Consider the following 57671-nt stretch of genomic DNA (forward strand, 5'->3'; position numbering starts at 1 on the left):
CGACTTGGACAGCCCCGCGCTACGTCGGATCGCAGGCGTCACCGGCCCATCGGGGGTCAGAAGAACGATACGAGCGCGCCCGACGTGCTTCTGCGACGTGTTACGATCCGCCACGAGTGATTCGAGCCGAAGGCGATCCGAGGTGGAGAGCGAGAAAGCTATGCCCCTGCGCATACGGCCAGACTCGCAGGATGGGCCTGCAACAGATACCCCACACGGACTCAACCGTCAGAGCTCAACCACTAGCTGACAGGCCGCACGAAAACGCAACGTCTGCGCAGCCACCCTGGTCGACGCGCCGCGCGACCTGTGTTTGCTGACACCATCGGCCGTCCAGACGAGCCAAGCAGGGGGGAAGAGCATGCAGACCCGTCGGCTATTGGCCTGCGCGCTCGGGTGCGCGCTCGGCGTCACACCGGCCCATGCCCGCATCACCAGCATCGAGATCAACACCGTCGAACCGTTCGCCGAAGGCGCGGAATTTGGATCTGCTGGCGCTTACGAGCGGGTCATCGGAGCCGCCCACGGCGAGCTCGATCCGGCGGACCCAGCCAACGCCGGCATCGTCGACATCGCGCTCGCGCCGCGCAATGCGCGCGGCATGGTCGAGTACAAAACCGATTTGTTTATCTTGCGCCCGAAAGATCCTGCGCGCGGCAGCGGCACGCTGCTGTTCGAGGTTCTGAATCGCGGACGCAAGTTCCTTTTTAACTGGGTGCTGGATGCGCCAGCCCAAGCGGCCCAGGCCGTCAACGATCCACGCAGCGCCGTGGATGCCGGCACCGGACTAGTCCTGCGTCGCGGGGACACCCTCGTTTGGTCGGGTTGGGAGGCGGACGCGCTGCGTCAGCAGGGCGGCATGGCGATTGACGTGCCGGTGGCCTCCCGCAACGGCAAGCCGATCGTGGAGACCGTGCGCGACGAACTCGTCAGCGCGACGCGCGGGCCGCCAGAGGCGCCCTTCTATCTCACCTTCAAGGCGGCCACCGGGGAGAAGGCCGGAACGCAGCTGACCGTACGCCGCCGGGAGGCAGACCCGCCCCGGCCCGTTCCGGCGGAGGCGTGGCACTACGCGACGTCGCGGCAACTCGAACTCCTGCCCAAGGGCACCACACCGCTGCCGGGCTCGATCTATGAATTCACCTACCAGGCGACTGAACCGAAGGTGCTCGGCGTCGGCTTTGCCGCAACGCGCGACGTCGTCGCCTACCTGCGCGGCGATGCCGCCGGCGGTGACAATCCGGCTCGCGGGATGATCCGGCACGCGGTCGCGCTCGGCATCTCACAAAGCGGGCGCTACCTGCGTGACTTCATCAGTCAGGGCTACAATCGCGACGAGGCAGGGCACCGGGTCTTCGATGGCGTGCTGTCCCACATCGCTGGGATCGGCGGGATCTTCCTCAACGTGCGCTTCGGCCAACCGTCCCGAACGAACACGCAGCACGAGGATCATCTCTACCCGGAGAATGCGTTCCCGTTCTCCACGACGCCCCAACATGACCCGGTGACGGGACGGACCGGCACGCTTCTGCGCAACGACGGTTTCGACCCGTTGCTGATCGAAGTGAACACGGGCACCGAGTACTGGCAGAAGGGGGCCTCGCTGCTGACGACGGATCCGCTCGGCCGCACCGACATCGTCCTGCCCGAGACGACGCGTGCTTACCTGGTTTCAAGCGCCTTCCACTATGGGCGTGCTGGATTAACCTCGAATAAGGGCCCCTGCGCGAACGCGCGTAGCACCCTCAATCCAGCACCGGCGCTCCGAGCCCTGCTCGTCGCGCTTGAGGCGTGGGTGACGGACGGCACGGTACCGCCTGACAGCCGCATTCCGCGGCTGTCGGATGGCACGTTGGTTGAGGCGGCCGAGATTGGCTTCCCCTTCATCGTCGGTGTGCCGGTCCCGACCGCGCCGAACACGATCGCCCGCTTCAGCACCTACGTCGATCCCAAGCCGGAGAGCGGGCTACAATACCGGCCCCTCGTGCCGCGCGTCGATGCAGACGGCAACGACGTGGCAGGCATACGTCTGCCGGCCGTTGCTGCACCACGCGCGACCTTCACGGGTTGGAACCTCTACGCTGATCCCTTTCCCGCTGGCGCCCTGTGCGACCGGGAGGGTAGCCAGCTTCCGTTTGCCCGAACACGGGCCGAGCGAGAGGCCAGCGGGGATCCGCGGTCCTCGCTGGAGGAACGCTACCGGGACCAAGATACCTACCTTGCTGCAGTGGCCAGATCTGTGGACTCGCTCGTCAAGGATCGCCTGCTCCTACGCGAGGATGGCGATCGCATGATCGAGGTGGCACGGCAGGAGGCTGCACGGTAGATCGAGTGAGGGTACTTCCGCCCGGCTCCGCGGGACCATCGATGCCGCGCGATGACGGGAGTTGTGCCCGCTCAAGCGTCCTGCGAGGCCGAGGATCGGGTAGGCAGCTTCCAGCCGGGCCTGAGGAAGTGGCAGGTATACCCGTCGGGCCGGCGCTGCAGGTAATCCTGGTGCTCTGGCTCTGCCTCCCAGAAGGGGCCCGCCGGCGCCACCTCGGTCACGACCTTACCGGGCCACAGGCCCGACGCCTCGACGTCGGCGATCGTCTCCTCGGCCACGCGGCGCTGCGCATCATCCGTGTAGTAGATGGCGGAGCGGTAGCTCAGGCCGCGGTCGTTGCCCTGGCGGTTCGGAGTCGTCGGGTCGTGAATCTGGAAAAAGAACTCCAGTACGCGCCGGAAGCTCGTCTGAGCCGGGTCGAACGTGATCTCGATCGCTTCGGCATGGGTGCCGTGGTTGCGGTAAGTCGCGTTCGGTATGTCACCGCCGGTATAGCCGACCCGCGTCGAAACCACGCCGCTCTCGCGTCGGATCAGCTCCTGCATCCCCCAGAAGCACCCGCCCGCCAGGATCGCTCTCTCATTGCCAACCATCGCCGCCCCGCAGATCAAAAATGCACATGGTCCACCTCATATGGAGCTTTGATGCGCGCGTTGCCTGCGGCGTGATGGCGGCTTCGCGGAGCCGTGCTCACCCTGAGGCCTCTTCCGGCGTACCGTGCTTCGCCGCCATCGGGTCGGAAGTTGCGACCAAGGCGTTTCGATTCGGAACAGCATTCGTCAATGATTGCAGGAGAAAGACAGCCGTTGCCGAAAATCATCAATCTTTCTCGTTTCGAAGTCAGTCTATCATCCATTCGGTGGAGGACACACGCAGCCTAAGCCGCAACGATGCCTCACCGTAACGGCAGCGCTTCCGCGTTCTCGGATTGCGCGGGCGCACAACACCTCTGATCGGCGGAAAGCCGCACGGGGGCGGAGGAGGGCACGTGGAGCCAGAGCGGCGCTATTTTCTCGGTGGCCTTGCCTTCGGTATCGGTGCGGTCGCGTCCGGCCGGGCACGCGGGGCCGATGGCGATGGTCGGGCGGCCGGCAAGGAGGCCTCGTCCTCCGCGAGCTTTGTCCGGACGATCCCGCGCAAGACCGGTGCAGCCCAGGCTTTCACCGGGCATCTCGATGGCGGGACGATCAAGGCAACGTCGGGCGGTTGGGCCCGCGACCTCACCGCCCGCCAGCTGCCTATCGCGACCGGCCTCGCGGGCGCACACCTGTTCCTCAACCCGGGCGGTGTGCGCGAGATGCACTGGCACTCCTCAGCGGAGTGGGCCTACGTCGTCGCCGGCCAGTGCCAAGTGACGATCGTCGATCCCGACGGCGACCTTGAGGTCGTGAACTTTGGTCCCGGTGACACGTGGTCGTTTCCGGCGGGTCATGCCCATGCGATCCAGACGTTGGGCGGGGCGCCCTGCCACGCGATCCTCGCCTTCGATGACGGCCTCTACGGGGATCACGGCACCTTCGGCCTGAGCGACTGGCTTAGCCGCCTCGACCCCGGAACCCTGCAGGCCGCGTTCAACCTCTCGAATGCGGTCAGCCGCAACCTGCCGGAGGGCGAGGTCTACATCGCGCAAGGTCCGGTCATCCCGTTGGACGGCGCCGTCGCGCGCGACGAGCGCCGATTGAACGCCGCGGCCTCCCATCGGTTCGCCCTCGCCCAGGCCCAGCCCGTCATCGCGTGTGCGGCCGGGACGCTGCGCGTTGCGCCCGCCCAAACGTTCCCGATGTCGACCACCATGACGGGCTTCAGCGAGACGCTGCTTCCGGGCGCCCTCCACGCGCCGCACTGGCACCCCGGGGCGAACGAGTGGCATTTCCTGCTCGAAGGCCGCACGCGTGTAACGGTGTTCGAGCCTGAGAAGCGGCTCGCCACGGCGGAGTTGATGCCGGGCGATTGTGCCTACTTCCCGAAGGCCGCTGCGCACATGATCGAGAATATCGGGACCGAACCCTGCACCTTCGTGGGCGTGCACGACAGTCCTGCGCACCAGGAGTGTTCGCTCTCGCAGTGGCTGGCGCTGGCCCCTCGGCAGGTCATCGCCGCGAACCTTGGCTTGCGCGAGGATGAGCTGGTGGGTCTGCCGAAGGAGCCGATCGCCTTCGCGCGCTCCGCCTGACCATGATGGTATCGTACCGCGCGGTCTTGGTCGGGGCCCTGATCCTGTGCGCAACGGTGATCCGGTCCATCGCCGGGATCGGAACCGATCAGCCGCTGTCTGCACGAAACCTGCAATCGGCCGATGCTTTGCTGGTTGTGCACCCTGTCGACCTCGCTCTGGCCGACGATTGGGGGATGGTCGGCATCGATCCGGACTTGGTGATCTCAGTGGATCCTGTTGAGAGCGGTGCGATTGAGATGTGCCGCGTTGTGTGGCGCGACGGACAAGCCCTCGTCTTGGGAAGCGTCAATCAGACACGGACTCGGCTCGGCTTGGAGCCAACGCGCTGAACGGGGCGCAGGCGGCCGTCGAACGTGTCAGTCGACTCGCGCCCGCTTCGCGGTCCAGAACCCCCAGAAGCGGACAGGCGGCTTTCGGGTCGTTCCGGCTCGCGTCGGTGACCGACGTCCGTGTGAGTCGGATGCGAAACGCTCTGTCTACCTTTGTGAAGTCCTGCCACCGATTATGGCCGGTGACGACAATGTCTGGATCGCAGCCTGTGCTGTGCGGCGGCTTAGAAGTGACTCGGCGGTTGGCCAGCCGCGCCGATTGCCCCGCTCCGGCTCGGGTTGCCCAAACCGCCCGCCGGGCTACCGTCCAGACCGCGAGCCAGCAGGCTTAACGCCATGAGGGCGAGGAGGAGGCCGGCGGCCTTGTTCATCTGGTTCAGAACCTGACTGGTGACACAGCGCCGGAACAGGGACACGGCGGTGTTAAGCACGACCCACCAGCCGAACGAGCCGAGGAATACACCGGCCGCCAGCACCGGGAGTGGCGTGGTCCCCCGCGCGAGGAGTGCCGGCGTAGCGACGAGGAACAGCACGGGGGTGATCGGATTCGCCACGGCCAGCGCAACCGCACTGCCGTAGCTCGCCGCCAGGGTGTCGAGGCGCTCGCTGCTCACCTGCAACACCGAGACGCTGCGAAGTACCCGGACCGCCAGGGCAAGTAGCACTGCACCCGAGACCAGGGAGAGCAGGGCCCCGTTCGACCACGCCGGAGCGAGGTCCGCGCCCCAGCACATGATCACGGTCCCGTACGTCAGATGCACGGTCGCGACGCCGAGCCCGGTAGCAAGGCCGGTGGGTAGGCCCGCCGACAGCGTTCGCTGAATGCATAGCAAGCTCGCCGGCCCGATCGGCGCCGCGATAGACATGCCAAGACTCGCGCTGGCGAGCAGAGCTGTGACGAAGACGCCCATGATGCCGGGAATGCGCCTAGTCGTCTTCCACGCGGTCGAGGGGCGAAACGGCCGCGCGAGGCAGCGCTGCAGCGCTGTTGGCGTCCGGGCACCCGATTTGATCACGCTCCAGGGCCGAGGAAGCTTGGGCGCAGGCCACGTCCGGCAGATCGTTCAACTCGTCGGCCCAGGCCCCGGTGCAGGACCAGACGACGAGGAAAGTGGCGACAATTGTTTTCATGGCTGATCCTTCCGTGCGCGGACAATCTAGGGATGGCTGAAGTCTGAGCATCCTCCGTCTGGCGGATGGCGCCGTCTGCGCTGTTCCAGGCGCGCGGCCGACGTCACAGCCGAGCGAGGAAGCATCGTATCTTCAGGCGCTTGCAGGGCCGCCCCTGGTTTCCGGAGGCTCTGTCGCCGCCGCGTCCGGTGCCGCGAACGGAGAGCGGACTGACCGGAAAGGTGCTCGGCGCGCCGTCCCTAGCCAGGGCCATCATCCGTTTGTAGGATGCCAATGCCGCTTTTGGACTGATATTGGTCTTACCAAGACCAGCAAGATCATCGTGGTGCATGTCGATGCAGGAAGCGCTTATCGACCGGATCTACGAGGCTGCGGGCACGCCGGAGCTCTGGCCGGAAGTCCTCCAATCGCTTGGCGATATGGCGAACTCGGATGGCGCCGTGCTCATGGTGCTGCCCCCCGTCGGAATGCCCCGCTGGATTGCCTCTCCGGCTTTGAAGCCGCGCGTAAGTCACCTGACGGCTGCGAACTCCTGGCGCAGCAGCGGGCGTACGGCGCAATGGCGCGCCGAAGCTCATGCGGGCTTCATGCGCGACGTCGACCTCGCACCGGGCTCCTGTGCGGGCTGGCCCTGTGATGTCGAGAAGCCGTTCTGGCAGGTGGGAACAACGTTTCCCCTGCCGACAGGCGACGTGGCAATCATTACCGCCGAACGTCGGGCCCAAACGGGCGCCCATGAAGCCTCCATCCTGCCCAGACTCGATGCGTTGCGACCGCATCTCGTGCGCGCCTGCCAGCTCAGCGCCCGGTTCAATTGTGAGCGCTCCCGTCTCACCGGCATGACGCTCGACCAGATCGGACTCCCCGCCGCTGTCCTGTCGGCTTCGGGGCGGGTGCTCACCATGAATGCTCATCTGCAGCAGCGGGAGGAAGTTCTACCCCCGGGCCAGCACGGCAGCCTGCTCTTCAAGAGTTTGATCAACAGCAAGCTGCTGCAGGACGCGATCGGCAACGTCGTTGGCGGCCGGCACGCAGTGCAAACCATGCCGGTGCGCAGCTATTCCGACCACCGTCCTCAGATCGCTCACATCATGCGCCTGGAGCCGCATCCCGGCGACGCCTTCGGTACCTCAGCGGTGCTGCTCATCCTCGTGCACGTCGGCGCGCGGGCCGTTCCGGCCGACGGCCTCCTGAACATGCTGTTCGACCTCACCCCGGCGGAGGCCCGGCTGCTCCAGGCGCTGGCCGGGGGCTTGCGCCTGCAGAGCTACGCCGAGAGCGTCGGCGTCCAAGCAAGCACGGTCCGCACCCAACTCAACTCGATCTTCAACAAGACTGGGACCAAGCGGCAAGCGGAGTTGCTGAGCATCGTCGCCTCGCTCGCGCTGTTCAGTGGACAGACGACGAAGTGCTTAGGCGCGGCATAGATCAAACCGCGGCGCCGTCCAAGAAGGTGGCCAACGCCTGCGCGGTCGGAAAGGCCTCGAAGGCCCCGAACCGGCAAGTGGTGAGCGCGCCGCAGGCTGCAGCCCTTCGCAGGGTCGCGTCGAGGGGCTCGTCCGAGAGCAGGCCCGCCATCAGTCCGGCCGTGAAGGCGTCCCCGGCGCCGACCGTATCGACTGCCGCCACCGCGAAGGCCGGCTGGTGTAGAGGCGGCAATCCAGGGCGGAACGCCATCGCGCCGCGCTCCCCGAGGGTCACCACGAGCAGTTCGAGCCCGCCGTCGAGCAGCGCGGCAATGGCCGGCGTCGCGGCTTGGGCGGCGGCGATGGCGTCAGACGCTCCCAGGCCGAGGTCGGCGGCCTCAACCGCATTGACGACGAGGATCGCGGTATCGGCAAGGATCGCCGGGTCGATGGGGCGCACGGGAGACGGGTTCAGCAGGGTGAGATGGCCCAGCGTCCGAGCCAAGGCAAAGGCCTCGCGGATGGGGGCGTCCGGCGATTCGAAGGTCGCCGCCACGAGGGCCGCCTGCCCGACACGGGCGGCGACGGCTCGGACGTCCTCAGCATCAAGGGCCAGGTTGGCGCCGAGACAGACCGCCAAGCAGTTCTCGCCGGATGCATCGACGAAGGCGACGCCGGCGCCCGTCGAGCCAGCATGCGGTACCAGCATAGTCTCGGAGAATCCGACTTGCGCGAAGGTCGAGCGGACCATCGGGGACAACACGTCCGTGCCGACGGCAAAGAGTCCGTCCACCGTGATGCCGAGCTGATGCGTGGCAAGCGCGAGGTTGAAGCCCTTGCCGCCCGGTTCGGCGAGGAAAGCCAAGCCAGTGAGGGACTCGCCCGCCTGCGGCAGCCGCGTGACCTTGACCGAGCAGGCCATCACGAAGCTACCAATGACGAAGACACGCATGGAGCGCCCCGAGCCTGTCCGATATAAGCATCTGTACCGGAGGTCGATCGGACGTGCGCCCCAAAAATCGGACCCTAAACGGTGATGATGAGCCGAACTTCGCGGGAGACGAGCGTCCCTCGGTGCTCTCTCTCCTGCGCCTGCGTGGCGACACGGCGATGCCGCTGTACCGGCAGATCGAAGGCCAGCTCCGTGAACTCATCCTGTCGGGTTCGCTGCCGCCAGGCGTCATCCTGCCGGCAGAGCGACAACTCGCCGAGAGCCTCGGGGTCAGCCGCGTCACGGTTCAGCGCGCCTATGCCGAACTCAGCGACAACGAATTTCTTGTGCCACGCGGACGCTCCGGCTTCCTCGTGCGCGGTCCGCCTGAGCCCGTGCGCCCGGGCATGGACCGGCTCAAGGGCTTCACGGAGGAGATGCGGGAGTTGGGCAAGATCCCGTCATCCCGCATTCTCGATCGGGCAGTCACCGAGGACCGCTCGATCGCGTCGATCTTCGGCCTGCCCTCGACGGCCCCGTTCCTGCGCCTGACGCGCGTTCGCTCCGGCGACGGCGTGCCGATGTCGCGCGAGGTCGCCTGGTACAATATCCGCGCAGTGCCCGCGCTCGAGACCGGCGATCTCTCGGGCTCCGTCTACGCCTTCCTCAGCAGTCACCCGAGCGGCCGCCTCGTGCGGTGCGAGCAGACGGTGGAAGCGACGATGCCGACGGCGGACGAGTGCAAGATCTTCGCCTTCGACCGGCCGCTCCCGTGCCTGCTGATCAAGCGCCACAGCTACAATCAGGACTCCGTTATGATCGAGTACGTTGAGGGCCTGTTCCGCGGAGACGCCTATCGCTATCGGCTTAATTTGAGCGCGTAGCGAATGTAACTCATGTCTATTGCAAACCTGCCAATATTGTTTAAAATACAATACGCCATCCGATCGAACTTGATGGATAACGTATTCGATCTTTGAGAACTTGCTAGCAAGTTTATTCGTAGTAGAAAGCGTGCATCGTCAGGACGAGATACCCTGTGGATTGAGTCTAAGCAAGGCGCCAAGCAACGTAGGATCTTCGCGGTAGCCAGCCTCCGAAGTCGATGGCATCGTATGGTCTCGGAAGGTTGAGCCGAGACCGGATAAATCTGTTTCGCGCCGAACCGTCTCCGAAGCGGCCTTGCCGCTCACTGCCAGATTACGCCATGCCGGATCGGCAAAGAGCGCAAAACCGGACGTTCCGTTTGGCGCCCGTTCCAGCCATCGGCACCTCATCGGTCAGGCCCAGACGCGGACATGGCTGCGGACGACAAGCAGAACCGCGTGCACGCGCTCGGCATGATCGAGACCCACTCGGCCGAAAAGGCCGCGCGCCGACGGCGCCGGGGCCGCCGCCCGCCATCAGGGTGCTGGAGGTCTCCATGGCAGCCGCCACTTTGCGGCGCCACCCTCCGTCGGCCCGCCCGCAAATTCCCGCAATCGCGACATAGGCGGTGGCCATGAACCCGCGGGCAGGCGATGCCTGGGTTCCTCGCTTCCGGCCAAGGTCGCAGGGCTTGCGTCCGAAGGGCGGGCGCGAGCGGCCGGCGCAGTCACGGACACCATGACCCAATATCTCGTCAGGCGCGCCAACCTCCTCGTGCTCGGCGTCCTCATGGCCATCGTTGCCCTTGTCGGCGCGGCGACGTGGGAGCGCCTCAACGCCTCGCGCGCGGCCCGGGAGTGGTCGCAGCACAGCTACCGCGTTCTGAGCACCACCAAGGACCTCGCCATCGCCCTGCGCGACGCGGAACGCGGTCAGCGCGGCTACGTCCTCACCGGCCGGGACGAGTACCTAGCGCCCTACGACGCGGCCCGCGACCGGCTCGGCCTGCTCCAGGGCGAATTGCAGAAGCTCACCGCCGACAACCCCGCGCAGCAGGAGCGCATCCGCGCCATGGCGCCGGCCATCCAGCAGAAGCTTGAGGAGCTCGCCCAGACCTTGCAAGCACGCCGCGACGGCGGGCTTGAGAACGCCTTGCGCATCATCAACGGCGATGCCGGCCGCAAGCACATGCGGGACGCCGAGGCGGTGCTCGATAGCATGCTTGGCGACGAGCAGCGGCTGCTCGACGAACGCCTCGCCCAGAACGACGTCCGGGCGGCCTGGGTGCGTTGGATGGTTATCGGCGGGTCGGCGCTGGCCGTCCTCACCATGCTCTGGGCGGCTCGCCTCCTGAACCAAGCGTGGTCGCGCTCCAACACGACCGGGGCCGAGCAACGGGCGCTGGCGCTTCGCCTACGCACCACCATCGACAGCCTCAGCCAGGGCGTTGCGGTGTTCGGGCCTGACCGCAGGCTCGCGAACTGGAACGCGTGCTTCGAGGTGCTCCTGGACCTGCCGAAGGCCATGCTCCGGCTGGGGACCGCCTACGGCACCTTCGCCGATCACACCGGCGGGCCCGGCCGCCTCACCCTTGAGACCGAGGATCAGGTCCGCCACGGCAGCTGGAATCCGCGCGAGGCGGTGACCTACGAGCGCGAGCGCGCCGACGGCCATCACCTGGAGATCCGCCGGACGCCGATGCCGGACGGCGGCTTCGTCCTGACGATTTCCGACATGACCAAGCGCGCCCAGGCCGAAGCCGTGCTGCGCGAAGCCCAGAAGATGCAAGCGGTCGGGCAACTGACCGGGGGCATCGCACACGATTTCAACAACCTGCTGCAGGTTATCCTCGGGAACCTGGAGTTCGTCCGGGCGAAGCTCGACGGCGACGCGAGGCTGCAGCAGCGGATCGAGCGCGCGGCCTGGGCGGCCGAGCGCGGCGCGACGCTGACGGGCCAACTCCTCGCCTTCGCGCGCAAGCAGCCGCTCGCGCCTGCACCCGTCGACCTCGCCGCGACGATGCCGGACCTGATTCCGCTCCTGCGACGCACCCTTGGCGAGCACATCGAGGTCCGCTACGTCGAGACCGCCGGGCTATGGCCGGCGATGGCCGACCCGGCCCAGTTGGAGAGCGCGGTCCTCAACCTCGCACTGAACGCCCGGGACGCGATGCCGGGCGGCGGCAGGCTCACCATCGAGCTCGGCAACAAGGTCCTCGACGAGGCCTATGCCCGGGACAACGCCGAGGTCGCACCCGGCGATTACGCCATGGTGGCGGTCTCCGACACCGGCCACGGCATGACGCCGGAGGTGGTGGCGCGCGTGTTCGAGCCGTTCTTCACGACCAAGCCCGACGGCAAGGGCACCGGGCTCGGCCTCGCCATGGTGTTCGGCTTCGTCAAGCAGTCGGGCGGACACGTGAAGATCTATTCCGAGCCCGGCCAGGGTACGAGCGTGAAGATCTACCTGCCCCGGGCAGTCGGGAGGATGACCGTTGCCGGGCAGCGGCCCGCAGCTCCGGTGGAACTGCCGCGTGGCTCGGCGACAGTGCTGGTCGTCGAGGACGAGGCGGGGGTGCGTGAGATCGCGTGCGCCATCCTTTCCGATCTCGGCTACCGGGTGCTGGAGGCGGCAGACGGCGAAGAGGGGCTGCGGATGTTCGGCGCGAACGCGGCGGCCGTCGACCTTCTGCTGACCGACGTGGTCCTGCCCGGCAAGGTCCGGGGTCGCGAGCTCGCCGAGCGGGTTCAAGCCATACGGCCGGAAGTGCGGGTGGTGTTCATGTCCGGCTACACGGAGAACTCCATCGTGCATCACGGCCGGCTCGACGACGGGGTGCATCTCGTCGGAAAACCGTTCAAGCGGGAACAACTCGCTCGCAAGGTCGCCGAGGTTCTCGGTACTGCCGCGACGGGGGCGGCGCAGGCCGAGAACGTGGTGGTCCTGCGCCCTGCCCGGGATTCCGGGCCGTAAGGCCGGAGGGCCGCGCTTAACGGTGGTTGATCGGTCCGGCGGCAGGGGCGCGGGGGGCTCGCGCGGCGGGGCGCCGGCCGGCCTGCGCGAGGGGGCGATGCGCAGGCCGGTCGTCCATCGTGCAGTCGGAGAAGATCGAACGGCACGATCCGGTTGGGCCGTGGGGTCAGTGGGCCTCGATCGGGCGGGACGTCCGCTGCGGCTTCTTCAGGATGGCGACGACGCCGAGGCTCAACACGAGGCTGACGCCGACGAGCCAGAACCCATCCGCGTAGGCCATGACGTAGGCCTCGCGGCGGACCTGGGCGGCCAGCATGCCGATGGCGGCGCCCTTGGCCGCCGCTTGGTCGGCGATGTGCCCGTGCAGGCCGGCGGCGAGCGCGGCGAGGCGCTCCTGGGTGCGCGTCGCATTGACCGTGATGGCCTCGGCCAGCACCGAGAAGTGCATGTGCTCGCGCCGGTCGATCATCGTGGACAGCATCGCGATGCCGATAGATCCGCCGAGGTTGCGCATCATGTTCGACAGTGCCGAGGCGTCCGCCGTGTCGCGCGGGGCGAGGCCCGCCGTCGAGAGTTGCGAGAGCGGGATCGTGAACAGCGGCTGGCCGATGGCGCGCAGGAGTTGCGGCAGGATCAGCTGGTCGGCGCCGACGTCGTGGGTCAGGCCGACATTGATCCAGCAACTCGCGATGAAGAACAGCGTGCCGGTCACCACCAGGATACGGGCGTCGAAGGCCCGCATGATCAGCGGCATCATCGGGAAGAGCAGCAGTTGCGGCAGCCCGGACCACATCACCACGTAGCCGATCTGCTGGGCGTTGTAGCCCTGGATCTGCGCGCAGTAGACCGGAATGATGTAGATCGAGCCGAACGAGACGGCGCCGAGCACCGTCATCAGCACGCACGATCCCCCGACCGAGCGGTTGGCGAGCACCCGCAGGTTGATGAAGGGGCGCTCGGTCATCAGTTCGCGGATGATGAAGCCGGCGATGCCGACCACCGCCAGGAGGCTGACCTGGACGATGATGGGGGAGCCGAACCAGTCCTTCCGCTGGCCCTCCTCCAGGACGTAGGTCAGGGCCGGCAGGCCGATGGCCATCAGGCCGATGCCGATCCAGTCGCCCTTCAGGAGCTCGGCCCAGCGCGCCGGGACGCTGTCGAAGGCGCCGAGCTGGATCGCGGCGGCGAGCGGACCGAAGATCAGGTTCAGGTAGAAGATGTAGTGCCAGGACAGGTTGTCGGTGAGCCAGCCGCCCACCGTCGGGCCGATGGCCGGCGCGAAGGTGGCGGTCAGCCCGAACATCGCGATGCCGATCGGCTGCTGGCTCTTCGACAGGCGGGTGCGCACGATGACGATGGCGGTCGGGATGAGCACGCCGCCGGTGAAGCCCTGGCCGGCTCGGAACAGGATCATCTGCGACAGCGAGGTCGAGAGCGCGCAGGCGAGCGAGAAGCCGGTGAACAGCATCGTGTTCACCGACAGGTACCGGCGCAGGCCGATCACCGAGGACAGCCAGCCGGTGAGCGGGATCACGATGATCTCGGCCATCAGGTAGGCCGTCGAGATCCAGCTCCCTTCCTCTGTGGAGGCGCCCAGCGCGCCCTGGATATCGGAGAGCGAGGCGTTGGTGATCTGGATGTCGAGGATGGCGGTGAACGCGCCGAGGATCGCGCCGAACACCGCAAGCCAGTCGCGCGCGCTTGCCTTGACCTCGTGCGCGGCGACGGCCGGCACTGCGCTCATCGGGGAAGCGCCTCGCTGACCAGGGCATGTCCGAGTTGGCCGTTGCGTGGCTTCACCGGCTCGACCGCGTCATGGATATGGACGGTCGCCTCGACCGACAGGCCGGGCCTCAGGCGTCCGAGCATCGGATCGGAATCGTCGAGGGCGATCCGCACCGGCACGCGCTGGACGACCTTGGTGAAGTTGCCGGTGGCGTTCTCCGGGGGCAGCAGGGCGAACTGCGCGCCGGTACCGGGTGAGAAGCTCTCGACCCGCCCCTCGAACTCGTGGTCGCCCAGGGCATCGACCGTGAAAGTCACGTGCTGGCCCACGACCATCTGCCCGGTCTGGGTCTCCTTGAAGTTCGCCACGAGGTAGATGTCGCGACCCATCGGGACGACGGTGAGCAGTCCGGTGCCGGCCGAGACGAACTGTCCGACGCGGAGCGAGCGGTCGCCGACCATGCCGTCCGTGGGCGCCGTGATGGTCGTGTAGCTGAGGTTGAGCTGTGCCTGCTCGACCTTGGCCTGCGCAGCCTCCAGGCTCGCCCGGGCGCTGCCCTCCAGCGCTCTCAGGCTGTCGACCTGCTTCCTGGCCGCTTCCAGGGAGGCGACGGACTTGTCGTGGGCGGCCCGTTTCTGGCGCAGGTCGGAATCCGCCTGTTGCTGCCGCTGCGCTGTACCGGAGCCGGTCTGCAACAGGTTCTGGTAGCGGGTGTATTCCTTGCCGGCGAAGTCGAGGGCCGCATCGGTGTTCTCGACCTCGGCCTTGGCCGAGGCGACTTGCGCCTGCTGCTGCAGGATTGCGGCCGCGGTGCCGAGCAACTGGGCCCGGCTCTTCCCGACCTCGGCCTCGGCCTGCTTGAGCATGACCCGGTACTCGCGGTCGTCGAGGCGCGCGACCACGTCACCAGTCTTCACCGGCTCGTTGTCGCCGACGAGGACTTCGGCGACGTGGCCGGCGATGCGCGGGGCGACCGTGACCTTGTCGGCTTGCAGGTAGGCGTCCTCCGTCGTCTCCAGGAACCGCCCAATGGTCCACCAGTGCCAGCCGTAGCTGCCAGCGCCGCCGAGAGCCGCGAGGAGAAGGACCGAGAGGATCAGGCGTGACTTGCGGCGCCTGGGCGCAGGCGAACGAGCGGCAAGGCCTGCAGAGGCCGGTGCGTGACCGACAGCCCCGACCGCGGTAGCGGTTCGTGCCGCGGCCTGGGGAAGATCGCTGGGTCGAGCGTCCATGTTGGTGGCCAACATCAATACGATACGGTAAAGTATCGATATATGACGGAGTGGATCATGACAAGGAGCACGACGATGGCAGCGGCCATGCCCGCCGAGCCCGAGGTGATATCGAAGCGTGGTTCCGGCGGGCGGCCGACGCGCGAGGAGGCCGCGCGGCGTGAGGCACGCATCGTCGAGGTCGCCACCCGGCTGTTCATCGAGCGCGGCTTCGACGGCACATCCATCGATGCGGTGGCGGAAGCCGCAGGCGTCAGCAAGCCGACGCTGTATGCCCGGTATCAGGACAAGCGCGAGCTGTTCGAGGCGGTCCTGCAGGACCGCATCCGGGAATGGCTCGCGCCTCTCTCGGCGGCGACCGAGGCGCAGGCGTTGCGGGCGACCCCGATGGATGCCGCGACGGTGCTGGATGAGCTGAGCCGCAACCTCCTCGACCGCGCCCAGGCGCCGGGAGCCGCTGCCCTGACCCGCTGCATCGCCGCCCAGGCGATGCAGTTCCCCAATCTCGCCAAGCTTGCCTACGAGGAGGGCTGGCTTCGCGGCGTCAGGGCGGTCGGGGGTCTTCTCGGCGTCATGGCCGAGCAGGGGCAGATCGCGGTGGACGACCCCGAGATCGCCGCCGACCTCTTCCTCAACCTCATCATGGGGCGTAGCTCGAAGCAGGCGCTCTATGGCATGAAGGTGGATCCGGAAGCGCAGGAAAAGCGGCGCCGCGCCGCCGTAGCCCTCTTCCTCGCCGGTGTTCGTCCGGATCGCCCCTGAAGGCATCCGCTTCGGCGCCTCGGCCAGACCACGTCACGTCGGATCGCCATCGCGCGCAGAACCGGACGTTCGGCTTTGCGCCCATGACCGCCGTTCCCCCCGCGACCGACAAGGACCCAAATCGCAGACGACCCGGCGGCGCCTGTCGGTAATCCTGTCCGACGGGCTACTTCTCGCGCCACGCCTTGGCGATCTGGTCGGACATCGGCTTGACGAGGTAGCTCAGCACCGTCCGCTCCCCGATCTGTAGAAACGCCTCCACCGGCATGCCCGGAACCAGCCGGACCCCGCCCAGACGCGCCCGCTGGGCGTCCGCCACCGCGATCCGGGCCGTGTAGAAGCTCATCCCGGACTTCGGATCGTTCGTCACATCCGCCGACACCCGGCTCACGGCGCCGTCGATCTCCGGCGTCGTGCGGGTGTTGAACGCCGAGAACCGCAGCACCGCCCGCTGGCCGACCCGGACGTTGTCGATGTCCTGCGGATGGATGCGCACCTCCACCGCCAACCGGTCGGCGTCCGGAACGACCAGCATCACCGGCTCGGACGGCGTCACCAGACCACCCACCGTGTGCACACTCATCTGATGCACCACCCCGTCCTGCGGCGCCCGGAGATCCACCCGCTTCAGCTGGTCTTCTGCCGCCACCCGCTTCTCCGACAGCTCCGACCCTTTCGCCCGGATCTCGGCCAAGTCCTTGCCCACCTCCGCGCGCATCTCCGCGTCCACCTGCAGGATCTGCAGCCGCGTTTCCGCGATCTTGCCCTTCGCCGAGGCGACCGATGCGGTGAGCTGTCCGCGCTCGCCCTCCAGGCGCGCGCCATCGCGCTCCAGTGCCGTCACCCGCGAGAGCGCGACGAGCTTCTTGGCGTAGAGGTCGTGCACGCCGTTGAGTTCGGTGCCGATCAGACCGATCTCCCGCGACTTGGCCTCCACCTGCTCACTCAGCCCCGCGATCTCGTCCTGCAGCTGCGAGGCGCGTTCCGACAACTGCGCCCGTTGCCCATCCCGGCTCGCCTGCCGCGCGGAGAACAGCCGGCTCTCCCCCTCGACCAGCGCGGCGATCTCCGGATCGGCAACGCGGCGCAGCAGGAGTTCCATCGGGAACGCGACCCCGGGCAGGCCGTCGCGCTCGGCCTCGGCACGCGCGCGGCGCGCGGCCAGCTCGTCCAAGGCCTTGCGCGTCATGTCGAGGTTGGCCCGCGTCAGGGTCTCATCCAGATGCACCAGCACGTCGCCGGCCCGGACGCGGTCGCCCTCCCTGACGCGGAGTTCGCCCACTACGCCGCCGGTGGGGTGCTGGACTTTCTTCACCTCCGACTCGACCACGAGCTGGCCCGGCGCGATCACCGCCCCGGAAAACGTCGTCAGCGCCGCCCAGCCGCCGATGCCCGGCACCAGCACCACCGCGATCAGGCCGGCCGCCACCAGCTGACGCCGGATCGAGGCGCGCAGGTCGTAAGCGTCCGCCCCCGGCGCGAGGTTGGTCGGCGCGAATCGTGCGGCGACGCGGCGTCGGACGTCGATCGCGACGCGGCTTAACTTTGCGTCCGCGCGCGCGATCAGTGCCGCCGCCCGCGGCGGGGCACGTCGGGGCGCTGCCGCGGTCATGTGGGGAGGATCGTCGTTCAAGTCTTGAGACCCGCTCGCCATCATGCGCTCTCCCGGAGGACCGGCGCGGGAGCCGGGCGCAGCACGCGCTTGAGCACCTCGTCCTTGGTCCCGAAGGCCTGCACCCGGCCCTCGTGCATCATCAGCACGTGATCGACCGCCGCGAGCGCGCTCGGGCGGTGCGCGACCACCACGCAGATTCCTCCGCGTCCCCGCACCCGCAGGATCGCCTGCGTCAGGGCGTTCTCACCCTCCGCGTCGAGGTTGGCGTTGGGCTCGTCCAGCACCACCAGGAACGGATCGCCGTAGAGCGCCCGGGCCAGGCCGATGCGCTGGCGCTGGCCCGCCGACAGGCCCGCGCCGCTCTCGCCCAACATCGTGTCGTAGCCCTGCGGCAGGTTCAGGATCAGGTCGTGCGCACCCGCCGCCTGTGCGGCCTCCACAATCGCCTCGGCGGGGGCGCCCGGCAGGAACCGGCTGATGTTCTCCGCGATCGTGCCGGCGAACAGCTCCGTCTCCTGCGGCAGGTAGCCGATCTGCGCCCCGAGATGCTCGGGCGCCCATTGTCCCAGATCAGCCCCGTCGAGTCGCACCCGGCCGTGGAGCGGCGTCCAGATCCGCACCAGCGCCCGCACGAGGCTCGACTTGCCCGCGGCCGAGGGACCGATCACCCCCATCCCCTGGCCCGCCCGCAGCTGGAAGCTCACATCGTGCACCGTCGCCCGGCTCGCGCCCGGCGGCACCACGTGAACGCCCTCCACGCTCAAGCTGAGCTTCGCCTCCGGCAGGGCGAGCGGGACGCGGGCCGGCGGGTGGCGCTCCAGCGCTTCGGCCAGACGCCGCCAGCTCTGACGCGCGGCTACGAAGACGCGCCAGTTCGCGATCGCCAATTCGGCCGGCGCAAGCGCGCGCGCCACCAGGATCGAGGCAGCGATGATGATGCCGCCGCTGGCTTGGTTGTTGATCACCAGATACGCGCCCAGCGCCAGCACACCCGATTGCAGCGCCATGCGGCAGGCCTTCGAGACCGCCCCCAGTCCCCCGGCGATATCAGAGGCGCGCTGCTGCGCGTGGGCGTGATCGCGGTTGACCGCCGCCCAGCGCCGGGACAGCCGGCTCTCCAGGCCGAGGGCCGCCACGGTCTCGGCGTTGCGCCGGGTGGCCTCCGACAAGGCCAGCCGACGTCCCGCATGGGCGGTCGCGCTGCGCGCGGGCGACCGCGTGGCCAGCTCGGCGGCGAGCGTCAGGCTCGTCAGCAGCATCGCGCCGCCGATCGCGGCCACTCCGATCAGCGGATGGAACAGGAAGCATACCACGACGTAGACGGGCAGCCACGGCAGGTCGAACAGGGCTGCGGGCCCAGATCCGGCCAGGAAGGCGCGCACTTGCTCGAGATCGCGCAGGGGCTGACCGGCCTGATCCGGCTTCGCGCCGCGGAGGGGCGCCTGGACGCTGAGGCTGAAGACCCGCGGGCCGATCTCGGCGTCCAGCACCGCACCGATACGGGCGAGGGTGCGGGCACGCAACGCCTCCAGCGTGCTCTGGGCGGCGTACAGGACCAGGGCGAGCACGCACAGGCCGATCAGGGTCGGGATCGACCGGCTCGGAATGACCCGGTCATAGACCTCCAGCATGAAGAACGAGCCGGTCAGCGTGAGGAGGTTCGCGAGCGCGCTGATGCCGGCCACGCCGATGAAGGCACCGGCGCTCTGCCGAAGCACGGTCGACAGCTCACCCGATTGTCCGACCTGGCGCATGCGTTCGCCCCCTCGACATAAGCCGGCCCCGGCGAGAGGGACTTGGCACGGTCCGTGCTGATGTCACCCAAGGCTCCACCGAGCCAATGCGGCGATCAGATCCAATTGCAACGCTGAGAGGTCGATGTCAATTGAGCAGGTAATAATTCTATTTATTGACGCCAAGCCACAACATTATAGACGCAGCCTAACGACCAAAAGCTTGTAGATAACGCCAAAATACAATGCGGCGCAGGACGGCACCGCTCAATGTGTCGACTGCGAGGATGATCGCTGATCCGGATCTTGTTCAGGGCTGCCGATTGACCACCGCGGCGGAGCGCGCCGAGTTCGCCCTGTGCCGCCCCTCACGCCATGTGGAACCCGTTGCTGCCATGATGCGTCTCAAGGGAAAAGACCAGGCTGGCCTCGGCTGATGTGAGACCGGCCGCATTGGTCTCGTAGACCGTGACTGTATGCTGGCCGTCGGCGCTGCCGTCGGTGGCCAGGACTGGGGCCGTCGTGGCGAATGCGCCGGTGTCGAGCTTGTAGTGCAGCGTATCGCCGCTCACAGATGGCGCATAGGTGATCAGGCCGTCGCTGGAGACATGTGTTCCGCCTGTTCCGGTGTCGTGCGTGAGCGTGACATTTGGAGCGGCTGGTGCTGCAGCGGCTGCGTCCGTCTTCATGACGGCGCTCGTGGCGCTTCCGGACGCACCGCCGCCGGTGCTCGCAGCCGTTCCCGGGACGGCGAATTGCTGGGCCCCGGGATTGAGGAAGGTCAGGCCGCTGTTGGCCACCGTGGCGCCGTTGTAGCTGGCGGCGTCCACGTACAGGTTGCGGTCGTTGCCCGGGCCGTCATAGGCGTCGTTGAGGAAGTTGAGGCTGACCGTGTGCGGCCCGGCGCCGAAGTTGCCCTGCACGGTGAGCGTATCGTCCAGGGCCGTCGAGCCGGCGACGTGGGCGGCGTGCGCGGTCAGGGTCCCGCCGACCTGCTGGCCGTCGACCGAGACCGTGTACTGGGCATCGCCCTTGTAGGCATCCTCGCTGAGCTTCAGCACCAGCTTGTCCGGGCCGGTGCCCACCGTGGTCGCCACCGCGGCGCCGGTGCCGGCGTTTGACGCGCCCGTGCTGGATGCAGCGACACCGGATACTTGAATGATGAATGGATGGTCGGCCATCGACAAAGAAACGCTGGACACGTTGTGCAGGGTCTGCACCGGTGTCGCGCCACTGACCGGATCGAAGATCTGGATTGTTGAAAATACCTGATCTAACTGTATTGTAATCGGACTTGACGCCGTCTGTATTGGTCGGTGTGTCTGTTCATTCCAGACATCAGGCTCATTCCAAAGTACAATCTGATACGAACTGTCGGATTTTTGCGTTAGAAGACTGTAGGCCGAACTTGGCATTCCACTCAACGAATAGACAAGTCCCCCCGGGCTGAAATGAGATGCATCAGAGCCCGGATCGCTCAGGATTGACGTCAGATTGTGGAGCGCCGTTGCGGCCGGCTTCGGTGTATTGTCGAGGTGGAAAAGACCAAAGTGATCCTCTATATTCGTGTTTTGTGGATCCGAATAGGCGTCAAGCAATTGATATAGATAAATTTTATTTGAATCCAGTTGAGCGGCATCCAGAACGCTATTCACGATCAGCTTTGCTTGGGTAGCCTCATCGACGCCTTCCCAGTTGCTGGCTACCCCTGCCGTGATCGAGGTCTGATAACCGAGCTCTGTAATTGCAATCGGCTTGCCAGGATCGACCGCAACCACATCGGCATCACCGCCGCTGATATCACCTCGAGGCTGGCCGCCAAATTTATTGTAAAGGTGTATATTATTATAATCCGATTCAGTTTTGGATATTGGGAAATCAGTGAAACTAAGTACCGGTATATTCTTGAGGATGGGATCGGCCTTCACAGCAGCATAGAGATCCTGCTGATAGGCTTGCGCAGCTGCAGTCCCGGTAAGACCATGATATGTCACCGGGAAGTTGTTCACCTCATTCGGTCCCTCGATCGCGGTCACCGATCCTGGATGAGCGACGACAAACGCGTGGATCTGTTTGACGGCATCCACGGGATTGACCGAACCCTGAACGAGGAAGTCAAACTTCATTCCAGCCTGCGCTGCGGCGGCAAGATTATCCTGACCCGCCAAAGTTGGGTTCGGTGCGGCGTCCCGAAGATTTGTCAGACCAAGGTACTGAAGGTCATTTAGATCTTGAGTAATATTTGCATACTGTCCATCGGTATAGTTTATGTGCGAGTTGATGCCGATTTTGCCGATAACGTCAGCGACCCGCACTGCAGATTGAGCATTCATCGGTCTCTTCCGTATCCGGCGATCGAGTTACGCCAATATGGCACGCGATGAGACCACCATGGTCCCATACCGCTGTCAGTTCGATGGCGTTCACACGAAGCGCATATCACCGGCGGCCATGAAGACGCGTCCGAGGCCGGCTGCGAACGCAGCAACGCTATCTGTCGCCCAATCAACTTCCGAACACACTAACTGCACCAGATCACCCTGACCCATTCCGCTCTAATCTGCAAGATCGGGCTCGGGAAGCACGTATATCCGAACGCTACGTCCATCAATCCAACCATCGTCACCGTTGAGCTTCCTACGATCAAAATAATCGGCACAGATGACGCCGTATAAAATATAATATTACCCGTAATAACACTGATCCACTCCGAGCATTGTAAAAGCTGTTCGCCACATTCAGACAAATCTGAACCGAGACTTCAGACTTTAATCCAAATATCCAAAATATGTATTCGTCGGTGACCGATAGAAAATCCGATCAAGCCGGATTGAATATGACTCATGCTTCGAATGGCTCCACCCGATACTTGGTTGGCGCTCTCATTCGATCCGCTCGGAACAGGCGTGTAAGCCCCGAGCGTGGATAGGGATTGGTTAATAATTTCTTAACACCAGCAGATCAGAGCTGTTACGTGAGTGATCAGACCCAGCAAACCAGAGCCGTGCCCGGGGCATGGGGATGGAGTTGCGGTTGCGGCGTTGGATGGCGACGGGGCCAGCGACGCCTTCATCGTTGCGGGTCGATCTGCGCGAGCGCGGCGTGGTGGCCGTGGTGGCGATCGCATCCTTTCGTAGAGCGGCGGCCTGGTTCGGCTTGAGTGTATTGAGCGTCGACGCGATTGGCGCAGTCAGGCCCGAATGACCGTCGCCTGATTGCATCGGCAACGGCTCCGCTTCGGCGAAGCTGTTGTGCCATTGGGGCATGTCGGCGTTCGGGAATCGCTTGTTCGAGCCGCGACGACTGGGTTGGGTCGGTACGAGTCCGTCCGCTTTTCCGGTCGGCCTGCTCAAACGCAGCCATTCCGCACACGGCCACTTCCAGTCTTTCGCGTCTAATCAGATCTCCAACGGACTGATTGTTTGACGTTCCGGCGACGAGCCAAAACCGGTTATCGATATAGCTAAGGGGCATAGGCCCTCGTTACGGAGATGCCTTCCGATGAGGGCCACCGTTTTTCTTCATGGTCGGATCGAAGCTTCGTCACGTCAGCTCGCCTTATTCGGCTCCCTGCATGCTCAGAACACCGCATGGTCGCCACGCTCGGCAACCGCCCCGCCGCGGATCACGCGGGCATAATAGTCGAACAGCGTCTCCGACCCCGTCGAAGGGGTGGCCTGCGCATCGTATCGTCCGGTCGCCGGATCCAGTACGAGCATCGACTCGGTCGCGTAGTAGCGTGCGATCCGCGCGAGTTCGGCTTTGGCAGCCAGGGCTGGCATCCATCGTCCGGTCGTCGCCAGGATGGCGATGATCACATCCAGCAGCACGACCGGGACGTGCTTGAAGCGCGGTTGACGCCCCAATAGGGCGAACAGCCGCTCGCCCTGCGCCTTCGGTGTGATCGCTTCGCCTGGTCCACCGATCGGCAACACGCGATTGCGTCTCTCATCGTGGTCGAGGCAGTCAGCGAGGTAGCGGCCGAGGTCATCATCACTGATTGGCTTGCAGGCCGTCAGCGTCCCATCCCCGAAAATCAGGAAGGGCTTGCCACGTCTCACGCGATCGATCTGCCCGGAAAGCGATTTGAAGAAGGCGGTTGGCCGAACGATCGTGTAGGCGAGCCCCGAGGCGATCAACGCCGCTTCGAAGGCAAGCTTGGCATGCTGAAAGGCCAGGATCGGCTTCTGGACGCAGATCGCCGAGAGGAGCACGACGTGCGTGACGCCGGCTGCCCGGCTGACATTGAGGGCGTTGACATGCGCCCTGTAATCGACCGCCCAAGCGTCATCGGGTAATCCGGTGCGCGAGGCGAGGCACGACACCAGGACGTCGAACGGTTCGCCGCGGATACCGTCGCGCGTCACCGACGACGGGTCGGCCAGGCTCACGATCCGCTCGGTCGCGCCAACCGGGATAGCGAAGTCGGCAGGGCGCCTGACCAGGCAGACGACCTGATGGCCGTGTGACACCAGCGCCCGAACGGTCGCCCGCCCGATCGTACCGGTTGCCCCTAGAAACAGGACGCGGCGCGGTCCCGCGCCGACCTGCCTGCCCATGGTCATGATCGCTTCATCCCGACGCTCAGCCACCCGATATCTACTGCCGTAAGAGAGATGCCCAAACGGCAGCAAACCGGTGTCGATGTGCCATCCACCCGTATGGCTACCGGGTCGGGCGGTTCAGCAACCGAGACCTTAGATCTACATGTTTTGCGCTGGTTTGTTGCCGACCCGCTCAACATCGCGCACCGCAATCGCCACCGCGAGCGCTTGCGGATCTCATTCCCCGGCAGCAATCCAGACGCTGACCCTAACCGGCTGACTGCATGGCTCGCTGCGCAGGGGCTACCCGTTCGTATCGGTACCTACTTCGGTCGCGAGTTCAACCTGGACGTGCCGTCGTCGTTCGTTGTCGCTGCGATGCTGCCAAACTCGCCGCTTACGATCTCCCGCTACGATGATCGCCGGTCCTGTGTGGTAGGCGCGATGCGCCTCCGAGCGTCAGAGGCGATGCGAGTGGAAAGTATCAAGGCCCCTCTCATGGTGCGGCTGTAATCGTGCTCTGCCGAACAGGCGGACGACATGCACCGCGTAGAACCGACCCGAAGTTAACGACCAACATCACCACTTCAAGAATCTGCTCTGCGGCCTGACGCAGACGCGTCACGGGTGGTCATTACGCGAGCATGTCGTGTCGCTTTTTGCGGGCTTGAACCACCTCGTCTTATGGCGGTCGGCTCGAACGCGCGTTTGCTTGGCCCGGGCAACGGTAACGTCAGCCGCTGAGAGCCTGTTTGAGATCCTTAGCCGTCCGTCCGCATCTGTTTCGTGCGCAAACACAGATCGCGCAAACCGCCGCATATTGCGAGCCATGCTCGCCTCGGTCGTCGAGCGCCATCCGGACCACCCACTCGGGGGCCTCCGGCGAAACGGGTTTGCTTCGCTTGATCATGGCCCCATCCTCACACGCGTTGGAGCCGCCGGGAAACTCGGTGCGGTTCACAGCCGCGCCGGTCTCTCCGCACGTCAGGATTTCTTCGCTGCGGCCAACGTCTGATAACGCTTCCTTATCAGACGTAGCGCTACGCTCAGGCTGGATCGAAGGAGAAAGCTATGACGCTGCCCGCCACGCTCGCCGCACAAGCCCGCGCATTTGCCGATCAGGCGCTCTCCGAAAATTCCCGTCGGGCCTATCGCGCCGACTGGCAGCACTACACGGCGTGGTGCCGCGGCCACGGGATCGAGCCGCTGCCCGCAGGCCCCGAGCAGGTCGCGAGCTATCTCACCTCGATGGCCGAGACCCATAAGCGCGCCACGATCGAGCGCAGGCTCGTCACGATTGGTCAAGCCCACAAGCTCCAGGGTCTTCCGTGGATCCCGGCGCATCCCGCGGTCCGGGCGGCTCTGCGCGGCATGTTCCGGCGGTACGGCAGGCCGAAGAAGCAGGCCGCGGCGTTCGGCGTGCCGGAAACCCTCCAGATCGTCTCAGCCTGCGAGGGCACGGTGGCGGCTTTGCGCGACCGGGCGCTGTTCCTCATGAGCTTCGCCGGCGCGTTCCGGCGCTCCGAAGTCGCGCGGATCCGCTTCGAGGATCTCGGTTTCCGCGACGGCGCAGTCGATGTGTTCCTGCCGCAATCCAAGGGCGATCAGGAGGGCGAGGGCACGATCGTGACTGTCCTGGCCGGCGCGCACATCGCGACGTGCCCCGTTGCCGCGCTTCGGCGCTGGCTGCAGGCCGCCCCGACCCAGGGCTACGTCTTCCGGGCCGTCCGAGCCGATGGGACCGTGATGGATGACGGGCTTCATCCCGACTCGATCGGCCGCATCGTCCAGAAGCGCGCCGCGGAGGCCGGCCTCGTCGCCGGGCCGCGCGAGCGGATTTCGGCGCACGGGTTCCGCGCGGGCTTCATCACCGAGGCCTACAAGCGTGGATCGCGCGACGAGGAGATCATGAGCCACTCGCGCCATCGCGATCTCAAGACGATGCGCGGCTATGTCCGCCGCGCGAAGCTTTCGGATGCGCATCCGGGTCGGAACATCGGGCTCTGAGCGCTTTTCTCAAAGCTGTTTGTCGCTTTTTCGACCAATATCTGTGGGTCCCCAAAGATTTCAACAGATGATCCGGCGGGCCCGAAACACGCTCAAGTCCGCCTGAACACGTCACGCCGATCCCGGGCGATCATACGGCCGCGGCGACGCCTCGTGCGGTGACGCTGCCCGACGAAGACGATAGCCAGGCGACGTGCGGGTCCGATCCGAGGCTCGAAAAAATCCTCAGCGGCGCAAGATCGGTTACGCCGCGGAACGGCTGGCGACGTAGGGGCGCCAGCCACCGAACTGCGTGATGTCGACCGCACCGGTGACCCCCGCTGACTCCACCAGAAAACCCTTTGGCGCGGATCCGTCGGCGAGGCGCAGGGTGCCGATCGCGAGCGGTTCCGGGATGGCGGCCACGAAGGCCCCGAAGGCGGCTGGCGGCAGGGCCCAGACCTCCGTCTCGATCGCCCCCCCTTCGTCGCCGGCCACCCGGAGCAGTCCGGGTCGATGCGGCGGCCCGCCGGGTAGGGCGTAGAGGCGGTATTCCGGTCGGGTCGCCACGGTCCGCAGGTACCGGGCGCCGTGCGCGGCAAGTTCGTGGTTCAGCGGCAGGCCCGACAGATGCGCCCCAACGACCGCCAGCTCGATCTCGCCTGGCCGCGCCCGGACCGGCCCTGGGTCCGCGTCCGGAACCGGCGACTCCCCCGCGCCGATCCTGCCGGCAGACGCCGCGTGAAGGCGCGCACCCAGAGCGGCGAGGAGCCCGTCGGACCCGCGCGGCGCCAGCAGGGTGATCCCGGAGGGAAAACCGTCGGTGCGGGGCCGCCCCGGGACCGCGAGGGCACACCAGTCGAGCAGGTTGACGAAGTTGGTGTAGGTTCCGAGCTCGCTGTTGGGGCCGATCGGATCGGCGACCAAAGCAGCGCAGGTCTGCGGACGCGGATAGGTCGGCACCGCGAGCAGGTCGACGCGCTCCCAGATCGCGTCCGCGTCCCGGCGCAGCTCCACAAGGCGGTAAAGGCCCCCGAAGGCGTCGGCGGCGCTGCAGCGCTCGGCGGCGGCGATCACGGCCCGCGTCGTCGAATGCAGGATCTCGGGGCGCGTCTCCATGATCGGTCGGATCGCCGCGTAGCGCTCGGCGACCCAGGGCCCGTCGTAAAGCAGGGCCGCGACGGCAAACATCGGCGCGAAATCAACTGGCGCGGCCGCCTCAGCGAGTGTTTCGAGATCAGCAATCGCCGCCGCGAAGGCCGCCTCCGAGAGGCCGTCGCCGCCGAAACGGAGGCTCGCCGCGTCCGGCAATCCGAGGCGCAGGCCCGGCGGGAGGCCGGCGGGCGCGGGCGGGACCGGCAAGGCCCGCGACCAGGGATCGGCGCTGTCGAAGCCCAGCATGGCCCGGAAGGCCGCATCGGCGTCGGCGACGGTGCCGGCAAAGACGGAGAGCGTGTCGAGGGTTCGGCAGGCCGGCAGCATCCCGCGGCTGGAGACCGCCCCGAGGGACGGCTTCAGCCCGACGATATTGTTGAGCGCCGCCGGCACCCGGCCAGAGCCCGCCGTGTCGGTCCCAAGCGCGAAGGTAACGATTCCGTGGGCCACCGCGACGGCCGAGCCGCTGCTGGAGCCGCCGGGCACGTAGGCTGGATCGATGGCGTTGCGCGGCGCCGGATAGGGCGTGCGCACGCCGACGAGACCGGTGGCGAACTGGTCGAGGTTGGTCTTGCCGATCAGGATCGCCCCGGCGGCCAGGAGCTGCCCCACCGCGGGCGCCGTCTCGGTCGGCGTATAGGCGAAGTCCGGACAGGCGGCGGTGGTCGGCAGGCCGGCCACGTCGATGTTGTCCTTGACGGCGAAGAGCACGCCCCAGAGCGGCATCGCCGCCGGGTCGAAGGGCGGGAGCGCTGCCGCGGCAGCCTGCGCCTCAGCCTCCGGTACCAGGGCGAGGAAGATGCCGGGATCGTCCACCGCGGCGAGCCGGCGGTAAGCCTCGGCAACGACGGTGCGCGGGTCCTGGCCCGCGGCATAGGCCGCGTGCAGCGCGGGGATCGTCGGGAAGGGAGGCACGGTCAATCCTCGCATCGAGGCTCAGGCTTCGTCGCCGGTGGCGCGATACCAGTCGAGGATCTCAGTCCCCTGCATGAAGACCACGTCGCTGCGCGCCAGGATGGCGTCGAGCAGCCGCTCCAGCAGGCCGATGCGGTGCGGGACGCCGGTGATGTAGGGGTGGATCGCAAAGCCCATCACTTTGGCGCCGCCCAGCGGGCCGGGACCCGCGGCCTCGGCGGCGAGGCGGTCGAGGTTGGCAAGCGCCCGCTCGACGAACTCGTCGGCCCTGTGGTGCTGGATGGCGAGCAACGGGATGTCGTTCAGCTCGACCGAGTAGGGGAGGGTGACGAGGTCGCCCGTCCGCGTCGATACCCGGCACGGGCGGTCGTCGACCACGAAGTCGCCGACGTATTCGATGCCGGCCGCGTGCAGGTGGTCGGGCGTATCGAGCGTCTCGGTGAGGCCGGGCCCCAGCCAGCCGCGCGGCGGACGCCCCGTGAGTTCGGTGATCGCCGCGACGGTGCGAGCGATCATCTCGGGTTGGTCTTCGACCCGGTGGGTGGGGACTTGGTGGAAACCGTGGGCCATGAACTCCCAGTCGGCTGCGTGGGCGGCTTCGGCGATGCGGGGATAGGCCGTGCAGACCGAGCCGTTGATCGACAGGGTCGGGCGGATCCCGCGGCTCTCGAACGCCTCGAGAAAGCGCCAGAAGCCGACCCGCATCCCGTACTCGTGCCACGCCCAATTCGGGAGGTCGGGTAGCAGGCTTGCGGCGGTCGGCGGCACCAGGATCTGGCGCGGCATCGGATGGTCGATCAGCCAGTGCTCGACATTGACCACGGGCCAGACGGCGACGTGCTTGCCCCCGGGCAAGGTGTGCCGGGGCCGGTCGATGGCGGCGCGGTAGGCGAGGCGGTTCTCGGGCCGGCGGGGATCGTCGGGGGCCATGTCCATCAGGCGGCCGCCCGCGGGGCGTGGTGGCTGTGGAGCTGGGCCGCCAACATCCGGCGCAGGTCGTTGAAGGCCGGGCTCGACACGTCGCGCCGCCGCACCAGCTCGACCGGATGGATCGTCTCAATCCGGCCGGGGCCGGGCGACATCATCACGATGCGATCGGCCAAAAAAATCGCCTCCTCGATCGCGTGCGTGACGAACAAGATCGTCAGACCCGTCCGCGACCAGAGGTCGAGCAATTCGTCCTGCAACCGCTCGCGGGTCATGGCGTCGAGCGCCCCGAAGGGCTCGTCCATCAACACCACCTCGGCCTCGTTGGCGAGCACCCGGGCGATGGCGACCCGCTGCTTCATCCCGCCCGAGAGCTGGTGCGGGTAGGCCTCGGCGAAGGACTGGAGACCCACGAGGGCGATGTAGCGCTCGGCGGTGTCGCGCACCTCGGCGGCGGGCCGCCCGCGCGCCTTCGGGCCGAAGCCGATATTGTCGCGCACGGTGAGCCACGGGAACAGGCCGTAATCCTGGAAGACCATGCCGCGGCTCGGTCCCGGTCCCGCGATGGGCTTGCCCCACATCAGGGCCTCGCCGGAGGTCGGGGCTTCGAAACCGGCGGCGACCCGCAGCAGCGTCGACTTCCCGCAGCCCGAGGCGCCGAGCAGGCAGACAAACTCGCCCCGCGATACGGTGAGGTTCGCCTCGCGCAGAGCCTCGGTCCGCCGGCCGCCGGCCACGTAGGTCTTGGAGACCGCGCGCATGTCGAGGATCGGAATCGTGGGGTCAGCCATGAGTGGGGCTCCAGGCGAGCAGCCGGCGGCCCAGCTGCATGACCAGCCAGTCCGAGACGAAGCCCGCGACCCCGATCACCGCCATGCCGCAGATCACGATCTCGGTGCGCGAGAGCTGGCGCGCCTCCATGATGATCGCGCCGAGACCGGTCTGGACGCCGGTCATCTCGCCGACCACGATCACCACCCAGGCGAAGCCGAGGCCGAGGCGCAGGCCGGTGAAGATCGACGGCAGGGCTGCCGGCAGCACCACGCGGACGAACTGCGCCGGACCGGTGCAGCCCAGCATCGCCGCCGCCTCGAACAGGCGTGGCTCCACCGACCGCACGCCGAACACGGTGTTGACCAGGATCGGGTAGAACGCCCCGAGAAACACGAGGAAGAAGGCCGAGCGGGGTCCCAGGCCGAACAGGATCATGGCGAGCGGCAGCCACGCGGTCACCGGTACGGGTCGCAGCACCTGCAGGACCGGATCGAGCAACGCCCGGATCAGCGGAACGCGGCCGATCAGCAGGCCGAGCGGCAGGGCGGCGGCGGCGGCCAGCGCGAAGCCGCCGTAGACGCGGCTCAGCGAGGCCGCGAGATGGGTCCAGAGCGTGCCGCTGAACGCGTCGTCGTTGATGCCGCCGAATGCGAGGTCCTGCAATTCCGCCCAGACGTCCGCCGGCGGCGGGATCAGGCTGTAGGGCCGGCCCGCGGTGGTGACCTGCCAGAGCGCGAGCAGCAGAGCCGGCACCACGCAGGCCAGGGCCAGCCGGCGCAGGCCGGCGAATCGGAGGCCGCCCCGTCGCGGGGCGGAGGCCGGCGCCGCCGCCGGCAGCGCGCCGGCCTCGATCCCGGTGCTCACGCCCGCCCCATCGCGTCGACGAAAAGGGTGTCGATGAAGCCGGGCTCGGGCAGCCGCTTGATCTGCTTGAGCGCCAGCATGTGCTGCGCGTAGGCGTGCGCCTGCCGGACCTCGTCCGGCCCGAGGCGCCAGGTCAGCTCGACGTTCGGGGCCGACAGTTCCAGCGCATCGCGCTTCTGGCCGAGCTTGGCCACCGCCATGGCGATCATCGCGTTGCGGTCGCCGGCCGCGAAGTCGGTGGCCTTGCGGTGAATCTCCAGCATGGTCCGGACGAGGTCCGGCCGCTCGGCCAGCGTGTCGCGGTGGGCGCCGAACACCATGTTGAGGGCGCCCATCTCGGTGCCGTAGGGGTACTCGACGAGCTGGCCGACGCCCGAGGCGAGGCTGACGCCGGGCCCCGGCTCGGCGCCGACATAGGCATCGACATCGCCGCGGGCGAGCGCGATGTGCATCTCCGAGAAGGAGATCCGCACCGGCGTGATGTCCTTCACGGACAGCCCCTCCATGCGCATCCGCTCCAGGACGAACACCTCCTGGGTGCTGCCGGGCCAGATCGCGACCCGCTTGCCGCGCAGGTCCTTGATGGCGTGGATGTCGGAACCCTTCTTGGCGATCACCGCCATGCCGCGGTTGCAGGTGGAGGCGATCACCACGAGCGGCTCGCCGGCGGCGGCGCCCAGCGTGGCGGCGGCGATGCCGAAGGTTCCGAAATCCACCGATTTGGTGACCACGGCGTTCTTGCACTCGGTCGGGCTCTCGAACGGCACGACCTCGACGGTCACGCCCGCGGGGGTGAAGCGCTCGTAGAAGCTCGGCGCGATCGAGTGGATCAGCTTGAGGGAGCCCATCCGGATCGTCACGGGCGTCCCCGCGGCGCGGGCTCGCGACAGCGGACCGAGGGCGAGGCCGGCCCCGAGACCGGCCAGGAGGGTACGGCGTCGGATCATCGAACGGCTCCTGCAGGGTCCTGATGCCACGAAGCTAGGTGCACCCCCTGTTGCAAGGAAGTGCTATTTTCTGAGCGTGTTGTTGCATTTTATGCAACGGGGCGTACGATGAGGGCGTGAAGCATCTGCGCACCGTCACCTACGTCGCCGAGGTCGCGCGGGCCGGCTCGATCCGGCGCGCCGCGGAGCGGCTGAACCTGACGCCCTCGGCGTTGACGCGGCAGATCCAGGATCTCGAATACGAGCTCGGCACGCCGATCTTCGAGCGTCTGCCGCAGGGCATGCGGCTCAACGCAGCCGGCGAACTCTTCGCGCGGCACATCCGCGACCAAGCCGCGGACCTCGACCGCGTGCGCTCGCAGATCGCCGATCTGTCGGGGGTGCGCCGGGGTCACGTGTCGCTCGCCTGCAGCCAGGCTTTCGTCACGCAGGTGGTGCCCGAGGAGGTCGAGGCCTACCGGGCCCGGTTTCCCCAGGTCGGCTTCATGGTCCAGGTCCGCGACCATGCGCAGGCCGTGACGGCCCTGGCGGCGTTCGAGGCCGATCTCGCCCTGATCCTGCAACCGCCGCCCTCGGCCGAGCTGCATCCGCTGTTCTCCGGACACCAGATCCTCTGCGCGCTGATGCGCACAGGGCATCCGCTGGCGTCGGAGACCGGGCCGGTCCGGCTGCGCGACTGCCTCGGCCATGCCCTGGCCCTGCCCGACCACTCGCTCGCCATCCGCCATCACATCGCGCACGCGCTGGCCCGGCGTGGGGTCGAACTCCGGCCGGTCGTCGAGTCGGGGTCGCTGGAATTCCTGCGCAACCTCGTCCTGCGCGAGGATCTCGTCAGCCTGCAGATCCCGAGCGGCATTCCCCAGGATCCGCGCCTGCACAGCCGCCCGATCGACCTCCGCGACTTGACGCCGATGACCCTGGTCCTCGCGCAGTTGCGCGGGCGATCGCTCTCGGTCGCGGCGGCGAAGTTCGCCGATCAGCTTGTCGTTCGGCTCAATCGGGAACCGGTCTGACGTGGCGCACGGTCAGAGGCCGCCGCCTGCGCGATCCGCCCGAGCGGCTACAAATCCCCTGCGCCGTGCTGCGCGTGCCGACCACGCTGTTGCGGACGGCCGGCCGGGTCGCCGGCCGGTTGCCGCCCGAAGACCCATGCCACGTCTTGTCAGCCGGATGCGCCGTCGAAGTCTTGTATCCCCACCGTGCTGAGCAAGCGGGAGCGTCCTCAGTCCGGGACGATTTTGGACAAAGCACCGGCGTTGCCCTTATGTGAGCCAAGATACACGGCTCGTCCGTCGGGCTCAGCGAGCGGAGCCAGTATGGGCCCGGTTTCCAGAAGCTTGGCCTGCGCGGTGCTGAGCCTTGTCGCGACATCGGCGCCGCATGCGCAAACCTTGGTCCAGCCGCTGCCGCAGGCGCCGACGCCCGATCTCGATCCCCGGGTCTGGCCCCTGAGCGCCGTGGGCAAGTTGAACGTCGTGACGGGGCCTGGAAGTCGGAAATACTGCACGGCCACGCTCGTCGGACCGCGCCATGTACTCACGGCCGCCCATTGCCTCTGGGATGGGGCACGGCAGCGTTGGGTCGATGCGGCTGGCGTTCACTTTGTCGCCGGCTACGAGCAGGGACGCTACACCGCGCATTCGATCGCCAGGGCCTACACGAAACCGGACGCGTACCGGTTCGGTACGAGCCGGGAGGACCTCAGTCGCGACTGGGCCGTGGTGGAGCTGGCCGAGCCACTATCCCTGAAGCCGCTGGGCCTCAGCCAAGCCATCGGCCCGGACACCCGAGCGACGACGCTGACGGGCATCGTTCACGCGGGCTACAAATCCTACGCGAACCAGATCATCAGCGTGGAGCACGGCTGCCGAGCCCGTTACGAACCCGCCACCCTGCCGCTCCTCGATCATTTCTGCCCGGTCGTGCCGGGCGAATCCGGCTCGGCGTTGATCCTGCAGGACGGCGAGCCTGGGATCGTCGGCATCCTCGTGGCCGGTTCGCGGACAGGTACCTCGATCGCGGTGCCGGTCAGCAGCTTTCGGACAACGGTCGAGGCCGCCCTGAAGAGCGTGGTGCCGGACAGGGATGCGGCTGCGAAGCCCGCCCCAACCCGCCGATCGGAAGGCCCATCCCCTGCGGCGGTCCGGGTGCCAGCGCGATGACCATTTCGGCCTCGACCAGCGCGGTCGTGATCGGCGCGTCCGGCGGCATCGGCCAGGCCCTGGTGTCCCGGCTCGCCGTGAGCGAAGCCTATGCGCCGGTCTTCGCGCTCTCCCGATCGCAGCCGCCATGCCCGCACGGCGTCCGCACCCAGGCGATCGACATCGGCGACGAGGCATCGATCGCAGCAGCTGCGGCCAAGGTCGGTGAGGCCGGACCCGTTGGCCTCATCGTCGTCGCGACCGGCATCCTGCACCGGGATGGCGTCTTGCCGGAGAAGACGTTCAAGGCGCTCGATCCCGCCACGATGGCCGCCGTCTTCGCGATCAACACGATCGGCCCCGCCCTCGTCGCCAAGCATTTCGTCCCGCTGCTGGCGCGGACGGGACGGTGCGTGTTCGCTGCGTTGTCGGCGCGGGTCGGATCGATCGAGGACAATCGGCTTGGCGGCTGGTACGCCTATCGCGCCTCGAAGGCGGCCCTGAACCAGATCCTGCGGACCCTCTCGATCGAGGTCGCCCGCAACCGGCCGGACGCGATCGTCGTCGGCCTGCATCCGGGCACGGTCGCCTCCAACCTGTCGCGCCCCTTCCGACCGGACCCGCAGGCCGAGGGCGTCCTGCAACCCGACGAGAGCGCGGCGCATCTCCTGCGCGTGCTCGACACCCTCGACGTGAGGGATACGGGCGGCGTCTTCGCCTGGGACGGGGCGCGCGTTCCGGCTTGAAGCTGTGCCCGATCGCGGCCCGAATCAGGACCGCGAAACCGGCTCCTCAGGCCCCGGACGCGCGAGACCGAGATGGTCCCGCAGGGTCGTGCCCGCATACGCGGTCCGGAACAGGCCGCGCTCCTGCAGCAGCGGCACGACCTCGCGTACGAAGTCGTCCAGTCCTTCGGGGAAGAACGGCGGCATGACGTTGAAGCCGTCCGCCGCGCCGCCCTCGAACCACGCCTGCATGCGGTCGGCAACATCCGCGGCCGTGCCGACGATCATGTGGTGCCCGCGCCCCGCCGCCACCCGCAGGGCGAGCTGGCGGATGGTCAGACCCTCCCGGCGCGCCAGGGCGGTGAGGAGTTCGGCCCGGCTGCGCAGCTGGTCCGAGACCGGCAGGTCGGGCAGGGGGCCGTCGAGGTCGTAGGATGCGAGCGAATGGCCGAGGCGCTCTTCCAGGAGCGGCATCGCGCTGGCGATGGGGGTCCACTGGTCGAGTTCGAACAGCTTCGCGCTCGCCTCTTTGAGCGTGCGACCGATTACCGGCAGGAAGCCCGGCATGACCGCCACCGAGGCCGGATCGCGCCCGAAGCCGGCGACCCGTTGTTTGAGGCTCGCATAGAAGCTCTGCGCCTCCGCGATGTCCTGCTGGGCGGTGAAGACCACGTCGGCCCTCCGCGCCGCGAGGTCCTGCCCGGGCCCTGACGAGCCGGCCTGGATCAGGATCGGGTGTCCCTGCGGCGAGCGCGGGATGTTGAGCGGTCCCTTCACGTTGAAATAGCGACCCGCATGGTCGAGGATCCGGACCTTGGCGGGATCGGCGTAGACCCCGCGGGTCTTGTCCTTCACGAAGGCGTCGTCGTCCCAGCTGTCCCAGAGACCGCAGACCACGTCCACGAACTCCTCGGCGACCGCGTAGCGCTCGTCATGCGCCGGGTGCGCCTTGGAGAAGTTGTTGGCCGTGCGCGCGTAGGAGGTCGTGACGACGTTCCAGGCCGCCCGGCCGCCGCTAAGGTGGTCGAGCGATGCGAAGGCGCGGGCCACATGGTAGGGCTCGCCGTAGGTGGTCGAGGCGGTCGCCGCGAGGCCGATCCGCTCCGTCACCATGGCGAGCGCGCTGAGCAGCGTCAGCGGCTCGAACCGGGCGATCATGGACGGGTGGGCGTCCACCGCGCTGGTGAGCCCGTCCGCCAGGAAAACCATGTCGAACTTGGCGGCCTCGGCCGTCTGGGTGACCCGGCGCAGCAGATCGAAATTCTCGCTTCCGGCTTCCGCGTTCGGGTGGCGCCAGCCCGAGACGTGATGACCGGCCCCCTGGAGGAACAGGCCGAGATGCATCTGGCGCGGCGCGGCGTCGGGCTTGGTCCGGTCGGTCGTCATGGGGCGGCTCACGGCTGGGCGAGGTGCTGGAGGAGGCGCGCGAGGTCGCCGGGCGTGCGCATGGTGCGCACGAGATCGGGCACCGCTTGGACTGCGTCGGAGCCCGCGGTGGCGTCGCGGAACTTGGCGTCGGCGTCGTCGAGCCCGGGCAGGCCGTCGATGCGCCGTTCAGCGATGCGGCCCTGCGCATCGGCGATTTCCACCACCACGAACCGCGTGCCCGGATCGGAGGACAGGCGCGGCGCGGACGTGTCGTGCCGGCGCTCGACCCGTTCGGCGAGTGCCGCGAGGTCGGGGCGGACCGGCCTTTCGTCGAAGTGATCGAGGCGCACCGCACCGTCCAGCACGGAAGCGGCCAGGATGTATTCCGGGCTGAAGCGGGCCTCGATCCCGGTGCGCGGTGTCCGGACAACCAGGGCGGCGTCACCCCCCGGAGGGAAGGTGATGGTCGCCCGCGTCAGGTTCCGGAACCCTTCGCCGTGGAAGGCGAGGCCGGCCATAGCCACCGGGTGGGCCGCGGTGCAGCACGGGAACGCCTTCAGGGTGAGGCCGGGGCGAAGGATCTGCCAGGGCGATCCCCAATTCTCCAGGACGCGCTCGGGCCGCGCCTCGCCGAATCCGTAGATCTCGAAGAAGCCGTTCGCCCCGTCGAGGTACTCGGGGGCACCGGACAGGCCAGCCTCTGCGAGCCGGGCCGCCATCAGGCCGTTGCGGGCGGCCAGCCCGGCATGGAGCGGCTTGGCGTCGAAACCGAACTGCAGGCGCAGTCCTGCGGCCTGTGTGGCACCGAGGCCGAGGGCGATCCCGGTGGTCATGGCTGAGAACCCGCGCAGATGCGCGATCGCGGCGGCCGCGCCGAAGGGCCCCAGCGTCGCGGTAGCGTGGAAGCCGCGCTCGTAATGGGCGGGACCGATGGCGCGGCCGAGATGCGCCATCGTCTCCAGGCCGACCAGATAGGCGGCGAGGAACGCGTCAGCGGAGGGCAGCGCCCCCGGATCGAGGGCCGCCAGGAGCGCCGGCACGATCACCGTGGTGGGGTGCCCGCGCACGCTCGCGTGGACATCGTCGTAGTCGAGCACGTGCCCGGCATAGCCATTGAGCAAGGCGGCGAGAAGCGGTTCTGCGGGTCGTCCGGAGCCGATCACCGGGGACCGGCCGGGCGTGTCGCCCATCGCGGCCCGCACGGTCGCGACGGTGCGGTCCCGGCTTCCCGCCAGGGCGCAGGCGAGAAAGTCGACCAGAGCGCGGCGCGCCGCCGCCATCGCGGCGGCATCCGCGTCCGGACGGGCGGCCACGATGGCCTCAGCCAGGGCGGCGGTGCGTGAATCCGGCATCAGATGCCCTCTCGATCTTGTACCGCGTCGCGAAACCCCTGGAAGCCGCCGATGAACTGCCGGATGCGCGGGTTATCGGATCGGTAGAACAGCTCCGCGGGCGGCGCCTGCGCGACGATGCGGCCGTTCTCGGTGAACGCGATCGTGTCGCTGATCTCCTCGGCGAAGCGCATCTCGTGGGTGACCAGGATGCTGGTCAGCCCCTCGCGCACCAGCTCGCGGATCACGGCCAGCACCTCGCCGACCATCTCGGGATCGAGGGCCGAGGTCACCTCGTCGAACAGCACGAGTTCCGGCCGCATGGCGAGCGCCCGGGCGATGGCGACACGCTGCTGCTGGCCGCCCGAGAGTTCGCCCGGATAGGCCGAGATCTTGTCGGCCAACCGGACCCGGGCGAGCAGGTCCCGGGCGTGGCTCTCCGCCTCGGCGCGCGGCACCTTGAGGATCCGCACCGGCGCGAGGGTGATGTTCTCCAGCACCGTCAGGTGCGGGAACAGGTTGTACTGCTGGAACACCACCCCGATGCGCTTGCGCAGGGCGATCCGTTCGGCCTCGCTGCGCAGGGTATCGACGCGCACGCCCGCCACGGTGATCCGGCCGGCCTGCGGCTGCGCGAGCCCGTTGATGCAGCGCAGGATGGTGGACTTGCCCGAGCCGGACGGGCCGATGATCGAGACCGCATCGCCCTTCGCCACCGTGAGGTCGATGCCCTTCAGCACCTCGACCGCGCCGAAGGACAGGTGGACGTCCTAAAGGGCCACGAGGTTCGGCCGGTTTGCGGAATCCTGAGCCATCGAGTCGTGCGCCATCGGCTTTCGTTGTCAGCTGCGCGCGAGGCGGCGTTCGAGCCGTCGCGTCAGGCGCGAGATCGGGTAGCAGAACAGGAAGAACGCCAGCAGCACCGTCAGATAGATCGCGATGGTGAAGTCGTCCCGCCGCACGGCGGTGCTGGCATCGGTCGCGGCGTGAAGCAACTCGTGGACGCCGACCAGCGAGGCCAACGCCGTGCTCATGGTGATCGAGGCGTAGAGGTTCATCCAGGGCGGCAGCGCCCGGCGCAGGCACTGGGGCAGGATGATCCAGCGCAGGGTCTGTCCCCGCGACAGGCCGATGCCTTTGGCGGCGTCCCACTGGGTCGTCGGGACCGACAGGATCGCGCCGCGGGCGATCTCGGCCACGTAGGCGGCGGCCGGAATGGCGAGGCCGAGCACCGCCTTCAGCCAATCGGGGAACGGCAGGTAATGGCCGGCCACCACGATCTCGAAGGGGAAGATGTAGGTTGTGGCGAAGATCAGCACGAGGTGCGGCGCGTTGCGGAACACCTGCACGTAGGCCACGGCCGGCGCGCGCACGATCCGCGTGGCGGACAGTTCCATCGCGCCGAGTGCGACCCCGCCCAGCGTGCCCAGCGTCATGGCGAGCACGCTGATCAGGACGTTCATGGCGAAGCCCGAGGCGAGGTAGGGCAGCCAGTCGAGGAGGTCGCGCGTCAGCCGCGCATCGAGGAGCCACCACAGGAGGAGGGCGCCGCAGGCGGCGGCGAGCCACGGCCAGGCCACGCGGAGGGCCCCGCGGGCGGGCAGCGCGGCGGTACTCACGCGCCGTATCCCGGCACGGCGAGGCGGCGCTCCACGAGGCGGCCGATCCGCGACACGGTCAGGTTGATGAGGCCGAAGAACAGAAGGATCCCGATCATCAGCTCGAGGACGTTGTCGCGCTGCGTCCAGATCATGATCGACGCGTAGGTCACCTCGCCGACCGCGATCGCGGAGCCGATCGTGGTCAGCTTCACGAGGTTGACGAGGTTGTTCACCAAAGCCGGCAAGGCCGTGCGCAACGCCAGCGGCAGCGTCACGAAGCGCAGGATCTCCAATCTTGAAAAGCCGGTTGCCTGCGCGGCCTCGACCAGGGGCGCCGGCACGGCCTCGATACCGCCGCGCAGGGCCTCCGCGTGGAAGGCCGCGACGTGCAGGCCCGTCACCGCCACCACCCAGAAGACGGGCGAGAACGGGTTGTGGGCCGCCCCGCCCAGCCCCCGGGACAGGAGCATGTTCAGAGCGAAGAACGCGAACATGAGCTGCACGAGCGTCGGCGTGTTGCGCGTCAACTCCACATAGGCCCGCACCGGCCCGGCGAGCCACGGGCGACCGGAGGTCAGGGCCGCCGCGAAGGCGATCCCGGCGGCGAGGCTCAGCGGGATCGCCAGGACGACGAGCAGCAGCGTCGTGCCCATCCCGGCGAGCCACGACCGGACCTCGGTGCCGCTCAGCAGGAAATCGTAGTGCAGGCCCACTGAACCCGCGAGGGCGATGAACCGCTGCAGGGCCGCGTCGATCATGCGGACCGCGTCCGACTCACGGCTTGGCCTGCCCGGCGAACTTGCGCTGCTCCGCCTCGAGGAAGGTCGGATCGACCAGCCGGTTGGCCTTGGCCATGTCCAGCATGGCCCCCGAGCCGTGCAGGTCGCGCACGGCGGCGTCGAGAGCCGCCGCGGTGTCGCGCTCGCCCTTACGCAGCCAGATCACGGAATCGGCCGGATCCAGCTCGGTCGGGATGACGATGGCGTAGTCCTTCCAGTCGTCCGGGCGGTCGGCGAGCAGGAGCTTGAGCGTCGGCGCCACGTGGACCGCGACCACGCAGTTGCCGCCCTGGAGCGCCAGCATCGATTCCGGCTGGCTCGGGATCCCCTTCACCACGGCACCGTAGATGTCGGCGAGCGGCTGCGCGTAGTTCGAGCCCTGCGAGATGCAGACCGGCTTGCCCTTGAGGTCCGCCCAGTCGTGGATGCCGCTGTCCTTGCGCCCCAGCGCGGCGCCCCCGGCTCGGTCGTAGGGGGGCGGCACGTGGTCGAGGATCTTCGCGCGGTCCTCCGTGTACTGCATGTTGGCGATCAGGATATCGACCTTGCCCTGCTGCAGGAACTGCACGCGGTTGGGCGGCGTGACGGTGACGAGCTCGACCTTCACGCCGAGCTTCTCGGCCAGCGCCCGGCCGAGGTCGATGTTGAACCCCTTCTCGGCGCGGGTCTGCGGGTCGATGTATCCGAACGGGGCCCCCGACAGGATGATGCCGACCGTGAGCTTCTGCCGCCCCTTGATCCGGTCGAGGGTGGCGTCCGCACGGGCCGCATCCGCCGCCAGCAGCCCGAGGGCCGCCAGGGCCAGCGCACCGGGGCGGCACGTCGACCAAAACTTCAACACGATGCGCACCATGACGGCTCCGGTTCTCTGCGCGGGGCGGATCCCTCCATACGGGGCCTTGGGATGCGCGGAAAGCCGCGTCGGCCTCGGAGGACAGCGGGGAGGCGGGCTTCACGTCGGAGATGCTCAGGTCCGCCTTCTCGAGGGCCGCGACAATGCCGGCAGCACCGCTGCGCGGGAACGATCCTTGCCAGCCGCGACTGCCGGGCTCGCGCCGAGCCGCATCGGGGACGGGCTGGGATGATAAACACGCGGCAGACGGTCAGGCTCGGGATGCTGACGCCGTCCTCGAACAGCGTCCTCGAACCGATGACGGCCCGCCTGCTGGCCGGGCAACCGGGGATCACCGCCCATTTCGCGCGCCTGCGCGTGACGCAGATCGGGCTATCGACGGCCGCGCTCGGCCAATTCGATCAGGCGCCGATGCTGGCTGCCTCGGAGCTGCTTGCGGATGCCCGGGTCGCCGCGATCCTATGGAATGGCACGGCGGGGGCTTGGCTCGGCTTCGAGAACGATATGGCCCTGTCTGCGGCGATCACGCAGCGGACCGGCCTGCCGGCATCGACTTCGGCGCTCGCCTTCCGCGACCTGTTCCGGCGGCGCGGGATTGAACGCGTCGGATTGGTGACGCCCTATACGGGGGACGTCCAGGCGCGCATCCAGGCGAACTGGCAGGCCGACGGGCTCGACTGCTCGGCCGAGCGGCACCTTGGCCTGTCGGAGAACTTCTCGTTCGCTGAGGCCGATGAGGCCGAGATCGCCGGGATGGTCCGCGCCGTGGCGGCCGAGGGTGCCGAGGCGGCCGCCATCGTGTGTACCAACCTTGCGGGCGCCGCCCTCGCGCCCGCTCTTGAAGACGAGCTCGGGATCCCGGTCTACGATTCGGTGACGGTCAGTCTGTGGAAGGCGATGGATCTCGCCGGGCTGGACACGGCAGCGATCACCGGATGGGGCAGCGTGTTCGCGACGCCCTGAAAGGCTCGATTCAGGTGTCGTCCCGCTCGATCCAGCGCCGCAGGGCCGGTGCCAGCCCGGTCGCGGGCTTGGCCGGGGGCCGGGCGAAGCGGCCCACGCGCGGCGGACGTGCCCCGAGCCGGACCAGCGCCTGCGCCTGACCGAGGGCGGCCGCCAACGGATCGACCAGCGGCACCGGCACCGTTTCGCCGATGCGTGCTGCGAGGCCGGTCAGCGGGGCGCCGGCGAGGATCACAGCGTCGGCGCCGTCCTCGGCGACGACCCGGTTGGCCAGGGCGCCGATCTCCGCCTCCAGTTCGTGCTGCACCTCCGTGACCGAGCGGAAGGCCGCCGAGACCGCCCGGACACAGGCGCAGCGCGCCGAAAGGCCCGAGAGGGCAACCGCATCCTCGTACCAGGGCAGCAAAGTGCCCGAGAAGGTCACGATGCCGAAGCGTTGACCGAGCTGGCAGGCGGTCAGCAGCGACGCCTCGGCCATGCCGACGATGGGCAGGTCGAACAGCTCCCGCGCCGCGATCAACCCAGGATCGCCGAAGGCCGCGATGACGGCGGCGTCGAAGCCCGCTTGGTGCTCCGCCAGGGCTTCCAGCACCGCGGCCCCCGCGAGCTGCGCCTCCGCGCGACTCGCGATGTAGGGCAGGCCCCGGGCGGCCGTCAGCGCTGTGAGCGTCACGTCCGGAGCAAGCGCGGCCGCGGCGGCCTGCTCCATCCGGGCCGTCATGGCGGCCGAGGTGTTCGGATTGAGGAGGAGGAGCCGCACGCCGTCAGACGCGCGAGTTCGGCCGGTAGAACGGTTCGTGCCGCGACGGGTCGATGTAGTCGGCATAGAAGCGTTTCGCGTGCGGCAGCAGGGCCTTGGAGAGCTGGCGCCGCTCGACCTCGTCGTCCGACAGCGCCCGCGACAGGTCGTCATGCAGCGCCTTGAGGGCGGCGTCCTTGTCGACCCGGGTGAAGCGGCCGTCGGCGTACAGCACCTCGCCCTCGCACAGCACCGTGGTGACGCCGCCGGTCTTGGCCCGCTGGATCACCGCGTCGAGAAGCGGCGTCTCCGGATCGAGATACGGATAGGCGATCTGGTCCCAGTCGATCAGGACGAGGTCGGCGCCCTTGCCGACTTCGATCGTGCCGAGGCTGTCGCCGTACGGGGTAGTGCGGGCGCCGCCGACGGTGGCCATGCGCAGCACCTGGGCCATGCTCGGCACGTCGCCCTCGTCCATGCCGGGCACCCGGTGGGCGCGCAGCACGAGGCGCATCTCCTGGAGCATGTCGCGGTCGTCGTTGATGCCCGCCTCGTCGAGGCCGATCGCCGTGTTGATCCCCTTCGCCTCGAACCGGTTGAGCGCCGCCACGCCGGAGCGCAGCCGGAAGTTCGACGAGCAGTTGTGACAGATGCAGGTGCCGGTCGCCGCGACCCGGTCGATGTCGGATTCGTTGAGCCAGACGCCGTGGCCGAGCGTGAGGCGGGGCCCCAGCATGCCGAACCGGTCGAGGTACTCGACCGCGGTGCCGCCGCCGCGCTTCTCCGCGTAGGCCTTCTGGTAGGCGGTCTCCACGAGGTGCATGTGCATCGGCACGTCGTAGGATTCGGACAGACCGGCGAGCCCTTCGAGGGCCGCGTCGGAGCACCAGTGCAGGTTGGCCGGCGCGAGCTGGATCCTGGCCCGCGAGGCCCCGGCCTGGCCGGAATGCAGGCTGCGGAACAGCGAGAAATTGTCCTCCAGGGACATCTGGAAGCGCTCGAACCAGCGCTTCATCGGGTCCTGCAGCGCCGCCGGGAGGCTCGCCACGAAATCCATGTCGGCTTGGTATACGAGGCGGTTCTGGTCGCGGACCGCGAAGCAGTACGAGACCCGCATGCCGATGTCGCGATAGGCGCGCAGCACCTCGTTGGAGCGCGCCTCGACTTCCTCCAGGCTGCCGGGCATCCAGCCGTGGATGTGCTGGACCGTGGTGATCCCGGAGCCGACCATCTCGAAGGCCGAGTACAGGGTGTCGAGATAAAGGTTCAGGTTGCGCGCCACCATGCGGGTGACGAACCACAGCTCCAGCGGCATGTCGGGCGAGCCGAGCTGCACCGGCGTCAGGCCGACATGGTGGTGGCCGTTGACGAAGCCCGGCAGCAGGATCTCGCGGCCGGAGCCGATCACGGGAGCGTCGGGGTAGCGGGCGTGCAGGTCCGCGTAGGTGCCGAGGGCCTCGATGAGCCCGTCCTTCTGCAGCACCGCGCCGTCGGCGATCTCCTCCCAGCGATCGTGGTCGAGGGTACGGGTGATCATCCGCCGGCTGCGGATCAGCGATGTGGTCATGGTCGTGTCCGTGTTGGGGGAGGAGTCAGACGAGCGCTTCCTGCTCGGCGAAGGCCCGGTCGACCTCGTCGCGCAGGAGTTCCGTCAGATGCCGCCGCATCGCCTCGGCCTCGGGGGAGAACGGGTCGCGCGGGCGGGCGAGGTCGTTGCGGACGATCGTCTTGATCCGCCCGGGGCGGGCGGTGAACACCACCACCCGGTCGGCGAGCGCCACCGCCTCGTCGATGTGGTGGGTCACGAACAGCACAGAGGCGCCGCTGTCGCGCCAGACGTCGAGCAGGAAGTCCTGCATCTTCTGGCGGGTCTGGACGTCGAGCGCCGCGAAGGGCTCGTCCATCAGCAGGACCTTCGGGCGCATGGCCAGCGCCCGGGCCACCGCCACCCGCTGGCGCATGCCGCCGGACAATTCGTCCGGCCGCTTGTCGAAGGCCTCGGCCAGGCCGACGCGCTGGAGTGCGGCCCGGGCGATGCTCCGCCGCTCGGCCTCCGGCAAACCCTTCAGCGACAGGCCGAAGCCGACGTTCTGCCAGACGCTGAGCCAGGGCAGCAGCGAGGTCTCCTGGAAGATCAGGCTGCGCTCGGGCGAGGGGCCGGTGACCGGGGCGCCGAAGGCCAGGAGCTCGCCCCCGGAGGCGGCCTCGAGCCCGGCGATCAGGTAGAGCAGCGTGCTCTTCCCGCAGCCCGACGGGCCGAGGAACACCACGAACTCGCCGGGCTTCACGGTGAGGTCGATGTCGCGCAGCGCCTCGTGCGCGCGGGCGGTGCCGGCCGCCCAGACCTTGGCGACGCCTCGGCAGGAGACGGCGTCGTCGGAGGCGGGATCGGAGGCCAGGAAATCAGAGACCAAGGGAGGACCCCGCATCGCGCGGCAGCCAGTAGAGCATCCGCCGCTGCACCACCCGGAACAGCAGGTCGAAGGCGAAGCCGAGCAGGCCGATCAGCGTGATGGTGAAGAAGACGAGCGACGGGTTGAAGGTGTTGCGCGCCAGCATGATCACCTGGCCGAGCCCGTAGCCGACGCCGGTCGCCTCGGCGACGAGCACCACCATCCAGGCGCCGAACAGGTTGAGGCGCAGCACGGCGAGCAGCCCCGGCAGGATCGCCGGTACGATCACCCGCGCGTAGATCTGGCGTTTCGACGCCCCCATGGTGCGGGCGACGTTGATGTAGTTCCGGTTGACCCCGTCGATCTGGTGGATGGTCGAGAGGACCATCGTGAAGAACAGGGCGATGAACACCATGAAGATCGCTGGAGCGTTGCCGATCCCGAACATGAAGATCGCCACTGGCAGCCATGCGATCGGCGAGACCGGCGCCAGGAGCGTGATGGTCGGCAGGGTCAGCCGCTCGAACAGCACGACGTAGCGGATCGCGACGCCGACCAGGATCGACAGGGTCGCGGCCAGGGCGAGGCCCGCCAGCACCCGGCCGGTTGAGGCGAGCACCGTGATCAGCACCGCCATGGCCGGGCTCGGGCCGGCATTCATGCCGGTGCCGATCTGCCAGCGCTGGGCGGTGTTGAAGAAGCGCGCCTGCTCGGCGAGGTTGCCGAGGAAGATGTGCGGCGGCGGCAGCAGCTTGGCATCGGCGATGCCGAAGGCCCAGAGCAATTCCCAGAGGCCGGCAAAGCAGCCGACCGAGACCAGCATCCAGCCGGTCCGCTGCAGGAGCGGGACGAAGCCATCGGGCAGCGCGAGGCGCTGACCGAACGGGAGGCGCGGCCGGACGTGCGGGACGGCGGCGGCGCGGGCGAGATCGACTGCCATCCGCTCAGGCCGACTTCAGCTTGAGCTTGCCGTAGAGATCCGGGTTCTCGGCGATGACCTGCTCCAGCAGGGTCCAGTCGATCGCGTCGCGGCCGGGCTTCTTCTTGATGTAGCCCATCTCGGCGACGGAATCGGTCCGGTCGAGGATGAACTGCGTCTGGTTGCGGGCGTCCACCACCGAGGGCTGCCGGCCCATGGCGAGCTGGGCGTTGCTCATCGAAGTCTTGTAGTAGGAGCCGACCAGCGTGTTCAGGGCGGTCTGCGGGTCGCTCTCGGCCAGGGCCTGGGCCTTCATCATGCCCTTGATCATGGCTTTGACGGCGCCCGGATTCTTGGCGATCAGTTCGTTGCGGACCGCCAGCACGCAGTCGGTGTAGCCCTTGCCGTAGATGTCGGTGCCGTCGGAGAGTTTGACCGCGCCCTTCACATCGGTGAGCAGCGCCGTGCCGTAGGGCTCGATCGTCGAGATGATGTCGAGGGCGCCGGCCCGGAACGCCTCCACGGCCTCCGGGGTCGAGCCCATGTAGCGGACCGTGATGTCCTTGAAGGCGACGCCGTTCTTCTTCAGCCAGTCGTAGGGCAGCACCTCCAGCGTATCGAGCTGGAAGGTGCCGAGCGTCTTGCCCTTGAGCTTCTCGGGGCTGTCGAGGCCCGGCTGGGCCACGAGCACGCAGCCCTCGATGCCGCCGCCCGCCACGATCTTGACCGGGGCGCCCGCGTCGTAGAGCGCCATGAAGCTCGTATAGGGCATCACGCCGGCATCGACCTGACCCATGCCGAGGAAGGTGACCTGATCCGAGAAGGTCGGGGTGTTGACGAAGTCGATGGTCAGCCCGTCATCCTTGGCGAGCTGCATCGCCTCGGCCAGGAAGAAGTTCAGGTTGCAGAAGCCGGTCCCGTGGGTGGCCCGGATGCCGGTGGCGGCCGCAGCCCGGCCGGTCATGCCGGGCCCCACCGCGACCGTGAGGGCGGCGGCGGTGCCGCCGAGGAAGCGTCTGCGGCTGGGCTTGAACCGCGAGAAGTCGGGCGAAAAGTCGGGAACGCGGTACTCGCCGTGACGGTCGCACATATCGGCTCTCCTCAGGAGGCGGATGTCGGGGGCATTCAGGCGATGCGTGCCGGCGCTCGGCCGTGCGCGCGGAGATGCTCGGCTCGGACAGAGGTGAGGGCGGTCGATGCGATCCGGATCACCCGGCACCTCGCGGTTTCGACGGCACGCCAACCTTTACTCGCCGCCCGGGAGCGACGCTGCGCTGGTGAGATACTCACAAGAAGCGTGCCAACCGCGCCGCCACCTTCGGTCAGCGGCCTTCGCGGGCCGGAGCCTCACGGTCTATTGAGGGGCCGTGCTTGCCCGCTACGGGGCGGGACAAGCCCCGTCCTGTCGGAGCTTGACGACTCACGGCGCGTGTTCGGTAACTCCGCCGCAGGATGCGCTGTCGGTCCCTCGTCCCGGGTTGGCCTGTACGACAGGTGGGATTTTGCGTTGTCGTGGTGGCTTTGGTCCGCGATGACGATGACGGGCGCAAATTGGCTGCCGGGCCGGAACGAGCCGCATCGGCGGGCTGAGGCCTGCCTACGCGGCCTGCTGGCGCTGATGAGACTTGGGTGCGCGCGTCCGATGCGTCGTGGCGCGCTGTCCGATCCGGTGCGCATCGCCGGTCAGCGCTGGACCATCGAAAGCAACGTCGGCCACGCCAAGGGCGAGGTTGGGCCCGACCGGTACGCGGCACATTCCGACATCGGCTGGCACCGACCCGCCGCCCTTGCGATGCTTGCCCAGGCCTACCGCGCCGCCGCCGCGTCCAACGGGACGGCGAGCGCCTCGTCCATGTGCAGGGATCCACGCATACACAGTTTCCCGGTTCGGCCGCCACGGGCCCACGCCTCGGGCAAGGGCGAGCAGGACGCGGACCGTCTTCAGCCGCGCCGGCGGAACACCGCGCTCACGGATCGGGCGACGGATCCTCTTCAACCAATGCGATCGAGGCCGCGATCAGGCCGTCGTGCGGTCCCACGTGGGCGACGAAGCGTGCACGGGACCAAAGTTCGACGCGGTCTCCGTCGCTCAGATGAAAGGCGCATTCCACCGCTTCCGCGTCAGTGGCGGCCTCGATTGGTATGGTCGAGCTGACGCTGCCATCCGGCGCGAACCGGTAGGCCCGGTAAGGTGTGAGCGCGCAGGACGAACGGCGACCGGCTGGAAAGCTAACGACATCTGCCATTCGCGTGCCCGTTCGCTACCGTCGAGACCACGAGTTCGAAGCGGCTCGAGATCGAGGCACGAGATCCGCAACCTCGACATCCTGCGCCTCTGCGCGCCGCAAAGATAGCTGCGATGATGCGGCAACCGGGACGAACGTCGGCAACCCTGTCAAGGCGCTTGCGGTCATCCGCTATGGGTGAACCGATCTGAGCATTGCATGGAACGGTCAGCCGCCGTAGGTGGTTCGAACGGAACGGCACGCCGCGTTGGCGTGCTGGCGACTAGGGTTACCGCTATGGCTACCGGTACTGTTAAGTGGTTCAACGAGACCAAGGGCTACGGCTTCATCCAGCCGGACGACGGGGGCAAGGACGTGTTCGTCCACATCTCTGCTGTGGAGCGCGCCGGGATGCGCAATCTGATCGAGGGTCAGAAGATCGACTACGACGTCGAGGCTGACCGGCGTAGCGGCAAGGAGAGCGCCGCCAATCTGAAGAGCGCCTGAGCCTTCGACTGCCGGGATGGGGCGTGCGCCTCATCCCGCTTGGTCCGATCGGATCTCCCATCCGCGTTGCGAGCCGCGTTGCGTATCGGCTCGCGCCGCAGATGGTGACGAAGCGCCTCGACACCGCTCGCCGCTGATGTCACCGGCGAGCGGTGTCGAGGCCAGGGTTGACCAGGGTAGCATTGCCGTCCGAAATCTTCCAGACCGGTAGCGATCCCTCACGAACGAACATCGCGAACGCCTCGGCTACGTCCCATCGGTCGAAGGCTTGAACCCCGTCCACGGCGCGGCCCACGATACAGGCTGCCTCGGAAGCATCCACGACGGGGGGGCGGCTCTCCAACGAGAATATCACGCCTGATCGATCTGGCCTCAGCGCGGCTGGCAGCGCTTCGATCCGGCGCCAGAGGCAATACCACCGGGCGCAGACCTCCGGGCGCTCAGGGTAGATACCGCATCCTGTCCCGGTGTTGTGACGGCACAGGATTCCCGCGGGCTTGCCGAGAACCTGGATCTCCAAGACATGACAACACTGCGTGCAGGAGCCGCATGATCGATCCGGAGGCGTGGCCGATCTCGGTGGTGCGGTACGTCTGCCGGTGTGGTCGTGTGTTTCGCGCGTGATCGGCGTGCTCTTACTGTCTCGTTGTCGTGTTTCGCGGTGAACGGCGTCCATAGCGCGGTGGTGCCCAGCGCGCCGGCTGAGGAGCATCGCGTGACCCTCGCTCTACGAAGGCGCGTGTCTCGGAGCAGATCAGAGCGGACTTGATCGGCGCCCGCAATCAGGCGGACGCCGCCGGAGACAGGACCTCAAGCTTTCTGCTGCGGCCTGTTGGTCTTGAAATTTCTGGCCTTCGGCTCGGGCTTGAGAACCTCGGGCTTGTTGGCCAGAAGTAGCTTCACGCGCTCGTTGAAGTCCTCGGGCGTAACGGCCTGCGCTTTGCCGGTCGTGAATTCGCGTGCCATGCTGGTCTCCGCTTCGTCGCCCAGGGCACGGGATTGCGCGGAGGGATTGTAAGGCTATGCGCCTTCTGGAGCCAGAACACCACCGCTGCTCGTGAATCTGACGGAGAACTCCTGAACACGACAGCGCATATCGTGTAGAGCGTGGCTCTAGATCGAGACCTTGGAGCCGGTCCCGGTCGGCGGTTAGTCGTGGTATTTCCGTCCGTAATGGATGCCGAGTCTCGAGAGCAGAACGGGCGGCATTCAGCGAAAGCGGACGACGGCTGGCGCCTCTCCGACGAAGTGGGGAGGCGGATGGAACCGCTTTACGCCCTGGCTGCCGCACCCCCTTAGATGCCACAACCCGCCCATTCCAGACTGTATGGCGATGGACGCGATCGTCTTCTTGTTTCGCGCTGCCTGACAGTGGAACGCGCGCCATGCGATCGTGATCTGCACCTCGTCGCCGTCTCATCGCCGGCCGCAGGCGTGGACGAAAGCGGGGGTATTCGCGGCGTTCTGGCGTAAGAGGTTGCTGGCTGACGAGGTGTTGATCGGCATTGGCCGGACCCGTCTATCTCTCGTTGGAGCGCTGGGCGAACGCCGCTGCGTTTGGGAGACTGGGCTCAACCGACCAATCTGGGTTAGCGCTCGTCCAAAGGCGCGAGGCGCCGGTGGGGCTGGCGGTCGCCAACATCGACAACAACGATCACCTGCCGCTGCACGAGACGCTCGAAGCGGTCTCAAGTGTCCCGACCGGATCCGGGCGCCCTCGCGCCGCAGTATCTGCGCCTCGACGGAGGCTACGCCTGAGCTGGCTCGCGCGGGATGGCGGCACAGTACGGTTTCGTACCGCGCCTGCGGCGGCGCTGCGAGGAAGTCAAGGCGAAGCGAGACCTGGGTAAGCGAGCCCGGTGCTGGGTCGTTAAGTGCTGCCATGCATGCATCGACCGCTTCCGCGCGGTCCTAAAATCTGCTGGCCTCAGAAGCCGGACAGCACCCGGGATTTGCTCCACTTCGCAGTCGCCATCATTGCATGGTGTTACGCCCGCGCGATAATTTTTCAGACCCAAATACCGTGTGTTCACATAATAAAAATTATTGTACTTGGAGAATAGTATTGAACTTATTGGCTTTTATATACGATTAATACAATAAGATTTATGCGACATCCGCGCGGGCGCCCGCGGATTGCACAGTGGCAATCGGGGAGGGCGCATGCGCTTGTTGTAGCGCCCTCCCCTCCCCCTAACATTACATTTGCGTTTTGTTGAGGTTCTGTCTCGCTGCCGCACCATGATTCGCGCATCATGGACGTCTGTTTGGTTCCGGCCATATTCATTTCGCTAAAGCCGACCAGCTCGCGCTCGACCGCGTCCATTGTGCTTGCTCACCGATGATGGAAAGACCCGTCGCATCGGGACCTGAGACTCGGCTAATTAAGTATTGAGGAACAATGTCTGCTTTAATGCTTTCTTGCAATTGCCAGATTAACGTCCAATTAATGGTAATCGTGATTATAGCGGAGAAGTACATCGTCAATTTATTGCTAGAATACTTGGCGCTCGTTCGCTGCGGATGGGTTCATGATGCTCATGCGTTCGGAACGGCGTGGCGGTTGTAGCCGTCGGGCGTTCGCGCACGGCGTTGGCCTGAACTGCTCCCTCTTCGCCGATGCCGGTCTTCGGACCGGCAGGGGACGCCGCCCGGCCGACCGGAACCTCCCCGCCACCCTGTGCGTAGACCGGCTATCTGGTCCTCAGCACGAACCACCTCAAACCGCCCGGCCCCGGCCGTGGCGGTTTTTTTTCGAGCCGCGCTTCGGAAGCTCAGCCATGCGCCCGATGCGCTGGTATACCAAGCCGAGCCGCCGTAGGGTAACCGTCTCCTCCCAAGGACTCCTTCAGCCCCGCCGGCTTAGCCGCGCGGGGCTTTTTCACCCTCGATATCGCAGATCGGGACTGGCAGCTCACCGCCCTGGTATGGCCCAGTGACGCTCGCCCGTCTCGCAGATCGAAATGGGCTGAGCAGCTGAGCTTCGGTTCGGCAATGACTCAGCCGTGCGGCAGCGGCCTGTCAGACCTCCCGCCCATCCAGTCAGGGCCAGATCGAACACCTGTCCGAGCACACCTCATCGTGCAAATGTCTCGCTACGACGACGTGGGCGGCGATCCGCGCGCACGACCTACCCTTCAACGAGCGCAACGGCGCCGACGCGCATCGGCTCGGCTGGAGCGTGCAAGAGTTCTTCAGCGTGCACCCATAGAATGGGACCCCGCGCAAGAATGTCTGCCGCGTTCTGATGCTTGGCTTGGGTGCGGTCGATGCCGCCGATGCCGATCGCATCGCCTTCACCAAGGCGGCCGGCTACCGGTTCGTGAAAGGGTCTAACACCCGGTATCCCGGCCTGGGAGTTCGCGACGAACAGCACGCGAGCCTGCATTGGTCCTGCATTGGGAAAGACTATGAGTGCGTTGCCGGTATAAATATATCTCATCGGAAGGATCATTTCTGGGCTTGCAGCGTCGAATTTGTTTTGTTACCGCACGGCTTACAATAAAGAAGAAGAGATGTCTTAAGATGGGCTCATCGGGCGGACCGACGGGATCGCATCGCGAGACCAAGTGCACCGAGCCCCGCCTATTGTGAGCGATCACCAGAATACTTGATTGGCCGTTGTGCGTGATAGGCGCCGGTTGCTGCTTCGATCTCGTCCCCCGAGACCTCGGATCAGCGGCGCAGTTCGTCGACGCTAGTGCATCGATCCAGACGGAGGCGTCAGCCGAGCCTGGAAAAATCGATGCAAAACCAAAGAACTCGTGCTCACTCGCATGAACGAAGTGAATGCGTCAGAGCACTAGGGATGTCTTTAGCCACGGCGTTCGATCATCGCGATGCCTCTGCATCGTCAATCGCCTGACCCTGCTGCGATATGTGATTACGGTCGCAGCCCTGCCGAGCGCGGCTGGAATCAGCGTAGCTGGAGCGCACGCACCCGTTTCGGTTACAAGAGCTTGACAGAGGCACAACCACCTAAGTAACGTTTCCACAGTGTTAACAGTCAGGAATTCGCGCCTTAATATGCTCACTGCTTGGCGCATTGCGAATAAAATAGGCGATATGACAGATGTGACGAAATATTAGGATCGATTTCCAGCGCGCTTGAATGACCGATCCGTTTTGAGCTCGTGGATGCCTCCGCAATTTTATAACAGTTGGCGCGTTGCTATCACTACAAGTACCAGCATAAGTATTCAGCTATTTGCCCGTCGGCTACGTACGCGACCAAATATTGCTTTGAAAATAAAAATTTGTTTGACTATGTGTTTAATACCGCAGTATATTAATAATAATCAACCTAAGCCCTGTTCTCGGTTAAAAAGGTGCGTTCTATTGCGTCGAGCTTAAATGATTGAAGCTCGGGGAGATTTGAAGTCAATATGTCTGACTAGAAAGGTCATAGCTAATGGATAGACCATTCAGCTCTTCGAGCCCATGGAATACGCCGATCGGAACTGGGGCCCAGTTTCAGTCAAGAACCGATACGGAAACTGCCGCCGTCGAACATGGGCCCGGAACAGTAACGTGGGTCTACGATAACGCTGTTACGATTTATCAGGCCAAAAGCACCGATCCGCTTGCGACTTGGTCATACACCTCCCACGAGCCAAACGCCACTTGGCAATACGGCCCCTCGGGAAGCGGATCTTTCCAAACACAAACACCGTCGGATCTCCAACTGGTGAGTGAGGGCAATACCATCCTGAAATCCGTGGATGGTCTGCATTTCATCGAAACCTGGGGCGGCTCGAAAGCCTCCGACGGCAGCTATCATGCAGCCTATATCGTTGAAAATTCTCTCGACGGATCGGGCATCAGCCTCCCGGGAGAGCACGATGGGACTCGCTCTGGCGGTACGTCGCTGCTGGCTGGATTGATCACGCAACAAGACCTCAATACGCTCAATATAGACCATGCCGTTGCGTTAGAACTTCCCTACACCATGCTGAAGGCGTCCAGCGATCCATCGCAGCAGTATGTGTGGCCCGCACACTCTGCGGATTCTGGGGGCGCCTCGGTCTATTCGGGAACAGTTCCCATGGGATCGCTGTTTGCAATTCCGAAAGACGTCGATCTCAGCAAGGCAGGGATTTCGACGCCGGAGGGCATGGCGCTCGCGAAGGCTTATCAGACCTACGGTGGCTACGTCTCGGATACGACGGACGCGAAAAGCGTCAATCTGGCCTCTCTGGAGAGCGGGGTTAGCCAGCAGCAAGTCGATAATCTTCGAACCGATATGGGTGCCATTCGTAATCTAGTTCAGCTGGTGACCAACAATTCCGAAACATCAGTCGGCGGCGGGAGCGCGACATCGACGGGTGACGGAAACGCGGCAACAGCAAGCGGTCTGAGCGAGTCAACGACTGCGACGACGAGCGCTCCCAGCTCGATCGGAGGAGTGTCCACCACGGCTACGTCAGCGAATGCGAGTTCGGCTGCACCGTCCTCATCAGCGAATTCGAGCGCTGACAATTCGTCTGCAAGCACCCCGATAGAGACGCGTGCGGACGGCTCGACCTCAGGAACTGCCGGAACGGCCGAGGGCACCACCAACTCGGCGAGCATCGCTCGTCCTGCCGTGGCGGGCTCGACTACAGCTGCGCAACCGCCGGCCGCCAACTCCACGAGCACTTCGGTGACGGGCTCGGCGGCATCTGATCAGCCGGCGGTCGCGAACTCTCAGACCAGTCAAGTGACGGTATCTACGACCGGCACCGATTCGGCTACGCCCGCTGTGGGTATGGCCAACACTTCAAGGACAGCATCTTCGAGTACGTCCGGCTCGTCGAGCGCGTCAGGCACTGCATCCGAGAACGGCGGCTCAACAGTTTCGGCTAACCCCGTCAACGACCAGACAGCTTCCCTGGAGCAACCGAGCATCGCATCCATACGGCCTGTCACCGACAGCACGCATGGGGCTCCCGCGGGCCCATCGGGGATTGGCGCGAGAGAGAACGCCGCAGACCCCGCAATCATAACCGGAACCACAAATCCCGAAAGCACCGTGACAACCGGGGGAACAGCCAGCAGCGCACCGAGCGCGGTCCCCGTTGCATCCAATCCAGCTCCTGAAAACGGCGGCGTCAGCGCGGCGACGAACGTGCAGCCAGCACCGGCATTCGGCCCAAGCGGTTCAGCCAATTCCTCTTTGGCTACAACCAATTCTCATAATCAGAGCACTGACGCGGCAAGCGCATTTGGTCAAAGTCCCGCAGGCGTGCCAAATCCGATCTCTTCTAAAGCCGCACTCGGTTCACAAGACGCTCCAAACACAACGATCAGTACCACAGCATCAACAAACTCTCCGCAGCGGGAAATATCGTCAAATTCCAGCAGGATAGCCAATGAATCTTCCAATATAAATAATCCGTCAATTCAAACATTCAGGGCTTCTGATAAGGAAAAAGAAGCCGCTATGGCAATTGCCAAGAAGGTCGTCCGCTACGAAACGCATCATCCATCACCACCAGGGTGGGCAAATAGAATTTTTGATATGTTACATCAATACTGGTAGAACCAGATTGTTTTACTTGGGTCGATCGAACGGCATAGCGGGAGCGCCGTAGGTTACAGACGGAGCAGCAGCCCTATGAGCCGCAGTTCCTACTGACGGCGAACCTTGCCGGAAGAGACGTTTCCTGATGCGATCGCTTTGATGGCACCTACAGACCGTGCCTATCGCTCCCCGTCTGCATGATGCCAAGCAGCGATCCACCAAAGTCATAAACCTTGTCCAGGGGCCATCCCGACAGCCGACACCCCGCGAGCCCGCGTTGTCGGCCCATCCGCCTCAGCCGCGTAGCTTTGAGCCGTTCCCTTCTGCGCACGCTTTGCGGTGTAGAGCGCCGCATCAGCGTGGTGCAAGAGCACGTCGCGAACGTGTCTGGCCTCTCGGGACCACGCGAGGCCGATCGTTCCCGTCACGCGCGCGATCTGACCCTGCCCCTCCACGACCATTTCAAGATCGTGCTAGAGGCTCTGCACCATTGCATCCAAGCGCGCGCCGTCGCATCCGGCCGCTATCAGGATTGCGAACTCGTCGCCCCCAGCGGCGGCGAAAAGCACCCGGCGGAGCGGGGCGCGCGCAACCGCTCGGCGACGCGAGGCAGAACGTCGTCGCCGGTCGCATGCCCAAGGCGATCGTTCACGCCCTTGAAGCTATCGAGGTCGATCAGGAGGACAGCCACGTCGATGTCGGAAGTCCGCGCCTCATGCAGCCGCGCGTCGAGCACCCGGTTGAATTCGGCGCGATTCGCGAGTTGTGTCAGGTCATCGGTGCAAGCCTGATTGCGAAGACGCTCCTCCAAGCCGTGCCGTTCGGTGATGTCCGGGATCAAGCCGATGAGAGCAGCGGGCTTACCCTCGGCCATCTCGATGTCGCAGGAGCACCGCACCCGCCGGGCATTGCCCTGAGCTGTCACGAAGTCGGCGTCCATCTCGAAGGGCTCGGCCGTTTTCAGAACGCGCTCGACTGCCGCACGGAAGCGGGTGCGATCCGGATCGGGAGAGAAGTTCATGATCTCGCCAACCGGCACACCGGCGCTGATGGGCAGTTCGTGAATGACGAACACGCCGTCCGACCATGAGGTTGTCTGTGTTTTGATATCGTAGCGGTATGAGCCCATGTTGGCCATGCGCTCTGCTTGCTTGAACTGGCGGCGCTCACGCTCCAAGCCCTCGACGGCTATGCGGCGCTCTTCGGCAGCCTCGGCTGCGCGAACGGCCACTGCGCGCGCTTCGATCAGGGCTTCTGCGATGCAGGCCAGCTCTGAGAGCACCTTCAAGTCTGTCGGCGTCGGCGTGCGGGACTGTTCATCGCGGACGCAGAGCGTGCCGATGGTGGTTTTGACGCCATCGGATTGCCGGCCGCGAATCGGCACGCCCGCATAGTAGCGGATGTTCGGGGCCTTTGTGACGAAGGGACCGGCCCCAAAGCGAGGGTCGAGCTTGGCATCCGGCACAATCAGCGGAGCCTCAGTCTCGAATACGATGGGGCAGAACGCCTGGGCGCGTGGGGTCTCAGCCGCCAAGAGGCCACAACGTACCTTGAACCCCTGGCGCTCCGGGTCGATCAGCGTGATCGACGACATGCCTGTGCCGAGCATGGATTGCGCGAGCTTGGCGAGCGCGTCGAACTCGCGCTCTGGCGGCGTATCGAGGAGAGCGATCTCGGTCAGCGCCTGTTGGCGGCGTGCCTCGCTCTATGTGTTCGACATGTTCCCCTGCAGCACGACGCAACCCCCGCGAAAGCCGTGAGGCTGTCCTGGGGGTACGCCGAGAACATTTAATCGAGCGTCAGCACAGTCAGGGATAGTGCGATACTCCGGATCAGGCGATGATGGCGCGGAGCCTCGATCCAGTGTGTCGCCGTCGTGGCGCGCCGCGGCCCTGGTTCGAACACGATCAGGGTGCGGTGACCTCACCGTCGACAACGTCCTCACAAGACGCCCGCTTAGCGCGAACGCGCGCCTAACGCTTCTTGCCCAGCTCGGCCGCGATGTCCTTCGTCATGCGGCCAACCTTGCGATGCGCCGCCGTCAGCTGGTCCTGCGTGACACCCCAGCGCTTCATCCAGAACTCGACGGCCTTGCGCTCTGACAGATCGAGTCTGTCCTTGTCGATGAAGCCACGCTTGTCCTTGAGGCCGGCCATAGGGGGATCCTGTTTGGTTGGTGGGATATCGGTCCGCAAAGACGCTCGAGATGGAGTGGGGAGCACAAGCGCGACATGGCGCGTGTTAAGCGCTTCGCGATCGCGAAATCAGGAATGGTTCAATGGTCTCCGGCAGCGGCTTATCAAACGAACAGAGCGGCTATTCTCCAGCTGCTTTACGTTCGGCTTGATATTTGAGCCACATCGCACGCTCGATTTCAGCCCGCTTGAGACGGTCGGTCTCCTTCTCATGCGTCAGCCATAGGACAACGCCGACCATCGTCGCCAGGACGAGCGGGCCGAGAAAAAGAACAACCATCTGTGCGAGCGTCAGGCTCACGCGCGCAGGGCTCCGAGCAGGCGTCTGGCTACTAGATGTAGTATACCCGCCAGGAGACTCCAACCAACCAGAAGAGCGCTTGCCGTAAGCGCACTAGCGGTGCCCGAGAAGATCGCTACGGACGGAGAGATGCCGCCCACAGCCACGGAGGCGACAGCGACGCCGTTGACCCACATCGCGGTCAGCTTCGCCCGCTCATTGCGGATCAGCTTGGCGTCGTCGGGGCTGAGGGGCGGAATTTCGGTATCGGCCATGACACGGGGCGGCTCGGAGTAACCGAGGGTTGAACAGGGGCTCGATCCGTGAGGTGATTTAGAACAAATCAGGAACAAAATCCAGGGCCGACTTCGCATTATCGCCAGCTTTAGCGCGACCATCCCCAAGCTATCAGCGCGCGGCGTTTGGCAGTTTTGGGCAGCCAAGGGTGCTCAGATGATGAGCGTGCGGCGCTTCATCGATGAGGTTTGGCAGAAACCTCAAGATGCCCAATTCGCGTTGAGGCGACGGCAGCTAGGCCAATCCAAGTTTTTCATGCGCCTCGGCGGGCGTCATCTGCCGAAGGGATTCTTCGGAAAAGCCAAGCTCACGAAGCGCCACGCGCTGGCGGTTCGTAATCATCAACGACACGGCAGGAGACGTCGCAGGCGCGGTACTGTTAGCGTGCAGTTCGGCGTCCTCGGCGTCACCGACACCATCGAGGGCCCCTTCCTCTGCCGTCGCCTGATTAAGGTGTAGCCGAGGGTACTCGTCAGTTCCCGCCATTCACGACCCTCATTGCGTTTTTGCCGACCTATGGTGCAAACCGGATCA

Annotated in this window: 50 protein-coding genes and 1 pseudogene; 16 read left to right on the forward strand and 35 right to left on the reverse strand. The window is 66.5% G+C overall.

The window, feature by feature from the left end; translation table 11 throughout:
* Nucleotides 1-174 (reverse strand): annotated as a pseudogene (locus MKK63_RS05340) (IS630 family transposase); the annotation flags it as partial.
* 187 nt (nt 175-361) lie between these two features.
* On the opposite strand from MKK63_RS05340, the gene MKK63_RS05345 reads away from it, so the two are divergent.
* Nucleotides 362-2326 (forward strand): alpha/beta hydrolase domain-containing protein, encoded by a 1965-nt coding sequence (locus MKK63_RS05345; RefSeq protein WP_243999407.1) that lies wholly within the window; start codon nt 362-364, stop codon nt 2324-2326.
* A gap of 71 nt (nt 2327-2397) precedes the next feature.
* On the opposite strand, the gene msrA is transcribed toward MKK63_RS05345, so the two are convergent.
* The gene (msrA, locus tag MKK63_RS05350; protein WP_279574520.1) at nt 2398-2919 is read right to left on the reverse strand and encodes a peptide-methionine (S)-S-oxide reductase MsrA; all 522 of its coding nucleotides are present in this window, start codon (nt 2917-2919) and stop codon (nt 2398-2400) included.
* A gap of 395 nt (nt 2920-3314) precedes the next feature.
* Here msrA and MKK63_RS05355 point away from each other — a divergent pair, with 395 nt between their 5' ends.
* Both MKK63_RS05355 and MKK63_RS05360 read left to right on the forward strand, forming a co-directional pair.
* Nucleotides 3315-4499, forward strand: coding sequence for a cupin domain-containing protein (locus tag MKK63_RS05355; protein WP_243999412.1), 1185 nt, complete (start codon nt 3315-3317; stop codon nt 4497-4499).
* Between the two features lie 26 nt (nt 4500-4525).
* Nucleotides 4526-4831, forward strand: coding sequence for a hypothetical protein (locus MKK63_RS05360; RefSeq protein ID WP_243999414.1), 306 nt, complete (start codon nt 4526-4528; stop codon nt 4829-4831).
* 224 nt (nt 4832-5055) lie between these two features.
* Here the strand turns inward: MKK63_RS05360 and MKK63_RS05365 are convergent, their stop codons facing one another.
* Nucleotides 5056-5697: a LysE family translocator gene (locus tag MKK63_RS05365; protein ID WP_243999416.1), complete on the reverse strand. Its 642-nt coding sequence runs from the start codon at nt 5695-5697 to the stop codon at nt 5056-5058.
* A gap of 61 nt (nt 5698-5758) precedes the next feature.
* Nucleotides 5759-5962, reverse strand: a complete 204-nt coding sequence (locus MKK63_RS05370) for a hypothetical protein (RefSeq protein ID WP_243999418.1) — start codon at nt 5960-5962, stop codon at nt 5759-5761.
* A 329-nt stretch (nt 5963-6291) separates the two neighbouring features.
* On the opposite strand from MKK63_RS05370, the gene MKK63_RS05375 reads away from it, so the two are divergent.
* Nucleotides 6292-7389, forward strand: coding sequence for a helix-turn-helix transcriptional regulator (locus tag MKK63_RS05375; protein WP_243999420.1), 1098 nt, complete (start codon nt 6292-6294; stop codon nt 7387-7389).
* 1 nt (nt 7390) lies between these two features.
* Here the strand turns inward: MKK63_RS05375 and MKK63_RS05380 are convergent, their stop codons facing one another.
* Complete coding sequence (locus MKK63_RS05380; protein WP_243999422.1) at nt 7391-8320, reverse strand: PfkB family carbohydrate kinase; 930 nt, start codon at nt 8318-8320, stop codon at nt 7391-7393.
* A 158-nt stretch (nt 8321-8478) separates the two neighbouring features.
* On the opposite strand from MKK63_RS05380, the gene MKK63_RS05385 reads away from it, so the two are divergent.
* Nucleotides 8479-9183: a GntR family transcriptional regulator gene (locus MKK63_RS05385; protein WP_243920258.1), complete on the forward strand. Its 705-nt coding sequence runs from the start codon at nt 8479-8481 to the stop codon at nt 9181-9183.
* Nucleotides 9184-9904: 721 nt separating this feature from the next.
* Nucleotides 9905-12139, forward strand: coding sequence for a CHASE3 domain-containing protein (locus tag MKK63_RS05390; RefSeq protein WP_243999424.1), 2235 nt, complete (start codon nt 9905-9907; stop codon nt 12137-12139).
* Nucleotides 12140-12305: 166 nt separating this feature from the next.
* On the opposite strand, the gene MKK63_RS05395 is transcribed toward MKK63_RS05390, so the two are convergent.
* Together MKK63_RS05395 and MKK63_RS05400 are read right to left on the reverse strand one after the other, a co-directional pair.
* Nucleotides 12306-13883 carry a DHA2 family efflux MFS transporter permease subunit gene (locus MKK63_RS05395; protein WP_243999427.1) on the reverse strand — a complete coding sequence of 526 codons (1578 nt, stop codon included), beginning with the start codon at nt 13881-13883 and terminating at the stop codon, nt 12306-12308.
* A complete protein-coding gene (locus tag MKK63_RS05400) occupies nt 13880-15097 on the reverse strand; it encodes an HlyD family secretion protein (RefSeq protein WP_243999429.1) in 1218 nt (405 codons plus the stop codon). Before MKK63_RS05400 ends, MKK63_RS05395 begins: the two co-directional genes overlap by 4 nt.
* Nucleotides 15098-15184: 87 nt before the next feature.
* Here MKK63_RS05400 and MKK63_RS05405 point away from each other — a divergent pair, with 87 nt between their 5' ends.
* Nucleotides 15185-15859, forward strand: coding sequence for a TetR/AcrR family transcriptional regulator (locus MKK63_RS05405; RefSeq protein WP_243999431.1), 675 nt, complete (start codon nt 15185-15187; stop codon nt 15857-15859).
* Nucleotides 15860-16025: 166 nt separating this feature from the next.
* On the opposite strand, the gene MKK63_RS05410 is transcribed toward MKK63_RS05405, so the two are convergent.
* The 5 genes from MKK63_RS05410 to MKK63_RS05430 all read right to left on the reverse strand — a co-directional run bounded on the left by MKK63_RS05410 (nt 16026) and on the right by MKK63_RS05430 (nt 23772).
* A complete protein-coding gene (locus tag MKK63_RS05410; protein WP_243999433.1) occupies nt 16026-17471 on the reverse strand; it encodes an HlyD family type I secretion periplasmic adaptor subunit in 1446 nt (481 codons plus the stop codon).
* Nucleotides 17472-17512: 41 nt separating this feature from the next.
* Nucleotides 17513-19228: a type I secretion system permease/ATPase gene (locus MKK63_RS05415; protein WP_243999435.1), complete on the reverse strand. Its 1716-nt coding sequence runs from the start codon at nt 19226-19228 to the stop codon at nt 17513-17515.
* 347 nt (nt 19229-19575) lie between these two features.
* On the reverse strand, nt 19576-21540 hold the full coding sequence (locus MKK63_RS05420; protein WP_243999437.1) for a carbohydrate-binding domain-containing protein: 1965 nt from the start codon (nt 21538-21540) through the stop codon (nt 19576-19578).
* Nucleotides 21541-22143: 603 nt separating this feature from the next.
* Entirely contained in the window at nt 22144-22473 is a 330-nt protein-coding gene (locus MKK63_RS05425; protein ID WP_243999439.1) for a hypothetical protein, read from the reverse strand.
* A gap of 312 nt (nt 22474-22785) precedes the next feature.
* On the reverse strand, nt 22786-23772 hold the full coding sequence (locus MKK63_RS05430; protein WP_243999663.1) for an NAD(P)H-binding protein: 987 nt from the start codon (nt 23770-23772) through the stop codon (nt 22786-22788).
* Between the two features lie 51 nt (nt 23773-23823).
* On the opposite strand from MKK63_RS05430, the gene MKK63_RS05435 reads away from it, so the two are divergent.
* The gene (locus MKK63_RS05435) at nt 23824-24264 is read left to right on the forward strand and encodes a hypothetical protein (protein WP_243999441.1); all 441 of its coding nucleotides are present in this window, start codon (nt 23824-23826) and stop codon (nt 24262-24264) included.
* 558 nt (nt 24265-24822) lie between these two features.
* Nucleotides 24823-25758, forward strand: a complete 936-nt coding sequence (locus MKK63_RS05440) for a site-specific integrase (protein WP_243999443.1) — start codon at nt 24823-24825, stop codon at nt 25756-25758.
* 243 nt (nt 25759-26001) lie between these two features.
* Here MKK63_RS05440 and atzF read toward each other — a convergent pair whose 3' ends face one another.
* Genes atzF through MKK63_RS05465 form a run of 5 tightly spaced genes read right to left on the reverse strand, consistent with a single transcriptional unit; the run spans nt 26002 to nt 31319 of the window.
* Nucleotides 26002-27813, reverse strand: a complete 1812-nt coding sequence (atzF, locus tag MKK63_RS05445; protein WP_243999445.1) for an allophanate hydrolase — start codon at nt 27811-27813, stop codon at nt 26002-26004.
* 15 nt (nt 27814-27828) lie between these two features.
* Entirely contained in the window at nt 27829-28743 is a 915-nt protein-coding gene (locus tag MKK63_RS05450; protein ID WP_243999447.1) for a polysaccharide deacetylase family protein, read from the reverse strand.
* Nucleotides 28743-29525 (reverse strand): ABC transporter ATP-binding protein, encoded by a 783-nt coding sequence (locus MKK63_RS05455; protein ID WP_243999449.1) that lies wholly within the window; start codon nt 29523-29525, stop codon nt 28743-28745. Before MKK63_RS05455 ends, MKK63_RS05450 begins: the two co-directional genes overlap by 1 nt.
* Entirely contained in the window at nt 29518-30372 is an 855-nt protein-coding gene (locus tag MKK63_RS05460) for an ABC transporter permease (RefSeq protein ID WP_243999451.1), read from the reverse strand. The genes MKK63_RS05455 and MKK63_RS05460 overlap by 8 nt, the downstream gene beginning before the upstream one ends.
* A complete protein-coding gene (locus MKK63_RS05465) occupies nt 30369-31319 on the reverse strand; it encodes an ABC transporter substrate-binding protein (protein WP_243999453.1) in 951 nt (316 codons plus the stop codon). The genes MKK63_RS05460 and MKK63_RS05465 overlap by 4 nt, the downstream gene beginning before the upstream one ends.
* 116 nt (nt 31320-31435) lie before the next feature.
* Between MKK63_RS05465 and MKK63_RS05470 the strand changes: the two genes are divergently transcribed.
* The 3 genes from MKK63_RS05470 to MKK63_RS05480 all read left to right on the forward strand — a co-directional run bounded on the left by MKK63_RS05470 (nt 31436) and on the right by MKK63_RS05480 (nt 34206).
* Entirely contained in the window at nt 31436-32332 is an 897-nt protein-coding gene (locus tag MKK63_RS05470; protein WP_243999455.1) for a LysR family transcriptional regulator, read from the forward strand.
* Between the two features lie 336 nt (nt 32333-32668).
* Nucleotides 32669-33481 carry a trypsin-like serine peptidase gene (locus tag MKK63_RS05475; RefSeq protein WP_243999457.1) on the forward strand — a complete coding sequence of 271 codons (813 nt, stop codon included), beginning with the start codon at nt 32669-32671 and terminating at the stop codon, nt 33479-33481.
* Nucleotides 33478-34206, forward strand: coding sequence for an SDR family NAD(P)-dependent oxidoreductase (locus MKK63_RS05480; protein WP_243999459.1), 729 nt, complete (start codon nt 33478-33480; stop codon nt 34204-34206). Before MKK63_RS05475 ends, MKK63_RS05480 begins: the two co-directional genes overlap by 4 nt.
* Before the next feature lie 24 nt (nt 34207-34230).
* Here the strand turns inward: MKK63_RS05480 and MKK63_RS05485 are convergent, their stop codons facing one another.
* From MKK63_RS05485 to MKK63_RS05510, 6 genes are all read right to left on the reverse strand, one after another.
* Nucleotides 34231-35571: an LLM class flavin-dependent oxidoreductase gene (locus tag MKK63_RS05485; protein ID WP_243999461.1), complete on the reverse strand. Its 1341-nt coding sequence runs from the start codon at nt 35569-35571 to the stop codon at nt 34231-34233.
* 8 nt (nt 35572-35579) lie between these two features.
* A complete protein-coding gene (locus MKK63_RS05490; protein WP_243999463.1) occupies nt 35580-36905 on the reverse strand; it encodes an MmgE/PrpD family protein in 1326 nt (441 codons plus the stop codon).
* A complete protein-coding gene (locus MKK63_RS05495; protein ID WP_243999665.1) occupies nt 36905-37645 on the reverse strand; it encodes an amino acid ABC transporter ATP-binding protein in 741 nt (246 codons plus the stop codon). The genes MKK63_RS05490 and MKK63_RS05495 overlap by 1 nt, the downstream gene beginning before the upstream one ends.
* An 81-nt stretch (nt 37646-37726) precedes the next feature.
* Nucleotides 37727-38488: an amino acid ABC transporter permease gene (locus MKK63_RS05500; RefSeq protein WP_243999667.1), complete on the reverse strand. Its 762-nt coding sequence runs from the start codon at nt 38486-38488 to the stop codon at nt 37727-37729.
* Nucleotides 38489-38499: 11 nt separating this feature from the next.
* Nucleotides 38500-39243 carry an amino acid ABC transporter permease gene (locus MKK63_RS05505; protein ID WP_243999465.1) on the reverse strand — a complete coding sequence of 248 codons (744 nt, stop codon included), beginning with the start codon at nt 39241-39243 and terminating at the stop codon, nt 38500-38502.
* A gap of 16 nt (nt 39244-39259) precedes the next feature.
* A complete protein-coding gene (locus tag MKK63_RS05510) occupies nt 39260-40117 on the reverse strand; it encodes a transporter substrate-binding domain-containing protein (protein WP_243999467.1) in 858 nt (285 codons plus the stop codon).
* A gap of 228 nt (nt 40118-40345) precedes the next feature.
* On the opposite strand from MKK63_RS05510, the gene MKK63_RS05515 reads away from it, so the two are divergent.
* Nucleotides 40346-41080, forward strand: coding sequence for an aspartate/glutamate racemase family protein (locus tag MKK63_RS05515; protein WP_243999469.1), 735 nt, complete (start codon nt 40346-40348; stop codon nt 41078-41080).
* Nucleotides 41081-41090: 10 nt separating this feature from the next.
* Here the strand turns inward: MKK63_RS05515 and MKK63_RS05520 are convergent, their stop codons facing one another.
* From MKK63_RS05520 to MKK63_RS05550, 6 genes are all read right to left on the reverse strand, one after another.
* Nucleotides 41091-41840, reverse strand: coding sequence for an aspartate/glutamate racemase family protein (locus MKK63_RS05520; protein ID WP_243999471.1), 750 nt, complete (start codon nt 41838-41840; stop codon nt 41091-41093).
* A 4-nt stretch (nt 41841-41844) separates the two neighbouring features.
* Nucleotides 41845-43386 (reverse strand): amidohydrolase family protein, encoded by a 1542-nt coding sequence (locus MKK63_RS05525; protein WP_243999473.1) that lies wholly within the window; start codon nt 43384-43386, stop codon nt 41845-41847.
* A gap of 25 nt (nt 43387-43411) precedes the next feature.
* On the reverse strand, nt 43412-44218 hold the full coding sequence (locus MKK63_RS05530; protein WP_243999669.1) for an ABC transporter ATP-binding protein: 807 nt from the start codon (nt 44216-44218) through the stop codon (nt 43412-43414).
* A gap of 4 nt (nt 44219-44222) precedes the next feature.
* Nucleotides 44223-45152 (reverse strand): ABC transporter permease, encoded by a 930-nt coding sequence (locus MKK63_RS05535; protein WP_243999474.1) that lies wholly within the window; start codon nt 45150-45152, stop codon nt 44223-44225.
* Between the two features lie 4 nt (nt 45153-45156).
* On the reverse strand, nt 45157-46221 hold the full coding sequence (locus MKK63_RS05540; protein ID WP_243999476.1) for an ABC transporter substrate-binding protein: 1065 nt from the start codon (nt 46219-46221) through the stop codon (nt 45157-45159).
* 877 nt (nt 46222-47098) lie between these two features.
* Nucleotides 47099-47377: a hypothetical protein gene (locus MKK63_RS05550; protein WP_243999688.1), complete on the reverse strand. Its 279-nt coding sequence runs from the start codon at nt 47375-47377 to the stop codon at nt 47099-47101.
* Between the two features lie 276 nt (nt 47378-47653).
* On the opposite strand from MKK63_RS05550, the gene MKK63_RS05555 reads away from it, so the two are divergent.
* The gene (locus MKK63_RS05555; protein WP_243916372.1) at nt 47654-47863 is read left to right on the forward strand and encodes a cold-shock protein; all 210 of its coding nucleotides are present in this window, start codon (nt 47654-47656) and stop codon (nt 47861-47863) included.
* An 810-nt stretch (nt 47864-48673) separates the two neighbouring features.
* On the opposite strand, the gene MKK63_RS05560 is transcribed toward MKK63_RS05555, so the two are convergent.
* Nucleotides 48674-48829, reverse strand: a complete 156-nt coding sequence (locus MKK63_RS05560) for a hypothetical protein (protein WP_243999478.1) — start codon at nt 48827-48829, stop codon at nt 48674-48676.
* 2164 nt (nt 48830-50993) lie between these two features.
* Nucleotides 50994-51317 (reverse strand): hypothetical protein, encoded by a 324-nt coding sequence (locus MKK63_RS05565; RefSeq protein ID WP_243999481.1) that lies wholly within the window; start codon nt 51315-51317, stop codon nt 50994-50996.
* Between the two features lie 957 nt (nt 51318-52274).
* On the opposite strand from MKK63_RS05565, the gene MKK63_RS05570 reads away from it, so the two are divergent.
* Nucleotides 52275-54383 carry a hypothetical protein gene (locus MKK63_RS05570; protein ID WP_243999483.1) on the forward strand — a complete coding sequence of 703 codons (2109 nt, stop codon included), beginning with the start codon at nt 52275-52277 and terminating at the stop codon, nt 54381-54383.
* Between the two features lie 508 nt (nt 54384-54891).
* Here MKK63_RS05570 and MKK63_RS05575 read toward each other — a convergent pair.
* From MKK63_RS05575 to MKK63_RS05590, 4 genes are all read right to left on the reverse strand, one after another.
* Entirely contained in the window at nt 54892-55959 is a 1068-nt protein-coding gene (locus MKK63_RS05575; RefSeq protein WP_279574522.1) for a diguanylate cyclase, read from the reverse strand.
* 379 nt (nt 55960-56338) lie between these two features.
* Complete coding sequence (locus tag MKK63_RS05580) at nt 56339-56521, reverse strand: DUF3606 domain-containing protein (RefSeq protein WP_003600567.1); 183 nt, start codon at nt 56519-56521, stop codon at nt 56339-56341.
* A gap of 160 nt (nt 56522-56681) precedes the next feature.
* Entirely contained in the window at nt 56682-56861 is a 180-nt protein-coding gene (locus MKK63_RS05585) for a hypothetical protein (protein ID WP_243999485.1), read from the reverse strand.
* Nucleotides 56858-57115 carry a hypothetical protein gene (locus MKK63_RS05590; RefSeq protein WP_053622063.1) on the reverse strand — a complete coding sequence of 86 codons (258 nt, stop codon included), beginning with the start codon at nt 57113-57115 and terminating at the stop codon, nt 56858-56860. The genes MKK63_RS05585 and MKK63_RS05590 overlap by 4 nt, the downstream gene beginning before the upstream one ends.
* A gap of 187 nt (nt 57116-57302) precedes the next feature.
* Here MKK63_RS05590 and MKK63_RS05595 point away from each other — a divergent pair, with 187 nt between their 5' ends.
* Nucleotides 57303-57596 carry a hypothetical protein gene (locus tag MKK63_RS05595; protein WP_243999487.1) on the forward strand — a complete coding sequence of 98 codons (294 nt, stop codon included), beginning with the start codon at nt 57303-57305 and terminating at the stop codon, nt 57594-57596.
* The last annotated feature ends 75 nt before the right edge of the window (nt 57597-57671 follow it).

This window comes from Methylobacterium sp. J-088, from assembly GCF_022829295.1.
Lineage (GTDB): Bacteria > Pseudomonadota > Alphaproteobacteria > Rhizobiales > Beijerinckiaceae > Methylobacterium.

Coding starts and splice junctions, on each gene's coding strand:
- MKK63_RS05565 (WP_243999481.1), bottom strand. CDS start 51,317: ATGATCCTTCCGATGAGATATATTTATACCGGCAACGCACTCATAGTC.
- MKK63_RS05375 (WP_243999420.1), top strand. CDS start 6,292: ATGTCGATGCAGGAAGCGCTTATCGACCGGATCTACGAGGCTGCGGGC.
- MKK63_RS05510 (WP_243999467.1), bottom strand. CDS start 40,117: ATGGTGCGCATCGTGTTGAAGTTTTGGTCGACGTGCCGCCCCGGTGCG.
- MKK63_RS05550 (WP_243999688.1), bottom strand. CDS start 47,377: ATGGCAGATGTCGTTAGCTTTCCAGCCGGTCGCCGTTCGTCCTGCGCG.
- MKK63_RS05405 (WP_243999431.1), top strand. CDS start 15,185: ATGCCCGCCGAGCCCGAGGTGATATCGAAGCGTGGTTCCGGCGGGCGG.
- MKK63_RS05450 (WP_243999447.1), bottom strand. CDS start 28,743: ATGGACATGGCCCCCGACGATCCCCGCCGGCCCGAGAACCGCCTCGCC.
- MKK63_RS05410 (WP_243999433.1), bottom strand. CDS start 17,471: ATGACCGCGGCAGCGCCCCGACGTGCCCCGCCGCGGGCGGCGGCACTG.
- MKK63_RS05555 (WP_243916372.1), top strand. CDS start 47,654: ATGGCTACCGGTACTGTTAAGTGGTTCAACGAGACCAAGGGCTACGGC.
- MKK63_RS05365 (WP_243999416.1), bottom strand. CDS start 5,697: ATGTCTATCGCGGCGCCGATCGGGCCGGCGAGCTTGCTATGCATTCAG.
- MKK63_RS05370 (WP_243999418.1), bottom strand. CDS start 5,962: ATGAAAACAATTGTCGCCACTTTCCTCGTCGTCTGGTCCTGCACCGGG.
- MKK63_RS05455 (WP_243999449.1), bottom strand. CDS start 29,525: ATGGCTGACCCCACGATTCCGATCCTCGACATGCGCGCGGTCTCCAAG.
- MKK63_RS05425 (WP_243999439.1), bottom strand. CDS start 22,473: ATGCCCCAATGGCACAACAGCTTCGCCGAAGCGGAGCCGTTGCCGATG.
- MKK63_RS05560 (WP_243999478.1), bottom strand. CDS start 48,829: ATGGCACGCGAATTCACGACCGGCAAAGCGCAGGCCGTTACGCCCGAG.
- MKK63_RS05540 (WP_243999476.1), bottom strand. CDS start 46,221: ATGTGCGACCGTCACGGCGAGTACCGCGTTCCCGACTTTTCGCCCGAC.
- MKK63_RS05380 (WP_243999422.1), bottom strand. CDS start 8,320: ATGCGTGTCTTCGTCATTGGTAGCTTCGTGATGGCCTGCTCGGTCAAG.
- MKK63_RS05490 (WP_243999463.1), bottom strand. CDS start 36,905: ATGCCGGATTCACGCACCGCCGCCCTGGCTGAGGCCATCGTGGCCGCC.
- MKK63_RS05415 (WP_243999435.1), bottom strand. CDS start 19,228: ATGCGCCAGGTCGGACAATCGGGTGAGCTGTCGACCGTGCTTCGGCAG.
- MKK63_RS05345 (WP_243999407.1), top strand. CDS start 362: ATGCAGACCCGTCGGCTATTGGCCTGCGCGCTCGGGTGCGCGCTCGGC.
- MKK63_RS05435 (WP_243999441.1), top strand. CDS start 23,824: ATGCCCAAACGGCAGCAAACCGGTGTCGATGTGCCATCCACCCGTATG.
- MKK63_RS05525 (WP_243999473.1), bottom strand. CDS start 43,386: ATGACCACATCGCTGATCCGCAGCCGGCGGATGATCACCCGTACCCTC.
- MKK63_RS05505 (WP_243999465.1), bottom strand. CDS start 39,243: ATGATCGACGCGGCCCTGCAGCGGTTCATCGCCCTCGCGGGTTCAGTG.
- MKK63_RS05390 (WP_243999424.1), top strand. CDS start 9,905: ATGACCCAATATCTCGTCAGGCGCGCCAACCTCCTCGTGCTCGGCGTC.
- MKK63_RS05440 (WP_243999443.1), top strand. CDS start 24,823: ATGACGCTGCCCGCCACGCTCGCCGCACAAGCCCGCGCATTTGCCGAT.
- MKK63_RS05575 (WP_279574522.1), bottom strand. CDS start 55,959: ATGTCGTCGATCACGCTGATCGACCCGGAGCGCCAGGGGTTCAAGGTA.
- msrA (WP_279574520.1), bottom strand. CDS start 2,919: ATGGTTGGCAATGAGAGAGCGATCCTGGCGGGCGGGTGCTTCTGGGGG.
- MKK63_RS05535 (WP_243999474.1), bottom strand. CDS start 45,152: ATGGCAGTCGATCTCGCCCGCGCCGCCGCCGTCCCGCACGTCCGGCCG.
- MKK63_RS05385 (WP_243920258.1), top strand. CDS start 8,479: ATGCCGCTGTACCGGCAGATCGAAGGCCAGCTCCGTGAACTCATCCTG.
- MKK63_RS05580 (WP_003600567.1), bottom strand. CDS start 56,521: ATGGCCGGCCTCAAGGACAAGCGTGGCTTCATCGACAAGGACAGACTC.
- MKK63_RS05590 (WP_053622063.1), bottom strand. CDS start 57,115: ATGGCCGATACCGAAATTCCGCCCCTCAGCCCCGACGACGCCAAGCTG.
- MKK63_RS05430 (WP_243999663.1), bottom strand. CDS start 23,772: ATGACCATGGGCAGGCAGGTCGGCGCGGGACCGCGCCGCGTCCTGTTT.
- MKK63_RS05395 (WP_243999427.1), bottom strand. CDS start 13,883: ATGAGCGCAGTGCCGGCCGTCGCCGCGCACGAGGTCAAGGCAAGCGCG.
- MKK63_RS05480 (WP_243999459.1), top strand. CDS start 33,478: ATGACCATTTCGGCCTCGACCAGCGCGGTCGTGATCGGCGCGTCCGGC.
- MKK63_RS05515 (WP_243999469.1), top strand. CDS start 40,346: ATGATAAACACGCGGCAGACGGTCAGGCTCGGGATGCTGACGCCGTCC.
- MKK63_RS05570 (WP_243999483.1), top strand. CDS start 52,275: ATGGATAGACCATTCAGCTCTTCGAGCCCATGGAATACGCCGATCGGA.
- MKK63_RS05400 (WP_243999429.1), bottom strand. CDS start 15,097: ATGGACGCTCGACCCAGCGATCTTCCCCAGGCCGCGGCACGAACCGCT.
- MKK63_RS05485 (WP_243999461.1), bottom strand. CDS start 35,571: ATGACGACCGACCGGACCAAGCCCGACGCCGCGCCGCGCCAGATGCAT.
- MKK63_RS05420 (WP_243999437.1), bottom strand. CDS start 21,540: ATGAATGCTCAATCTGCAGTGCGGGTCGCTGACGTTATCGGCAAAATC.
- MKK63_RS05465 (WP_243999453.1), bottom strand. CDS start 31,319: ATGATCCGACGCCGTACCCTCCTGGCCGGTCTCGGGGCCGGCCTCGCC.